Source organism: Pseudomonas sp. Q1-7, assembly GCF_028010285.1.
Taxonomy (GTDB): domain Bacteria; phylum Pseudomonadota; class Gammaproteobacteria; order Pseudomonadales; family Pseudomonadaceae; genus Metapseudomonas.
Window position 1 is genome coordinate 2,915,980 of sequence record NZ_CP116304.1, and the last position, 55,527, is coordinate 2,971,506.

General features: G+C 64.8%; 55 protein-coding genes and 1 pseudogene (2 of these 56 cut by a window edge). 23 read left to right on the plus strand and 33 right to left on the minus strand.

What is annotated here, in order from left to right; genetic code table 11:
* From exaC to PJW05_RS13410, 9 genes are all read left to right on the plus strand, one after another.
* Positions 1-53, plus strand: partial view of an acetaldehyde dehydrogenase ExaC gene (exaC, locus tag PJW05_RS13370; RefSeq protein ID WP_271407506.1) — the end only. It extends 1,468 nt beyond the left edge of the window; 53 of the gene's 1,521 nt are visible here — the last part of the coding sequence; its start codon lies off the left edge, out of view; it ends in the stop codon at positions 51-53.
* Positions 54-409: 356 nt separating this feature from the next.
* Positions 410-481: a pyrroloquinoline quinone precursor peptide PqqA gene (gene pqqA / locus PJW05_RS13375; RefSeq protein ID WP_072432761.1), complete on the plus strand. Its 72-nt coding sequence runs from the start codon at positions 410-412 to the stop codon at positions 479-481.
* A gap of 45 nt (positions 482-526) precedes the next feature.
* Complete coding sequence (pqqB, locus tag PJW05_RS13380) at positions 527-1,441, plus strand: pyrroloquinoline quinone biosynthesis protein PqqB (RefSeq protein WP_271407507.1); 915 nt, start codon at positions 527-529, stop codon at positions 1,439-1,441.
* A gap of 11 nt (positions 1,442-1,452) precedes the next feature.
* On the plus strand, positions 1,453-2,205 hold the full coding sequence (pqqC, locus tag PJW05_RS13385) for a pyrroloquinoline-quinone synthase PqqC (RefSeq protein WP_271407508.1): 753 nt from the start codon (positions 1,453-1,455) through the stop codon (positions 2,203-2,205).
* A complete protein-coding gene (gene pqqD, locus PJW05_RS13390; protein WP_271407509.1) occupies positions 2,202-2,483 on the plus strand; it encodes a pyrroloquinoline quinone biosynthesis peptide chaperone PqqD in 282 nt (93 codons plus the stop codon). Before pqqC ends, pqqD begins: the two co-directional genes overlap by 4 nt.
* Positions 2,452-3,603 carry a pyrroloquinoline quinone biosynthesis protein PqqE gene (gene pqqE / locus PJW05_RS13395; protein WP_271407510.1) on the plus strand — a complete coding sequence of 384 codons (1,152 nt, stop codon included), beginning with the start codon at positions 2,452-2,454 and terminating at the stop codon, positions 3,601-3,603. The genes pqqD and pqqE overlap by 32 nt, the downstream gene beginning before the upstream one ends.
* Positions 3,569-5,422 (plus strand): S9 family peptidase, encoded by a 1,854-nt coding sequence (locus tag PJW05_RS13400; RefSeq protein ID WP_271407511.1) that lies wholly within the window; start codon positions 3,569-3,571, stop codon positions 5,420-5,422. Before pqqE ends, PJW05_RS13400 begins: the two co-directional genes overlap by 35 nt.
* 111 nt (positions 5,423-5,533) lie before the next feature.
* Entirely contained in the window at positions 5,534-6,697 is a 1,164-nt protein-coding gene (gene ercA / locus PJW05_RS13405; protein WP_271407512.1) for an alcohol dehydrogenase-like regulatory protein ErcA, read from the plus strand.
* A complete protein-coding gene (locus tag PJW05_RS13410) occupies positions 6,681-8,375 on the plus strand; it encodes a PAS domain-containing hybrid sensor histidine kinase/response regulator (RefSeq protein ID WP_271407513.1) in 1,695 nt (564 codons plus the stop codon). Before ercA ends, PJW05_RS13410 begins: the two co-directional genes overlap by 17 nt.
* A gap of 405 nt (positions 8,376-8,780) precedes the next feature.
* On the opposite strand, the gene PJW05_RS13415 is transcribed toward PJW05_RS13410, so the two are convergent.
* Both PJW05_RS13415 and PJW05_RS13420 read right to left on the minus strand, forming a co-directional pair.
* Entirely contained in the window at positions 8,781-9,500 is a 720-nt protein-coding gene (locus tag PJW05_RS13415; protein WP_271407514.1) for an SDR family oxidoreductase, read from the minus strand.
* A gap of 326 nt (positions 9,501-9,826) precedes the next feature.
* Entirely contained in the window at positions 9,827-10,741 is a 915-nt protein-coding gene (locus PJW05_RS13420) for a LysR substrate-binding domain-containing protein (protein WP_271407515.1), read from the minus strand.
* Positions 10,742-11,058: 317 nt separating this feature from the next.
* Here PJW05_RS13420 and PJW05_RS13425 point away from each other — a divergent pair, with 317 nt between their 5' ends.
* Complete coding sequence (locus PJW05_RS13425; RefSeq protein WP_271407516.1) at positions 11,059-13,077, plus strand: hypothetical protein; 2,019 nt, start codon at positions 11,059-11,061, stop codon at positions 13,075-13,077.
* 518 nt (positions 13,078-13,595) lie between these two features.
* Positions 13,596-13,880: pseudogene (locus tag PJW05_RS13430) on the plus strand (transposase); the annotation flags it as partial.
* Between the two features lie 21 nt (positions 13,881-13,901).
* Here the strand turns inward: PJW05_RS13430 and PJW05_RS13435 are convergent.
* From PJW05_RS13435 to PJW05_RS13450, 4 genes are all read right to left on the minus strand, one after another.
* Positions 13,902-14,306, minus strand: coding sequence for a hypothetical protein (locus tag PJW05_RS13435; protein ID WP_271407517.1), 405 nt, complete (start codon positions 14,304-14,306; stop codon positions 13,902-13,904).
* Positions 14,307-14,386: 80 nt separating this feature from the next.
* Positions 14,387-15,205 carry a lipid II-degrading bacteriocin gene (locus PJW05_RS13440; RefSeq protein ID WP_271407518.1) on the minus strand — a complete coding sequence of 273 codons (819 nt, stop codon included), beginning with the start codon at positions 15,203-15,205 and terminating at the stop codon, positions 14,387-14,389.
* 521 nt (positions 15,206-15,726) lie between these two features.
* Positions 15,727-17,082, minus strand: coding sequence for a group II intron reverse transcriptase/maturase (gene ltrA / locus PJW05_RS13445; protein ID WP_271407519.1), 1,356 nt, complete (start codon positions 17,080-17,082; stop codon positions 15,727-15,729).
* A gap of 459 nt (positions 17,083-17,541) precedes the next feature.
* Entirely contained in the window at positions 17,542-18,744 is a 1,203-nt protein-coding gene (locus PJW05_RS13450) for an ISL3 family transposase (RefSeq protein WP_271407520.1), read from the minus strand.
* 557 nt (positions 18,745-19,301) lie between these two features.
* Between PJW05_RS13450 and PJW05_RS13455 the strand changes: the two genes are divergently transcribed.
* Positions 19,302-20,558 carry an OprD family porin gene (locus PJW05_RS13455; protein ID WP_271407521.1) on the plus strand — a complete coding sequence of 419 codons (1,257 nt, stop codon included), beginning with the start codon at positions 19,302-19,304 and terminating at the stop codon, positions 20,556-20,558.
* 248 nt (positions 20,559-20,806) lie between these two features.
* Here the strand turns inward: PJW05_RS13455 and PJW05_RS13460 are convergent, their stop codons facing one another.
* Positions 20,807-21,586, minus strand: coding sequence for a CHAD domain-containing protein (locus tag PJW05_RS13460; RefSeq protein ID WP_271407522.1), 780 nt, complete (start codon positions 21,584-21,586; stop codon positions 20,807-20,809).
* A gap of 154 nt (positions 21,587-21,740) precedes the next feature.
* Here PJW05_RS13460 and PJW05_RS13465 point away from each other — a divergent pair, with 154 nt between their 5' ends.
* The 4 genes from PJW05_RS13465 (at position 21,741) to PJW05_RS13480 (ending at position 25,175) form a co-directional block, all read left to right on the plus strand.
* Complete coding sequence (locus PJW05_RS13465) at positions 21,741-23,744, plus strand: peptidase U32 family protein (protein ID WP_271407523.1); 2,004 nt, start codon at positions 21,741-21,743, stop codon at positions 23,742-23,744.
* 66 nt (positions 23,745-23,810) lie between these two features.
* Positions 23,811-23,975, plus strand: a complete 165-nt coding sequence (locus PJW05_RS13470; protein ID WP_271412316.1) for a hypothetical protein — start codon at positions 23,811-23,813, stop codon at positions 23,973-23,975.
* Between the two features lie 112 nt (positions 23,976-24,087).
* Positions 24,088-24,798: a ferric reductase-like transmembrane domain-containing protein gene (locus tag PJW05_RS13475; protein ID WP_271407524.1), complete on the plus strand. Its 711-nt coding sequence runs from the start codon at positions 24,088-24,090 to the stop codon at positions 24,796-24,798.
* A complete protein-coding gene (locus PJW05_RS13480; protein ID WP_271407525.1) occupies positions 24,795-25,175 on the plus strand; it encodes a cytochrome c3 family protein in 381 nt (126 codons plus the stop codon). The genes PJW05_RS13475 and PJW05_RS13480 overlap by 4 nt, the downstream gene beginning before the upstream one ends.
* Before the next feature lie 19 nt (positions 25,176-25,194).
* Here the strand turns inward: PJW05_RS13480 and PJW05_RS13485 are convergent, their stop codons facing one another.
* The 11 genes from PJW05_RS13485 to PJW05_RS13535 form a co-directional block, all read right to left on the minus strand.
* The gene (locus tag PJW05_RS13485) at positions 25,195-25,863 is read right to left on the minus strand and encodes a TIGR04211 family SH3 domain-containing protein (protein ID WP_271407526.1); all 669 of its coding nucleotides are present in this window, start codon (positions 25,861-25,863) and stop codon (positions 25,195-25,197) included.
* Between the two features lie 298 nt (positions 25,864-26,161).
* Complete coding sequence (locus tag PJW05_RS13490; protein ID WP_271407527.1) at positions 26,162-26,590, minus strand: nuclear transport factor 2 family protein; 429 nt, start codon at positions 26,588-26,590, stop codon at positions 26,162-26,164.
* 139 nt (positions 26,591-26,729) lie between these two features.
* The gene (locus PJW05_RS13495; protein WP_271407528.1) at positions 26,730-27,230 is read right to left on the minus strand and encodes a GNAT family N-acetyltransferase; all 501 of its coding nucleotides are present in this window, start codon (positions 27,228-27,230) and stop codon (positions 26,730-26,732) included.
* Positions 27,231-27,366: 136 nt separating this feature from the next.
* The gene (gene ampC / locus PJW05_RS13500) at positions 27,367-28,530 is read right to left on the minus strand and encodes a class C beta-lactamase (RefSeq protein ID WP_333908703.1); all 1,164 of its coding nucleotides are present in this window, start codon (positions 28,528-28,530) and stop codon (positions 27,367-27,369) included.
* Positions 28,531-28,721: 191 nt separating this feature from the next.
* Positions 28,722-29,144 (minus strand): organic hydroperoxide resistance protein, encoded by a 423-nt coding sequence (locus PJW05_RS13505; RefSeq protein ID WP_271407529.1) that lies wholly within the window; start codon positions 29,142-29,144, stop codon positions 28,722-28,724.
* A 49-nt stretch (positions 29,145-29,193) separates the two neighbouring features.
* Positions 29,194-29,952 (minus strand): HvfC family RiPP maturation protein, encoded by a 759-nt coding sequence (locus tag PJW05_RS13510; protein ID WP_271407530.1) that lies wholly within the window; start codon positions 29,950-29,952, stop codon positions 29,194-29,196.
* The gene (locus PJW05_RS13515) at positions 29,945-30,793 is read right to left on the minus strand and encodes an HvfB family MNIO-type RiPP peptide maturase (RefSeq protein WP_271407531.1); all 849 of its coding nucleotides are present in this window, start codon (positions 30,791-30,793) and stop codon (positions 29,945-29,947) included. Before PJW05_RS13515 ends, PJW05_RS13510 begins: the two co-directional genes overlap by 8 nt.
* Before the next feature lie 68 nt (positions 30,794-30,861).
* Positions 30,862-31,335, minus strand: a complete 474-nt coding sequence (locus PJW05_RS13520; protein ID WP_271407532.1) for an HvfA family oxazolone/thioamide-modified RiPP metallophore — start codon at positions 31,333-31,335, stop codon at positions 30,862-30,864.
* A gap of 487 nt (positions 31,336-31,822) precedes the next feature.
* Entirely contained in the window at positions 31,823-32,020 is a 198-nt protein-coding gene (locus PJW05_RS13525; RefSeq protein WP_271407533.1) for a hypothetical protein, read from the minus strand.
* A gap of 48 nt (positions 32,021-32,068) precedes the next feature.
* On the minus strand, positions 32,069-32,497 hold the full coding sequence (locus PJW05_RS13530; RefSeq protein WP_271407534.1) for a cupin domain-containing protein: 429 nt from the start codon (positions 32,495-32,497) through the stop codon (positions 32,069-32,071).
* 172 nt (positions 32,498-32,669) lie between these two features.
* Positions 32,670-33,011: a hypothetical protein gene (locus tag PJW05_RS13535; protein ID WP_271407535.1), complete on the minus strand. Its 342-nt coding sequence runs from the start codon at positions 33,009-33,011 to the stop codon at positions 32,670-32,672.
* Positions 33,012-33,272: 261 nt separating this feature from the next.
* Between PJW05_RS13535 and PJW05_RS13540 the strand changes: the two genes are divergently transcribed.
* Positions 33,273-33,827 carry a magnesium transporter gene (locus PJW05_RS13540; RefSeq protein ID WP_271407536.1) on the plus strand — a complete coding sequence of 185 codons (555 nt, stop codon included), beginning with the start codon at positions 33,273-33,275 and terminating at the stop codon, positions 33,825-33,827.
* Positions 33,828-34,001: 174 nt separating this feature from the next.
* Here PJW05_RS13540 and PJW05_RS13545 read toward each other — a convergent pair whose 3' ends face one another.
* The 5 genes from PJW05_RS13545 to PJW05_RS13565 are packed head-to-tail and all read right to left on the minus strand — an operon-like array spanning position 34,002 to position 38,965.
* The gene (locus PJW05_RS13545; protein ID WP_271407537.1) at positions 34,002-34,319 is read right to left on the minus strand and encodes a cytochrome C oxidase subunit IV family protein; all 318 of its coding nucleotides are present in this window, start codon (positions 34,317-34,319) and stop codon (positions 34,002-34,004) included.
* A 19-nt stretch (positions 34,320-34,338) separates the two neighbouring features.
* Positions 34,339-35,022, minus strand: a complete 684-nt coding sequence (locus tag PJW05_RS13550; protein ID WP_271407538.1) for a heme-copper oxidase subunit III family protein — start codon at positions 35,020-35,022, stop codon at positions 34,339-34,341.
* 4 nt (positions 35,023-35,026) lie between these two features.
* On the minus strand, positions 35,027-35,716 hold the full coding sequence (locus tag PJW05_RS13555; protein ID WP_271407539.1) for a cytochrome c oxidase subunit 3: 690 nt from the start codon (positions 35,714-35,716) through the stop codon (positions 35,027-35,029).
* Complete coding sequence (gene ctaD / locus PJW05_RS13560) at positions 35,713-37,488, minus strand: cytochrome c oxidase subunit I (RefSeq protein WP_271407540.1); 1,776 nt, start codon at positions 37,486-37,488, stop codon at positions 35,713-35,715. The genes PJW05_RS13555 and ctaD overlap by 4 nt, the downstream gene beginning before the upstream one ends.
* A gap of 34 nt (positions 37,489-37,522) precedes the next feature.
* Complete coding sequence (locus tag PJW05_RS13565) at positions 37,523-38,965, minus strand: cytochrome c oxidase subunit II (RefSeq protein WP_271407541.1); 1,443 nt, start codon at positions 38,963-38,965, stop codon at positions 37,523-37,525.
* Positions 38,966-39,435: 470 nt separating this feature from the next.
* Here PJW05_RS13565 and moaA point away from each other — a divergent pair, with 470 nt between their 5' ends.
* Complete coding sequence (moaA, locus tag PJW05_RS13570; protein WP_271407542.1) at positions 39,436-40,434, plus strand: GTP 3',8-cyclase MoaA; 999 nt, start codon at positions 39,436-39,438, stop codon at positions 40,432-40,434.
* Positions 40,435-40,436: 2 nt separating this feature from the next.
* On the plus strand, positions 40,437-41,336 hold the full coding sequence (locus tag PJW05_RS13575) for a bestrophin family protein (RefSeq protein WP_271407543.1): 900 nt from the start codon (positions 40,437-40,439) through the stop codon (positions 41,334-41,336).
* An 83-nt stretch (positions 41,337-41,419) separates the two neighbouring features.
* Here the strand turns inward: PJW05_RS13575 and PJW05_RS13580 are convergent, their stop codons facing one another.
* The 3 genes from PJW05_RS13580 to PJW05_RS13590 form a co-directional block, all read right to left on the minus strand.
* Positions 41,420-41,830: an SRPBCC family protein gene (locus PJW05_RS13580; RefSeq protein WP_271407544.1), complete on the minus strand. Its 411-nt coding sequence runs from the start codon at positions 41,828-41,830 to the stop codon at positions 41,420-41,422.
* Between the two features lie 86 nt (positions 41,831-41,916).
* Complete coding sequence (locus PJW05_RS13585; protein WP_271407545.1) at positions 41,917-42,927, minus strand: aldo/keto reductase; 1,011 nt, start codon at positions 42,925-42,927, stop codon at positions 41,917-41,919.
* A 289-nt stretch (positions 42,928-43,216) separates the two neighbouring features.
* Entirely contained in the window at positions 43,217-44,113 is an 897-nt protein-coding gene (locus PJW05_RS13590; protein WP_271407546.1) for a LysR substrate-binding domain-containing protein, read from the minus strand.
* Between the two features lie 133 nt (positions 44,114-44,246).
* On the opposite strand from PJW05_RS13590, the gene PJW05_RS13595 reads away from it, so the two are divergent.
* Positions 44,247-45,038, plus strand: a complete 792-nt coding sequence (locus PJW05_RS13595; RefSeq protein WP_271407547.1) for an SDR family NAD(P)-dependent oxidoreductase — start codon at positions 44,247-44,249, stop codon at positions 45,036-45,038.
* 49 nt (positions 45,039-45,087) lie between these two features.
* On the opposite strand, the gene PJW05_RS13600 is transcribed toward PJW05_RS13595, so the two are convergent.
* A complete protein-coding gene (locus tag PJW05_RS13600) occupies positions 45,088-45,918 on the minus strand; it encodes an oxidoreductase (protein ID WP_271407548.1) in 831 nt (276 codons plus the stop codon).
* 126 nt (positions 45,919-46,044) lie between these two features.
* Between PJW05_RS13600 and PJW05_RS13605 the strand changes: the two genes are divergently transcribed.
* Complete coding sequence (locus PJW05_RS13605; RefSeq protein ID WP_271407549.1) at positions 46,045-46,944, plus strand: LysR family transcriptional regulator; 900 nt, start codon at positions 46,045-46,047, stop codon at positions 46,942-46,944.
* A gap of 120 nt (positions 46,945-47,064) precedes the next feature.
* Here the strand turns inward: PJW05_RS13605 and PJW05_RS13610 are convergent, their stop codons facing one another.
* Complete coding sequence (locus PJW05_RS13610; protein ID WP_271407550.1) at positions 47,065-48,408, minus strand: MFS transporter; 1,344 nt, start codon at positions 48,406-48,408, stop codon at positions 47,065-47,067.
* Positions 48,409-48,726: 318 nt separating this feature from the next.
* Here PJW05_RS13610 and PJW05_RS13615 point away from each other — a divergent pair, with 318 nt between their 5' ends.
* Positions 48,727-50,163, plus strand: coding sequence for an aldehyde dehydrogenase family protein (locus PJW05_RS13615; RefSeq protein ID WP_271407551.1), 1,437 nt, complete (start codon positions 48,727-48,729; stop codon positions 50,161-50,163).
* Between the two features lie 153 nt (positions 50,164-50,316).
* On the opposite strand, the gene PJW05_RS13620 is transcribed toward PJW05_RS13615, so the two are convergent.
* A complete protein-coding gene (locus PJW05_RS13620) occupies positions 50,317-51,591 on the minus strand; it encodes an OprD family porin (protein WP_271407552.1) in 1,275 nt (424 codons plus the stop codon).
* Positions 51,592-51,754: 163 nt separating this feature from the next.
* Between PJW05_RS13620 and gcvA the strand changes: the two genes are divergently transcribed.
* Positions 51,755-52,660, plus strand: coding sequence for a transcriptional regulator GcvA (gene gcvA, locus PJW05_RS13625; protein WP_271407553.1), 906 nt, complete (start codon positions 51,755-51,757; stop codon positions 52,658-52,660).
* An 86-nt stretch (positions 52,661-52,746) separates the two neighbouring features.
* On the opposite strand, the gene PJW05_RS13630 is transcribed toward gcvA, so the two are convergent.
* The 4 genes in view from PJW05_RS13630 to PJW05_RS13645 are tightly spaced (at most 16 nt apart) and all read right to left on the minus strand, a layout consistent with a single transcriptional unit that may run on beyond the window.
* On the minus strand, positions 52,747-53,943 hold the full coding sequence (locus PJW05_RS13630; RefSeq protein ID WP_271407554.1) for a CaiB/BaiF CoA transferase family protein: 1,197 nt from the start codon (positions 53,941-53,943) through the stop codon (positions 52,747-52,749).
* Positions 53,933-54,328 carry a PaaI family thioesterase gene (locus PJW05_RS13635; RefSeq protein ID WP_271407555.1) on the minus strand — a complete coding sequence of 132 codons (396 nt, stop codon included), beginning with the start codon at positions 54,326-54,328 and terminating at the stop codon, positions 53,933-53,935. The genes PJW05_RS13630 and PJW05_RS13635 overlap by 11 nt, the downstream gene beginning before the upstream one ends.
* 16 nt (positions 54,329-54,344) lie before the next feature.
* Positions 54,345-55,151, minus strand: a complete 807-nt coding sequence (locus PJW05_RS13640) for an enoyl-CoA hydratase/isomerase family protein (RefSeq protein ID WP_271407556.1) — start codon at positions 55,149-55,151, stop codon at positions 54,345-54,347.
* Between the two features lie 10 nt (positions 55,152-55,161).
* Positions 55,162-55,527, minus strand: partial view of an SDR family NAD(P)-dependent oxidoreductase gene (locus tag PJW05_RS13645; protein WP_271407557.1) — the end only. The gene runs 399 nt beyond the window's last position; the window shows 366 of its 765 coding nt (coding positions 400-765); its start codon lies beyond the right edge, outside the window — the gene reads right to left on this strand; it ends in the stop codon at positions 55,162-55,164.

The window sequence follows — 55,527 nt, forward strand, 5'->3', positions numbered from 1 at the left end:
AGACCAAGAACCTGCTGGTGAGCTACGACATCAATCCGCTGGGCTTCTTCTGATCCGTTGTCGACGCCCGTGGCGTGCCGGACGGACGCCACGGGTGTTTTGTCGATGCACCCCTGCCAGCGGGAACTGCGCACCCGAATCCCATGCCCGGCAGGGCTTTATCGCGACGCGGCCTCGGCCGCGTTTTTCTTTCGGTGTACCGGCTCGTGTCTTGCAGGGGAAGGGTATTTGCCAAACAGGTCGAAAGCCGGTTAGCGGGCGTCCCGGATTGAGATCCCCGCGCAAGGGCCGCCCGTCCCCTACCAAATCACGAGCGAATCTCCTCCGAAAGTACCATTCGACCCCCTCCGTCCCGGTGTTTAACTGGACTTGCCGGAATCCTCCGGCGAGATAACAAGAGGATCGATCCATGTGGACTAAACCCGCCTTCACTGATTTGCGCATTGGTTTCGAAGTCACCCTTTACTTCGCCAACCGCTGATCCGCATCGCCCCGGCGCTGCCGGGGCCTCGCCCAGGGCCATCCCATGCATATCCAGATTCTCGGCTCGGCCGCCGGTGGCGGCTTCCCCCAGTGGAACTGCAACTGTCGCAACTGCCGAGGTGTACGTACCGGCAAGGTACGTGCGCAGCCGCGTACCCAATCATCCATCGCCATCAGCGCCAATGGGGTCGACTGGGTGCTGTGCAACGCTTCGCCGGATATCCGCGCACAGCTCGAAGCCTTCCCGCCCTTGCAACCAGCGCGTCGCCTGCGTGACACCGGTATCGCCGCGATCATCCTGATGGACAGCCAGATCGACCACGTGACCGGCCTGCTCAGCCTGCGCGAAGGCTGCCCGCACCAGGTCTGGTGCACCGAGAGGGTCCATCAGGACCTTAGCGATTCATTCCCGTTGTTCACCATGCTCCGGCACTGGCACGGCGGCCTGGCGTGGCAACCTATCGAGCTCGCCGGGGCAGCCTTTGAAATTCCCGCCTGCCCGAGCCTGCGGTTCACTGCCATCCCGCTGCGCAGCAGTGCGCCACCGTACTCACCGCACCGTGGTCATCCGCACCCCGGAGACAACATTGGCCTGTTTGTCGAGGACCAACAAAGTGGCGGCAGCTTGTTTTACGCCCCCGGCCTGGGCCAAGTGGACGAGGTGCTGCTCGACTGGATGCGTCGTGCCGACTGCCTGCTGGTGGATGGCACGCTCTGGCGTGACGACGAGATGCGCTACTGCGAGGTGGGCGACAAGCTGGGCAGCGAGATGGGCCACCTGGCACAGAGTGGCCCCGGCGGGATGATCGAGGTGCTCGACCGCGTCCCCGGCCCGCGCAAGGTACTCATCCACATCAACAACACCAACCCGATCCTCGACGTCGATTCCAGCGAGCGAGCCGAACTTGGCCGCCACGGCATCGAAGTGGCCTGGGACGGCATGTCCATCCAGTTGTAACGGAGCCCGGCATGAACGAACGCGCCATGACCCCGCAAGAGTTCGAGCAGGCCCTGCGCGCCAAGGGCGCTTGCTACCACATCCATCATCCCTACCATCGCGCCATGTACGAGGGCCGGGCGAGCCGCGAGCAGATTCAGGGCTGGGTGGCGAACCGGTTCTACTATCAGGTCAGTATTCCGTTGAAGGACGCCGCCATCCTCGCCAATTGTCCGGACCAGGACACCCGTCGCGAGTGGGTCCGGCGCATCCTCGACCACGACGGCGCGCCGGGCGAGGAGGGTGGTATCGAAGCCTGGCTGCGCCTGGCGGAAGCGGTCGGCCTGGACCGCGAGCAGGTATTGTCCCAGGAGTTGGTGCTGCCTGGCGTGCGCTTTGCGGTGGACGCTTATGTCAACTTCGCCCGGCGTGCCAGTTGGCAGGAGGCCGCCAGCAGTTCACTGACCGAGCTCTTCGCCCCGCAGATCCACCAATCGCGCCTGGACAACTGGCCGCAGCACTACCCGTGGATCGACTCGACCGGCTACGACTACTTCCGCAAGCGCCTGAAAGAGGCGCGACGCGATGTCGAGCACGGCCTGCGCATCACCCTTGAGCACTACCGCACCCTCGACGCCCAGCAACGCATGCTGGACATTCTGCAGTTCAAGCTGGATGTACTCTGGAGCATGCTCGACGCCATGAGTATGGCCTTCGAGCTGGACCGCGCGCCCTATCACACCGTGACCCGCGAGCGGGTCTGGCACCGGGGGATCGCCCTATGAGTGACTTCAATCGGCATCAAGTACCCAACCTGCGGCGAGGCTTTCGCCTGCAGTGGGAAGCGGCGCAGGGTTGTCATGTGCTGCTCTACCCCGAGGGCATGGTGCGACTGAACGAGAGCGCCGGAGAAATCCTGCGCCTGGTAGACGGCCAGCGTTCGGTGGCACAGATCATCCTCGACCTGCGTCGGCGATTCCCTGACGTACCCGGACTGGACGAAGACATCCTGGCGTTCATCGAGGTGGCCCATGCTCAATTCTGGTTGCAACTCGAAGCCTGACACTCCGCCAGGACCGCCATTCTGGCTACTGGCTGAGTTGACCTACCGCTGCCCCCTGCAGTGTCCCTACTGTTCCAACCCGCTGGATTTCGCCAATCAGGGCGAGGAGCTCACCACCGCCCAGTGGATCGACGTCTTCCGCCAGGCGCGCGAGCTGGGCGCCGCCCAATTGGGCTTTTCCGGCGGCGAACCGCTGGTGCGTCAGGACCTCGAAGTACTGATCCGTTCGGCCCGTGAACTGGGCTTCTATACGAACCTGATCACCTCCGGCATCGGCCTCACCGAGGCGCGCATGGCGGCATTCAAGGACGCGGGCCTGGATCATATCCAGATCAGCTTCCAGGCCGCCGATGAAGAGGTAAACAACCTACTGGCCGGCTCACGCAAGGCCTTCACGCAGAAACTGGCCATGGCCCGCGCAGTGAAAGCCCAGGGTTACCCGATGGTGCTGAACTTCGTCACCCACCGGCACAACATCGACCGCATCGAGAAAATCATCGAGCTGTGCCTGGAGCTGGAAGCGGACTACGTAGAACTCGCCACGTGCCAGTTCTACGGCTGGGCCGAACTGAACCGCGCCGGCCTGCTGCCAACCCGCGCGCAACTGGAACGTGCCGAGCAGATCACCAACCAATACCGCAAGCGGCTGGCCGACGAGAAGCACCCCTGCAAGTTGATCTTCGTCACCCCGGATTACTACGAGGAGCGCCCCAAAGCCTGCATGAACGGCTGGGGCAACCTGTTCCTCGATATCACACCTGATGGCACCGCGTTGCCGTGTCACAGCGCCCGCCAGCTTCCGGTGCAGTTCCCCAATGTGCGCGAGCATGGCCTGCGACATATCTGGTACGAGTCCTTTGGCTTCAATCGCTTCCGTGGCTATGACTGGATGCCCGAACCCTGTCGTTCCTGCGACGAAAAAGAGAAAGACTTCGGCGGCTGTCGCTGCCAGGCTTTCATGCTCACGGGAAACGCCAGCAACGCCGACCCCGTGTGCGCGAAGTCTCCCCATCACGGAAAAATACTGGCGGCGCGGCAAGAGGCGGAGCACACGTGCCGGAGCCTGGAACAACTGACCTACCGGAATGAGCGCGCCTCGAGGATCATCTGCCGTGCCTGAAATCCGTTCGTTCGGCTTCTGGAACAGTGCCTGGAGCGCGGAGCGGGCGGTCGTCGCCAGTCGTGACTTCGTTGAACTGCGTGTTGGCCAGAGGGGGCTGTTCTGGAGCCTGTTTGATCCAGCCGATGGCCGTACCACGCTCTGGCATTGGGAGGCGGGGGCAGCCCGCTGTCTGACGCCTGCCGGTTACTCCCTGCGCAGCCGGGTCTATGAGTACGGTGGCGGAGGTTTCTGCCTGGTGGCGCAGGGAGCCGTGTTCGTCAATGAGTCGGACCAGCAGCTGTACCTGCAGCCCCTCGATGGGGAGCCCCGCCCCCTGACCGGGAGCCCCCCGTGCCGCCATGGCGACCTGTGGTCCTGGGACCGGGCCGGCGCCATTCTGGCGGTGGAGGAGGAGGGCACGACCCACCGGGTGGTGGCGGTCGAACTGGGCAGTGGCTGTCGCCAGGTGTTGGTCGAGGGGGCCGACTTCTACGCCGCTCCACGCATCAGCCCGGACGGCAGGACCTTCGTCTGGATCGAATGGAGCCGCCCGCAGCAGCCCTGGACGGAGACGCGGCTCTGCCTGCGGCGACGCCACGACGAAGAATGGGGACCGACCGAAGTGGTGGCGGGCGAGGAGGGCGGAGAATCCCTGCAACAACCCTGTTTCGATGAAGAGGGCCGGCTGTATTGCCTGAGCGACCGCAATGGCTGGTGGCAGCCTTGGCGGTTGGATCCCGAAGGGTTCTGTCCTTTGCCGGCGGTCGCGGCCGAGCATGCGCCCGCGCCCTGGCAACTAGGCATATGCAGCTATCTGCCCTCGGCCGGTTTACGCACCTGGCTGGAAGAAGGGCAGGGCCGCCTAGCCGGTCCCGATGGTAGGCCGCTGGCTGTCGACTACCTCCGTTTTCGACAACTCGCGGCGGATGCATCGCACTTTTATTGCATAGCCGCGGGCCCCGGAAGTGCGAGCGCCGTGCTGGCGATCGGACGGGCCAGTGGTACCGTGCAGGTACTGGCCGGCGGCGGTGCCGATCTTTCGAGCGCAGATATTTCTCGATGCCGTCCGTTGCGTTTCGCCGTTGGGGAAGGGGAGTCGGCACAGGCGTTTTTCTATCCCCCCACGAACAGTCGTTACCGAGGACCGCCGGGGGCACGCCCCCCGCTGCTGATCTTCTGCCATGGCGGCCCGACGTCGGCTTGCCAGCCAGTCTTCGACGCGCGCATCCAGTTCTGGACCCAGCGTGGTTTCGCTGTGGCCGACCTGGATTATCGCGGCAGCAGTGGCTATGGGCGGGCCTACCGGCAACGCCTCGCGGGTGGCTGGGGCGACCTGGATGTGGTGGATGCCAAAGCGCTGTTGCCTTACCTCGACCGACTCGGCCTGGTCGATGCGACCAAGGCATTCATTCGCGGCGCCAGCGCTGGCGGGTTCACCACCTTGCTGGCATTGGCCGGAGACTCGCCTTTTTGTGGCGGTGCCAGCTATTACGGAGTGAGCGACCCATTGATGCTGCGGGAGAGCACTCACAAGTTCGAAGCCGACTACCTGGACTGGCTGATTGGCGATCCCGACCTGCACAGCCAGCGCTATCGGCAACGCACGCCCTTGCGTCGGGTGCGGGAAATCACCAAGCCGGTGATTTTTTTCCAAGGGGGGCGGGATTCGGTGGTGGTTCCAGAACAGACCGTCAGCATGGTCGAGGCCTTGCGCGCGGCGGGCCATCGGGTGGAATGCCATATTTATCCGGAGGAGGGGCATGGTTTCCGCCAGGCCGCGAACCTCGCCCATGCGCTGACGGCCGAATTGGCCTTCTATCGGACGTTGCTGACGTAGAGGCCAATCACGCGAGCGCTGATGCGGCTGGCCCAAGGTCTGATTGAAATGACCGACGAATCCAGTAGGCTGGATTCTACTCAGCCCATAACTACAAGAAAGAGTCGATTGATGCGTCACGATATCAGCCTGCTTCGCAAGTTCGTTTCTCCCGAGATCATTTTCGGCGCCGGCTGTCGGCACAATGTCGGCAATTACGCCAGCACCTTCGGTGCCCGCAAGGTGCTCGTGGTGTCCGATCCCGGTGTACAGGCCGCCGGCTGGGTCACCGATGTGGAGGCGAGCCTTCAGGCCCAGGGCATCGACTATTGCCTCTACACCCAGGTCTCGCCCAACCCCCGGGTTGAAGAGGTGATGCAGGGGGCAGAGGTCTACCGCAGCATGGGCTGCAACGTGATCGTCGCCGTAGGCGGCGGGAGCCCGATGGACTGCGCCAAGGGCATCGGGATCGTGGTCGCCCATGGTCGGAGCATTATCGAGTTCGAAGGCGTCGACACACTGAGCGTACCCAGCCCGCCCCTGATCCTGATCCCGACCACCGCCGGCACTTCGGCCGATGTTTCGCAGTTCGTGATCATTTCCAACCAGCAAGAGCGAATGAAGTTTTCGATCGTCAGCAAGGCGGTGGTGCCGGATGTGTCGCTGATCGATCCGGAAACCACGCTCAGCATGGATCCGTTTCTCTCCGCCTGTACCGGCATCGATGCCCTGGTGCACGCCATCGAGGCCTTCGTTTCCACCGGCCATGGCCCGCTGACCGACCCCCACGCGCTGGAGGCCATGCGGCTGATTAACGGCAACCTGGTGGCCATGATCGCCAATCCCCAGGACATTGCCCTGCGGGAGAAGATCATGCTCGGCAGCATGCAGGCTGGACTGGCCTTCTCCAACGCGATACTCGGCGCGGTGCACGCCATGTCCCATAGCCTGGGCGGTTTTCTCGACCTGCCTCATGGTCTGTGCAACGCGGTGCTGGTGGAGCATGTGGTGGCGTTTAATTACAGCGCCGCAGCGGAGCGCTTCAAGGTGATAGCCGAGACCTTCGGCATCGATTGCCGTGGCCTGACCCAGAACCAGATTCGCCAGCGCCTGGTGGAACACCTTGTGACGCTCAAGCACGCGGTGGGCTTTCACGAGACTCTGCGCCTGCACGGTGTCGGCACGTCGGACATTCCCTTCCTGTCCCGCCACGCCATGGACGATCCCTGCATCCTCACCAACCCGCGCGAGTCCAGCCAGCGGGATGTCGAGGTGGTGTATGCCGAGGCCCTCTGACGACCAACGCGAGGCACTGGCCGGACTGCTCGGTCTGGGTAGCCATTCGGCGCGCAAGAGCCACTATCCCGAACTGCTCGCACGCCTCGAGGAACTGGAGACCGAGCGCAATCGCTACAAATGGCTGTTCGAACACGCGGTGCATGGCATCTTCCAGGCCAGTTTGCAGGAGGGCTTGCGTGCCGCTAATCCGGCGCTGGCAAGGATGCTCGGCTACGACTCCCCGGCAGAGTGCTTGTTGAACCTGACTGACCTGGCCGGCAACCTGTTCGCCGGTGGCGCCGCCGAACTGATCGAAATTCGTCGCTGTCTGCAGCGGGAGGGTGGTCTGTTCGGCTACGAGACACGGCTGGTGCGCAAGGATGGCAGTCGTGTCGACGTGCTGATGAACCTGCTGCTCAAACCCGATGAAGATGGGCTCGTCGAGGGGTTCGTCGCCGATATCACCGAGCGCATCCTGGCCCAGCAGCGCCTGCAGACCCTCAACGACGAACTCGAGCAGCGAGTGCTGGCCCGCACCCGCGAACTACAGGCGCTGAATGCTCAATTGCGGGAGGCACGAGATGTGGCCGAGGCCGCCAACCTCAGCAAGGACAAGTATCTCGCGGCTGCCAGCCACGACCTGCTGCAGCCGCTCAACGCAGCGCGCCTACTGGTTTCGACTCTGCGCGAGCGTCGGCTGCCGGCAGCCGAGCAGCAGTTGGTGGAGCGCACTCACCAGGCGCTGGAAGGCGCCGAAGACTTGCTCACCGACCTGCTGGACATTTCCAAACTGGACCAGAGTGCGATCAAGCCGGACCTTGACGTCTACGCCCTGGACGACATCCTCAGCCCCCTGGCCTCTGAGTTCCAGAGCGTTGCCGAGGCTGCCGGGCTGGAGCTGCGAGTACGTATTCCTCATCTTTGCATCGCCACGGACTTCCGCCTATTGACGCGCATCTTGCGCAATTTCCTCAGCAATGCCTGCCGCTATACCGAACGCGGACGAATCCTGCTGGGCACGCGCCGCAGGGGCGACCGGCTGCGGCTGGAAGTCTGGGACAGCGGCCGTGGGATACCAGCAAGCCAATTGAAGTCAATCTTCCTCGAATTCAATCAGTTGGACGTGGGGCGTGCGGCGGAACGCAAAGGCGTTGGGCTGGGCCTGGCCATAGTGGACCGCATAGCCACGATGCTGAAGTACCGGGTTGAAGTGCACTCACAGCCAGGCCGCGGGTCGGTGTTCAGCATCGAAGTACCGCTGGCGGAAATCCCTCGGCCAGCAAGGACGAAACAGGAACCACGGCCAATGACTGGCGATCCGCTACCTGGTCAGCGTTTGCTGGTGGTGGATAACGAACCGGGCATTCTCGAAAGTATGGCGGCCTTGCTCGGTCAGTGGGGCTGTCAGGTACTGACCGCCACTGACCTCGATGGCGCATTGGAGGTGCTGCAAGACCAGGCACCGGCTCTGATCCTGGTGGATTATCACTTGGATCAAGGCGTGGTCGGCTGCGATGTGATCCAGGCCTTGCGAGAGCATTTCGCCAGTGAGCTTCCTGCAGTGATTATCACCGCCGATCGTAGCGACCAGTGCCGACGCAACCTGAGAAGCCCTGGGGTGCCATTGCTGAACAAGCCTGTGAAACCCGGCAAGCTGCGTGCGGTGATCAGCCAATTGATCGTCAAAGCGAGCTGAAGTCCAGTTCCTGTTCCTTGGGCGAGTGTCCTTACCAATTAGTACCCATAATCTATATTATGTTAAACAACGTATTATGTTGTCCCTGCTAATGAGCCGCTTAACGTGCAAGCAGATCGATTTCCAACTCGCCGCAGTACGCTTTCCTTTGCGGGCCATGCCTGGCATGGACGAATCTCCAGGGCTACCCATACACGATTCTCGGCCAGGCGCATCGCATCGTTCAGCATCCCCCCCGCTTTCACCAACGCGCTTTGACCCAGGAGCCGGGTCCGCCGAGCATGAGCGAACCAATATCGATCGATGCGGCATTTCGGGCGTCGATGCGCTCCTGAACAAAGGGCGTGATGGGCATATCAGAACCTCCAAGATGGAGTCCAGATCGTCGCCCTGGAAGCCGACGCGCTATTGGGCCAGGTAGCCGCCATCGATGACCAGTTCCGTCCCGGTGACATAGCTCGATTCATCGGATGCCAGGAACAGGCAGCCATAGGCGATTTCGATAGGCTGGCCGCCCCGCTTCATCGGCGTGGCTGCGATCACTTCCTCGTTGAGGTCGGGCGCCTGCGCGTCTGTCAGCGGTGTGTGGATGAAGCCTGGATGCACCGAGTTCACGCGGACTCCGTCGGCGACGTACGTCAATGCCGCATTCTTCGACATGTTGCGAACGGCGCCTTTGGCCGCGTGGTAGGAGTGCGCACCGGCGACCGCGGCGCTACCCCAGATGGATGAGATATTGATGATCGATCCCGACTTCTGCTTGCGCATGACGGGAATCACTTCGCGCATTCCGAGAAAGACGCCCGTCTGGTCGACGGCAATCATCTGCAGCCATGCGCTCATTTGCAGCTCGTGCAGGAGCTCGTAGGCAATGATGCCGGCGTTGTTGACCAGTACGTCGATACGGTCGTGTTTCCTGAGGGTATCGCTGACGACGCGCTTCCATTCGCTCTCGCTGGTGACATCGTGGTGCATGGATTCGATGCCTGCGGGGTATGGCGATGGCGGCTGTGCGATGTCCGTGGCCACCACGACCGCCCCTTCCCTGGCGAACAGCTCCGACACCGAAAACCCGATTCCACCGGCCGCGCCGGTGACCAGAACGACTTTGTCTTTCAGCCTCATGTCATTCACCTCTCGTCGATCGTTTGAGATTCTCCGATGGGGCCTCGTGCGGCGGCGAACTCCGGCTTCGCCGATTCCAACCAGGTGCGCCAGCGCAGTGTCGCTGGTCATGGGATCGGGAAGTCACGAGGGAACTGTCTGCCTTGGCGATTCGAGTCTATGGCTCGCGGTCGGGACGACGTGAGTAAATCGTCGTGAAGCATGGTAAAGCCCCCGCCGCAGACTCCCGGGTGGAGCCTGCGACGGTGTTGGGTCGTGCAACACGGTGGGCTGAGCGCGCCATGAAGGATGCGACGCGCCGGGGCTGCTCGCAGGTGGCGAACGGTTTACGCCGTTTGGCTGAGCACGACCTCGCGTGCGACTTCGCTGACAAGGTCACGCAGCCACTGGTGCGCAGGGTCATGGCGGTAACGAACGTGCCACGCCATTTCCACCGGAAACGTACCCAGGTCGACGGGCGCGGCCAGTACCTTCAGCCGTGGATCGCGGACCAGGTGCTGGCAGATCAGTCTGGGAAGCGTCGCGCAATAGTCCGTCGCGGCGATGAGCTCCGGAATAGCCAAAAAGTGAGTGACCGATACGGCAACCTCTCGCTGCAGCCCCTGGCGCTGGAGCGCCTGGAACAGGCCTGCCCGCAAACGTCCCGGAGGAAGCACGGTGACGTGCCGGAGTTGTTCGTACTGCTGCCTGGAGATGCGCTTGTTGACGCTCGGATGGTCGGCGCGAACCACGCAGGCCAGACCGTCATCCATCAGCGTCTGCACGACCAGGTTGTCGGGTGGATCAGTGAACCGCCCCAGCACCATCGCCGTCGTTCCGGAAATCACGCCGGTCTCTGCCAGGTCGGCACCATAGGGCACCAGCCGCAAGCGGATGCCCGGCGCCCGCTCGCGCAACCGCGCGACGATACGCGGAATCAGAACGAACTCCACGTAGCTGGTCGAGGCCAGCGTAAACAGGCGCTCCGCCTTGGCCGGGACGAATTCCTGCTGGCCAAGCACCAGTTCGTCCAGCTGTGCAACGGCTGCGGCAATCCCAGGCGCCAGCGCTTCGGCCTTCTCCGTCGGCTGCATCCCGTAGCGTTCGCGAATGAACAGCGGGTCCTGGAGCATGTCCCGAAGCCGCGCCAGGGCGTTGGACAGCGCGGGTTGGGTCATTCCCAGTCGCTCGGCCGCTCGGGTGACGTTGCGCTCCTCCATCAGCGTCAGGAAAACGGGTAGCAGGTTCAGGTCGTAGCGCATCCAGTCATATTGCTGACGAGATAACTGGAATTCAATGGATAAATTGGCTGAATCATTCAGTGGCGGGCATTCTCAGCGTCGTTGCCAAGCCGTCGGCCCTCTCCGGCTGTATGAACATTCGCAGCTATCGCTGCCGGAGCGCGCAGGGTCCGCCAGGCCTACTTCACCCAGGAGGGGCCAATACCGGCTATCCGGTCGAGACCGGGCGCCCTGGCAAGGCAAGTGGAGCCGGCTAAACTCTCCGAGCGCTGTAGTTTCAGCGCCTGCAAGGCATCACGTAAGTCACCCGCCTTCATCCGCAGATAGGGAGATCTACCATGCTCGATTCCAGCGATTTCGACCGTGCACAACGGTCGCCCCTGCCCCCCCACCTCTCCACCCTGCCGCCATCGACAGGCAGCATCCAGAGCACCGCAGTTGCCGTCGTCTGGCAGAACATTCTGCAGAGCGACGTGCTTGAGATGCTCTCGGGCATCGACGTCCCCCAGACCGGAGTCTTCATCGATTACCGCTACTGGGCGAACGGCGTCCTCCGCTGGGCGCTGAGCCAGCAGGACGACAATGGCAATCCGCTCTACGTGTTCGCCATCCCCTCGTGGGAAACCGGATTCGACGACAACGGCAATCCGGTCGTCGGCGCCTTCCTGTTCCCGGTGGGAACCCAGGTCACCGTTCTCCAGCCCACCGACGACGAGCTGAATGCAGCGCTGGCGAACGCCTACCACAACGATCCACCACTGAGCCTGACCGCGAACCAGACCGGCGATCCCGACGAGCGACGCTGGGCCGCCGCAGCCCACGCCTATGCGTTGTCGCAGAACGATGCCAACGGTAACCCCTACGTGGCCGGTATCCCGAGCTGGGAAATGGCGATAGAGGACGGCAAGACCTACCGTGGCGTCTTCGCCTTCAGCAACACGTCCGGCATCCAGGTACTCAAGGCCGGGCGTGCCGCCCTTATGGACCAGATCTCCGCGGGCATTCTCGAGCCAGCGTCCGATCCGAACCTGATGGACACCGACATGCGCACCCTGGCGGTGGCCGGCAACCGCTGGGCCATGCGCTACGGCAGTGCGTGCGGCGCAGCCACCTTCGGTTACTGCTCAGCCAACTACGAGGCCAATGACGAGTGGTACTTCATCTATACCCACGACATCGTCATCCGCTTCGCGGCGCAGCAGCCGACAACGGACCTGCTGCAATCCATCGCCGACCAGCCCGCCATCGCCTGGCCCGACTACAACAACGCCTATTCGGCGCTATGCTCCGTGCTCGGCAATATCATCAACGGGCCGAACTCCAATGACCCGCTCGATCCTCGCATGCTGGCCGCCTCGCCGAGCTGGTCGCCGAACACCGTGGCCGAAGAACTGGGCAGTTGGCTGGCCTTCGACGCCAACGGTAACTATACGCTCGCGCCCTCCGCGCCTCCCGCCCCAGCGGGCGTAGCCACCAACGACTGGTTACAGATCATCTACACCGTCTGGCAGGAAATGGGCGCGGTGGAGCAACTGCAATCACTCTACGCCTACACCAAGGGGACGTTGAACGCCGCCCAGACGGCGGCGGATTCTCTGATCAGCGGCGCCATATCCAACATGCAGGCCAAGACTGACGACACCGCGCTGGTCGACTTCGGTCAGTTGTTCGAGGACCTCGGCTATGGCCTGCTGGGGATGTTGCCCGGCGGCGCCGCACTGGACCTCGCCGTCACCGCCGTGACCGATGTCATCCGTGTGGTCACCAATTCCCTCGGCGGGACATCGACCTCGACCACCATCGGCCAGTACTGGGAGAACGTCGCGGGCTCCTTCGAGTCGAGTCTCACCGCCCTCGACAACTTCTACACGACCATCGTCAGCGATCATGGACGGCTGATTGCCTTTTACATCTATTCCGACAGCGGCAACCTACCGATCCCCGGCAGCAATGAGAGCAATGACTACCAGGCCTCGGTGGCCGGCACGATGGCCAACGGACTGATGCTGCAGGCCTACCAGACCCTGATGCCGCTGTTCTGGGGAGTCGGCTGGGCCGCCCCTGCTCAGTTCAGTGGCAATCAGGCGCAATACGGTGACTACTTCAAGCTCCTGATCACTGAAGCCCCCGATGGCACCTACGTGGAAGGTCCGTACTACGAATTCGCGCTCATCTGGAGCACGAGCGGCGCCATCAAGAGTTACCCGACACAACCCATGATGACGGACCTCACCGTCACGCTGAACGTCAACCTCATGGACATCCTCGCGCGCACCGATCCTTGGCTCGGCGTATCCGCCTGGTTTGGCTGGGACGGCGGCCAACCGGTCGCCCTTCAGGGGCCGTACACGCGCTGAGGGCTTTCCCCTCGCCCGGCGCGGTAATCACCGCGCCGTGGCCCAGGCCAGGAGCTAACTTGCCATGGGACCGGCGAGCGGAACTTAAAATCCTACCCATTCCTTTTCCGTGGCCACGATCGCGATTTCGCCTCCCAGGTCCAGAACTCTGACCCCCTACCCCATCGCTCGCAGCACCCTTGCCCAACTGCCCTCAACCAACGCGGTGAGGCTATCGAGGGCGTACGTCTATACCGGACATCTACAGGGCGCGGATATCGGGGTAAAGGCGAAACGGTTCGAACGCGAACGCATAGCCTGCGCTCCCGAGGGCGGTCAACGAAGGTGTGAGGGGCGAAGGACGGCTTTGCGGGTTCTGAAGCGCCCGCCAGATGCAGGCGCTCCAAGAGGAGGATTGATGCCCTGAACGCCCCCTCCTTAGGCGGGATATCTGCGATGCCAACGGTATGCCTCTAGGCCTCCTGCTCCTGGAGCAGGTGCGCATTCCTTGAAGGCCGGCTTGAGCTAGCAAGCGCTGACGTTGGTTACTGGCGGATAAGGGATACGACGCCTAGCACCTGTGTCAGTACTGCGACCGCTACCGCATGCAGCCGCTGATCCCGCAGCCCCCCCTGCAGCGCAAGCCCAAGCTTGAGCTGCCCAGACTGTTTGACTGCCCGAAATACCGACAGCGGTACATCATCGAATGGATGTTTGGCTGGCTGAAAGAGAGCCGAAGGATTGGCACCCGCTACGACAAGTTGGCCAGAAGTTTTGCCGCGATGGTCACGCTGGCTTGCACTCTGCGCTGTTTACGGCGATAGCAGCTATCGTCCTCATAATGGTTAGGGGTGTTCCGCAAAGCTTGCTCCAAAACGAATCAAGCTAAAAATAAGAAAAATAATTGACAACACATATAGCGAAATAGCGGACAATCCAAGTGGTTCGCCATAGTTGTAGGCAAAAGAAATCAGAAGACCCAGGCCGCTGTTTATAAATAGCGGAAACGCCCAAAAACAATAAGCTATAATCCGCCACGATTTGTTGACATTAGAAAAATATCTTTCAACTAAACAAACGATTGCCATGCAGAAAAGAGATACTAAAAACAGAAAAAGCAGGATCACCACATACATAGCAAAAGCTGGAATTCCAGCCACATCTGCTGGGTTATTTGGGTTTTCCGGCACGCCCTCCGTAGCCCCCCACAAGCAGAGCGATGCTAGTCCACAGGCGCTCAGCGCTAACATTCTGTGCTTCCACATTAAACATCTCATGACCACCTCCAGTTGAAAAATGGGCCTGACAAAGCCCTGTCAGACCCATTGATTTATTTCTTGTAAGTGATAGGCAACTCACCTTCAATCAGTATTTCATAATTTTTTGCATTTGCGATTCTGCCAATTTCCCTTAGAGCTGTTGTGGCATCTTCATCAAACTCCCCGCGATGGCTACTTGCGTTAGCATCATACACATCTGAATATGCCCGAACTACCCCTTCGAGTCGCACCCTATTGTCGGGGTCTTTCGTTATTTTACCGACAATCCGAAGCGTGATATTTCCGAGATATATCCTGGAAATAGCACTATCCATGCCAGTGTAATAAGGGAAAGAAATATCAAGCTGACTAGTGCCAACAGCGGAATTATCAATTGCGGCCTTGAGCTGGGGGATTTTTTGAGGTGTGGGGGTAATTCCGATGTTGTTTATATTGACTTTCGCCACTTGACCGTTACCAAAAATCCAGTGGCCAATTGCTTTGAATGGGGTATAAAGCCCGCCAGAAAACTCGATCGGCGTAGCCATTTGGGAAACATCTTTGTTTTTTCTGGCCTCTCCAACACCTTGGGACCATGCTAGATGAGGGCTCAGGCTTGGATTTTTAAGCATTAGTAGGTCAGCCTCGAAGCCGGACTTAAAATCCTGAATAATTATGCCATCTAATTTATAAGGGGTTGGGCGGTTATATTTCATCATTTTTATGTGACGCGTAAACATTTCACGCCAGTGCCCTTGTGCATAAGCGCTGTTCCGCTCCTCTATCATTCGTCCAATCATCGCTGCTGGAAACGGAGCCGGCAGTCCAGAAGGGCGAGCAGTCCCGAAATCGTCCGGATAGATAACCATTGGGGGAAGTTCAATAGCCATAAAACACCTTGAGGGTAATTGGGAATGGAATCAGTAGTTGCTCTGCAACCAACCATGGATCAATACGCCAACATCGACAGGAGAGATGCTGGATTGCGAATGGATTGAAAACCACTGCTTCAAGCGGTTTTCGGAAAGTTCCAAATCGATGTACAGAAGGGTCTTACTCGACCGCTGACAAAGGCATCAGCATTCATGCCATCCCGTTGTACCAACGGATTGACGGTTTTCCCCTGGCAGGCGGCGATGACGGCACGGCGGAGGATGCGCGTCCTCAACTGTTCGGAAATGGAGGCATTCATCCCGGCTCAGGGATGGCCATCGATTTCAGTCGCCAACCCGGTGCGAACGGGAACGGCAGCGCGCGAGGGATGCGGGTACGCCCGGCCGACCGACATCTTCCCCTTCCGCCGGGGTGGAGAATGACGACGGCGCTCGTTTCTTCCGGGCATCGAGTAGGGAGCGGGATTACTCCCGCCGCCCTCTCACACCACCGTACGTGCGGTTCCGCATACGGCGGTTCATGGGTGACACTGGAGGCGCCGATGGCTATCCAGTAGCGAGATCAGGCCGACTGCATCGAAGAAGCGCTTCGGGAAGGCGGTGTTCATGTGCGGAGTGCCGGAGTTCCACCAGGGTCCGTACCCGTTGCGGGCTGAACGCCAGGCACGATCTTCCGCAAGTCCCTGTCGACGTAACATCCTCGTTCGACCTTGACGGTGTTTCGCCTGCCGCCACAGCAGGCAGCGCAGCCGCCTTCGCAGCCAACCATCCAGCTCCTGCAGTTCGCGCTTGGTCTGGACGCAGTGGAAGTAGCCGATCCAGCCACGGAGCAGCGGGTTCAGCGTCTCGATGGTGCGACTCAGGCTTCTTCCTCGACCTTGGCGTAGCAGCGCCTTGATCCGCCCCGTCAGCCGTTGCAGGCTCTGCGGGGCAATCCGCAGTCGGGCCAGGGATTGGCGCGTCAGGCCATAGCCGAGGAATCGGCGCGCTGACGCTCGGTCACAAGCACTCTTCGCTTCGTTGATATGCAGTTTCAGTCGCTCCGCCAGGAACGCCCTCATCTGCCCCAACAGCTGTTCGCCGGCCGCCTTGCTGCGCACATAGATGTTGCAGTCATCGGCGTAGCGACAGAAAGCGTGGCCACGGCGCTCAAGTTCGCGATCCCAATCCGTGAGCAGGATATTCGACAGCAGTGGCGAGAGCGGCCCGCCTTGCGGCGTGCCCTCCCGTCGCTGTGCGACCAGTCCATCGCGCATCAGGCCCGCTTCCAGGTAGCGCCGGATCAGCTTGAGCACACGGGTATCGTTGACTTGCCGGGCAATCCGCGACATCAGGATGTCGTGGTTGACCCGGTCAAAGAACTTCTCCAGATCGATATCCACCACCCACCCACGGCCTGCCTGCACGTACCGCTGTGCGGCCAGAACCGCCTGCTGGGCACTGCGCCTGGGTCGAAAACCAAAGCTGGACTCGGAGAACGTGGGTTCGAAGAGTGGCTGGAGCTGCTGGAGCAACGCCTGCTGGATCAGCCGATCCAGCACTGTCGGGATACCCAGGGTGCGTATCCCACCCGCAGGTTTCGGGATATCCACCGCGCGTATCGCCCGGGGCAGGTAATCCCCGTCCAGCAGCGCTGCCTTGACTCTCGGCCAGTGGGCTTTTAGCCACTCGGCAAACCCCTCGACTGCGAGGCCATCGACTCCCGCTGAACCTCGGTTGCCAACGACTCGCCGGTACGCCAGCCACAGGTTGGCTCGATCCACCACCGCTTCCATCAGCGATGGCGCCCCCGCTTTCGTTTGCCCGGCAGCCGCCGTGCAGGCCTCAACACCATAAGCAGCGCCACCGGAGTTCCGCCCCTGCAACGTGGTCATGGCTGCGCTTGTTCCACGCACGTGTGTCTCATCGGCCCGCATCGAGTCTCTGCCGTCCTAATCGCGGTCACTCATGTTCGGCCCTTCGGTCAGATCGCACCTACTATGGCCTCTGCTGACTTCTACACGGCCATCCTCACGCCTCGCGACGTCAGTAGCCCAGCGGCAACCGTGCAGATCTCCCCGGGTATGGCACACCCACCTTCACGCTTATGCCTGTCGGATATACGCCGCGTCGTTCCGTGCAAGTATCGGGCTTCGACCTTTTTTGCTGCCTCACCCCGACGCGTCGCCTCCTATCCGCTTCCTTTTCGTCAGGCCAGCGCTTTGCCTCGGGCTTCCTCCGGATGCGCAGTCACCCGCGCCACCCTTGCCTCCGGCTAACACTTCCCCTTGCCGGGTGTGTAGAGGACTTTCACCTCCCAGTGAGTGCGCCCTGCCGGGCGCACAAAAAAAGGTTCATCGCGCTTTCCCGGGGAAGGCGGCCTTGATTTTCAGGAAGAAGTAGTGGGAGTCCCGGAAGCCGTAGGCCATGCGCTTGATCACCTTGATACGGTTATTCACGCCCTCCAGCAGGCTGGTATGTAGGTGGAAACGCGCACTGGCGAGGATGCCCCGGGCGTATTTGCGCAGGTTGCGGGCAAAGCGTTGCAGTGGCGCCAGACCGCTGTCCCGGGCATGCCGTAGCCAACTTCGCCAGCGCCGCCAGCCCTCCTGCACACTGGGGGCGTACCAGATTGCCTTTAACGCATCCTTGAGCACATAGACCGTGGCCAGTGGTTGGTTGGCCGCGAGCAGCTCTTGCAACTGCACGGCCTGCCCGTCCTTGAGGTTGTCGTGATTGCGCAGCAGCAGCCAGCGACTCTGCTTGACCACCTTGCGCGCCGGTTTGTCTTCGCGCAGGAGGTTGGCCTGGTCGACGCGGATACGGTCGATCACCTCACGGCCGTAGCGCGCCACCACGTGGAACAGGTCATACACCACTTCGGCCTGCGGGCAGTGCCGCTTCACCTCCAGGTCGAAAGCCGTGTTCATGTCCATCGCCACCGCCTCGATCTGCTGGCAGCGCTCGCCCAGCAATTCGAAGAACGGGCGAATCGCCTCGCGGCTGTTGCCATGCCCGACCCACAGCACCCGCGTCCGCTCGGCATCCATGATCACCGTGGCATAACGATGCCCCTTGTGCAGGGCGAACTCGTCCATCACCAGACGGCGAACATCGCCCGGCTTGAAAGCGCCAACGGCGGCCTCCAGGCGGCGCTTATCGAGCGTCTTGAGCGTGTGCCAGTGCAGGCCGGTGAGGCGGCTGACATGACTGATGGGCAGCAATTGCAGCAAGCCTTCGAGCCAGACGCGCAAGCGTTGGGTCAAACGCGACACCGGTTCCAACCAGCTGATCCGCTCGGTTACCCGCCCACAACTCAGGCAATCGACGCGGCGCACCGGTAGCTGGAGCAAGACGCGCTGGTCGAACAGATCGCGATCGCGCACCTGACGAGTCCGCCGCTCATGGATCAATGGACAGGCTTCACCACAGCGTCCGCATTCGGGGATGGAGCCGACTTGAGGCTCGAGCTCGATTAGCAGGGTGTCGTGGGTTGATTGGCGACAGGAGACGACTGCGTAGCCTGGCCAGAAAGCAGCAAGATCAATAGGATGCACGGCGGCAGCAGGGGGTGGTGGTTGGTTCGTTTGGCGACTGCCAATCTAACCACTTCCCTGACTGTCAACTCGCTCTTCCCCCTGATCCCGCGAAGAACCAAAAAAAAGCCGCCTTGGGGCAGGCGGCTGAAGGATATCTAACCAAAGGAACGATGAAGCGGAGATGCCGTTCGCAGTGCCTGGGGGAGCCAGAAAGTGCGCCCGGCTGAATCTTCATCGACAACAGTCTTGCGCAGATTCGGCGCCGGCCATAATCGAATGCCGTGATATCGACTATCGATAGCAATACCTGGGCCTGTGTTTTCGCGAATGTTAGCCGCGCGGCCTCTTAAACCCGCAACGCTTTGACCCGAAAGGAGAATATTGATTTTGTCGATACTTGAAATCAATTTTTGGAATTTTTCGGATGGCACTTCACGTGATAACTGTTGCGCGGCTTTTCGGCCTCATAACCAATAATCGAATAATTTCAGTTCTAGGCGACTACAGCCCCGCAACACGCTATATCCTTCCTGCCGATTCCAAAACCAACAAAGCCAAGACCATCAGGAGCACCCATGCACACACGTGGATATTTCGCGGCGACCTGCGCCGCCCTTTCCATCGCCGTCCATTCCGCCCATGCCAGCGAGCAGTCCGAAGCCCAGGGCTTCATTGAAGACGCCAACGCGACTCTGCTGCTGCGCAACGCCTACTTCAACCGCGACTTCAAGGACGGCGCCCGCGACGCCAAGAGCTGGGGCCAGGCGTTCATCACCACCTTCGAGTCGGGCTTCACCCAGGGCACCATCGGCTTCGGCGTCGACGCCTACGGTCTGCTCGGCGTGAAGCTGGACAGCGGCCGCGGCCGCAACTATGCCGCCTTCTTCGACACCGACAGCGAAGGCCGCCCGGTGGACGACCTCTCCGAGGCCGGCGGCGTGCTCAAGCTGCGGGTCTCCAACACCGTGCTCAAGTACGGTAATCAGTTCCCGTCCCTGCCCGTGCTTGCCCACGACGACAGCCGCCTGCTGCCCCAGGCCTTCACCGGCACCCTGCTCACCAGCAAGGAAATCGAGGGCCTGGAGCTGAACGTCGGCCGCTTCACCGGCGACAGCCCCATGGGCGACCCGGCGCGCGACCCCAACCGCCTGAAGAGCATCGACGTGATCGGCGGCAGCTACGCGGTCAGCGACGACTTCAACGTGAGCCTTTACCACTCCGACGTCGAAGACCAGTTCAAGAAGTACTACGCCAACCTGAACTACAACATCCCGCTCAGCGATGCCCAGGCGCTGAACTTCGACTTCAACATCTACCGCACCAAGTACGACGACGGCGCCACCTCGGCGCTGGCCTTCGGCGGTGACGGCCAGGGTGACCGCAACACCCTGTGGAGCCTGGCGGCCAAGTACAGCGTCGGCGCCCACGCCTTCATCCTCGCCCACCAGCGCAACAGCGGCGATGCCGGCTACGCCTACGACTTCGGCGACGGCGGCAGCACCATCTACGTGGCCAACTCCTACTACTCGGACTTCAACCTGGAAGACGAGCAGTCCTGGCAGGTCAGCTACGAGCTGGACTTCGCCGAATACGGCGTGCCCGGCCTGAGCTACAAGTTCGCCTACGTGCGTGGCACCGACATCGTTGCCGGCGGCGAAACCGACGGCACCGAACGCGAACTGTTCAACCAGTTCAAGTACGTGGTGCAGGACGGTCCGGCCAAGGACCTGTCGTTCAAGCTGCGCAATTCCATCTACCGCGCCGACAACGACGTAGGACCGGACCTCAACGAGATCCGCGCCTTCATCGAGTACCCCCTGAGCATCCTCTGATGCCTCCGGTCGCGCCGGCTCGTCGGCGCGACCGCCCTGCTCCACCGGCCGGCGTCGGCCATCGGCCCCGACAACCTTTCGCCGGCTGATGGTGGTCACGGGGCCGACACACCATTCAGTGCCGTCGGGCGCTGCATCTTCGACTACCGCGGTGCGCGCGTGCTGACTTCCAAACTGCGCCTCGAATCGGCATCCAGCGATCCGCTTGCCCATCTGCAAGCGGCCGGCACTGGCCGAGGCTTGAGAACCTAGCCGGCCGTGGCCGGGGTTTGCGCCAGGCACTCGGCAAGGATCGAAAGCTCCACTTCGGCGGCCGTCAGTTCCGCAGCGCCAGCAATCTCCCAGCGGTCCTTGAGCACCAGCAGATCCGCTTCCTGATCGGCCCGCAGGCACCACTGGAAATGGTCGTGCCAGTCCCCCAGGGCAGACTGCACGGCCTTCAGGACGGGCACCGCGTCCCGTGGCAGCGGCGACAGTCCGGGATAGGCCTCGTGGGCATAGCGCATGCGCTTGACCAGCAGGCGCAGTGCGTGGCGGTCGAAGGTGGGGTCGGCGAGCACCTCGCGCAGGCGCTGCAGCTGGCGTTGCAGGCGAGTTTTCACACGCAGGCGCAGCCTGTCCAGCTCGCCCTCGCGCTGGGCTTCACGCATCCGCGCCGGCCAGCCGTCCAACTGAGCCAGGAAGCGCTGCAGCGTGGCGCTGGTCTCGATGGCCGCATAGCGTGACTCCAGCAATTGCTTGCGGCGTTGCGCCTGGTCGCGGAAACCCTGGCGCTCCAGTTCCACGATCAGCACCTCCAGGTCGCGCACCGGCGTGGTCAGACGGCCGACGTCCGCGGCCGCCTCATCCAGTGCCCTGGGCACGCCCAACCGGCGCATCGGCCGCAGCAGGCTGCGCAGCTTGCGCAGGTTGATCCGCAGATCGTGCAGCGCCTCGGCATCCGTGCGGCACGCAAGGCGCGCAACGGTATGGTGGAGTCCGATTTCCAGGCCCAGTACCTGGGCGATCACCGAATCGACGAATGACATCTTGCTACCCTTCGAAACCACGGCTCGGGGGAGCTTAGCCAAGAAACATGAGAACGATGTTGCAGCGCCCTCCGCCATCCGGCACTCCGCAGGTGCCCGGACGCGCCATGCCCGCTACAATGCGCCCCCTGCATTCGTGCCGGACGTGTTTGCCATGCCCTTGCCCAAGAACCAACTCGAACTCCTGAGCCCCGCCCGCGACGTCGAAATCGCCCGCGAGGCCATCCTGCACGGCGCCGACGCCGTGTACATCGGCGGCCCGAGCTTCGGCGCCCGCCACAACGCCTGCAACGAAGTGGCGGACATCGCCCGCCTGGTGGAATTCGCCCGCCGTTTCCATGTGCGGGTGTTCGTCACCATCAACACCATCCTCCACGACGATGAGCTGGAGCCGGCGCGCAAGCTGATCCACGCGCTCTACGACGCTGGCGTCGACGCGCTGATCGTGCAGGACATGGGCGTGCTCGAACTGGATATTCCGCCGATCGAGCTGCACGCCAGCACCCAGACCGATATCCGCACCCTGGAACGCGCCAAGTTCCTCGACAAGGCCGGCTTCTCCCAGTTGGTGTTGGCCCGCGAGCTGAACCTCAAGCAGATTCGCGCCATCGCGGACGAGACGGACGCGGCCATCGAATTCTTCATTCACGGCGCACTCTGCGTGGCCTTCTCCGGGCAGTGCAACATCTCCCACGCCCAGACCGGCCGCAGCGCCAACCGTGGCGACTGCTCCCAGGCCTGCCGCCTGCCCTACACCCTGAAGGATGACCAGGGCCGCGTGGTGGCCTTCGAGAAGCACCTGCTGTCGATGAAGGACAACAACCAGAGCGCCAACCTCAGCGCCCTGGTGGATGCCGGCGTGCGCTCCTTCAAGATCGAAGGGCGCTACAAGGATGCGAGCTACGTCAAGAACATCACCGCCTACTACCGCCAGCGCCTGGACGGCATCCTCGAAGGCCGCCCGGACCTCGCCCGCGCCTCCAGCGGTCGCACCGACCACTTCTTCGTGCCGGACCCGGACAAGACGTTCCACCGCGGCAGCACCGACTACTTCGTCACCGAGCGCAAGATCGACATCGGCGCCTTCGACACGCCTACCTTCACCGGCCTGCCCGTGGGGCAGGTGGAAAAGGTCGGCAAGCGCGACCTGATCGCCGTAACCCATGAGCCGCTGTCCAACGGCGACGGCCTCAATGTGCTGGTCAAGCGCGAGGTGGTCGGTTTTCGCGCCAACATCGCCGAGCTGAAGGACAGCTTCGAGGAAGACGGCGAGCAGCGCTGGCGCTACCGGATCGAGCCCAACGAGATGCCGCCCGCCCTGTCCCGCCTGCGGCCGAACCATCCGCTCTCGCGCAACCTGGACCACAACTGGCAGCAGGCACTGCTGAAAACCTCCGCCGAGCGTCGTGTCGGCCTCAGCTGGAAAGCCAGCCTGCGTGAAGAGCGCCTGGAACTGACCGCCACCAGCGAAGAAGGCGTGAGTGCCCGTGTGGCGCTGGACGGCCCCTTCGGCGCGGCGAACAAGCCTGAACAGGCCCTGGAACAGTTGCACGACCTGCTCGGCCAACTGGGTACCACGCAGTATCACGCCGAGCGGATCGAGCTGGACGCGCCCCAGGCCTTCTTCATCCCGAACTCCCAGCTCAAGGCCCTGCGCCGCGAAGCCATCGAGGCGCTGACCGAAGCACGACTGCAAGCCCACCCGCGCGGCAGCCGCAAGGCCGTCAGCGTGCCGCCGCCGGTCTACCCGGAGTCGCACCTGTCGTTCCTCTACAACGTCTACAACCAAAAGGCCCGCGACTTCTACCACCGTTACGGCGTGCAACTGATCGACGCGGCCTACGAGGCCCACGAGGAAGCCGGCGAGGTGCCGGTGATGATCACCAAGCACTGCCTGCGCTTCTCCTTCAACCTCTGCCCCAAGCAGGCCAAGGGTGTCACCGGCGTGCGCACCAAGGTCGCACCGATGCAGCTGGTCCACGGCGACGAGGTGCTGACCCTGAAGTTCGACTGCAAACCCTGCGAGATGCACGTGGTGGGCAAGATGAAGGGGCACATCCTCGACCTGCCGCAGCCGGGCAGCGCGGCGACTCAAGTGGTCGGCCACATCACCCCGGACGACCTGCTCAAAACCATTCGCCACCGCGCGCCGCACTGACGGCACCGCCACGGAAGGCCAACGGGAACCCAGCACCAACCCGAGTCCGCCGTCGCCCCAGTCCGTTTGCTGGACGCCCTGTCGTTCTGGCTCAAGCAGGGGCTCATCAGCTTCGGCGGGCCGGCCGGGCAGATTGTCCTGGGCGCCGCCATGGCCCTGTTCCGCTTCAGGCGCGGCGTCATTCAGGGGCTACTGGCCAGCGCCCTCGTCGTGCACCGGCTGCGCGGCTGACGCGCAAGCTGGCACGACAGCCAAGCAATCTGGCAGCCATTCGACAGCATCGCGCGCTCCACGCTGCGAGAATTTCGCCATACGACAGGAAGTCCAAGGCCCGGAGGTGAGCATGCTGGTATTGATCTCGCGCTTGGGGCTGCTGGCCACCCTGCCCTTCTCCCTGATCCTTCTCGCCGACCCCATGCCGGGCCTCGCACCGGTCTGGGATTTCGCCAATGCCGCCGGCTTCCTCTGCGGCCTGCTGCTGATGCTGCTGTTCGTCTACAGCGGCCGCCCCCTCGCCCGCCCCCACTACGACGGCAAGTTCTTCATGAACCTGCACCGCGACCTCAGCTACGTGGCACTGGTCCTGCTGCTCCTGCATGTGGGCGTGCTCGTCGTGAGCGAACCCCAAGTGCTGGACTACCTGCTGCCACAAGCGGCCTGGCCCATGCTCAGTGGCACCGTCTCCGCCCTGCTGTTGCTGGCCCTGGTGCCCATCAGCCTGCCCGGCGTGCGCCAGAGGATCTGGCGCCATCACGTGCGGTTCCGGCGCTGGCATCAGGCCCTTTCCAGCCTGATGCTGGCACTGCTGGCGATACACGTGATTGCTGCGGGTTTCTACACGGCCGGGTTGTGGAAAGCCCTGCTCTGGGGTGGCCTGACCTGCGTCGCGCTGGTCTGGCCACTGTTGCCGCGCCGGCCCCTGGAGCGCACGGCGTCCCACCGGCGACGCAACACCGCCGGCTACGCCAGCTGGCTCTGTGCCGGGATGCTGGTAGCGGCCCTGGGCCTGGCCGGGGGCTTCGCCCTGGTCGCCAACAGTGACTTGCCCCTATGAAGTGGCTCTCCCTCACCCTCGTCCTGACGCTGCTGGTCCTGTTCGGCTACGGCGTCTCCCGCAGACACGACGAACTGGTGCGCGCCCGGCCGCTGCTGCCGTTGAACTTCGACCACGGTGTGCACGGCAAGGTGAACTGCCTGACCTGCCACCATGACTACGCCGATCGCTCGCCCGCCGCACCCAACGGCGACCGCACCTGCCTGCTCTGCCACAAGAAGAGCCCGGCACTGGCCCTGCGCATCGAGGAAGATTTCCATCAGCTGTGCCGCGGCTGCCATCTGCAGAAGCTCCAAGACGCGCGCGCCGCAGGTCCCGTGCGCGCCTGCGGACAGTGCCACGTGGCGCCCCATTCCTCGCTGCCTGGGCCCCCCTGAGTTCAGAGGCTACGCCGGCTCAGATCCACTGATCGTTGCGCTTGCGCTTGACCCGCAGCAGGGTCGGCAGGATCAGGCCGACCAGCAGTCCGGCACCGGCGATGCTGCCGCCGTAGACCATGTAGCGCATCAGCACCTGCTTGTTCTCGTCGCCCAGTTGCGCCCGGGCGTCGCGCAGTTCGGCACGGACCTGGGTCAGTTCGCTGTCCAGCGAGGTGCGCGCCGCCTGCAGTTCATCGATCAGTGTCTTGCGCGAGTCCAGGGTTTCCTGCATGCCCTGCACGCGGGTCTTCCAGGTGTCGTTGATACCCTCCAGTTCGGCGCTCAGCTCGGACACCTTCTTTTCCAGGTCCGGCAGGCGCTCGGCCTGGCCGGGCATCTCCTGCAGGTCGCGGCTGGGAATCCACACCGTGCTGCCGCTCTCGCTGCGCACCTGGCTGTAGTCCCCCTTGGTGCCCAAAAGCTCCACCTTCTGCCCGGAGCCGAGCGTCCCGACGATGCGGTAGCCATCGGTGGGGCCGCTGCGCACATAGGTGGTCAGGCTGTCGCTCACCCAGCGCACGTTGCCGGCGGCCTCCTCGGCCTGCGCCGGAACGGCGGCCGCCAGCAGACCGGTCAGCAGGCAGGCACCGAGGGCGCAGGTCCGGAACGGGGAAACAGGGGCGGAGGAATGTTGGGATACGGGCATGGGCAATCTTCACATGGCAATGGAACGGAACCCGCCGAACGGGCGCGGAAACAGCCGGCCACGCGAGTGCGGGTGGACAGGAGCGCGATGCGGGTGGTGCGGAAACCGGGCGGATGCCCAGGTGGCGCGCGCCCTGCGGTCCACCCGGCGGGCCGACCTGAGACAGACAGCATGCGGGCGGAAGGAGTTCACCCGGTCGTGGAGTGCGTGATGGACGGCACCTGTGGCCGGCGGCGCGGAGGGTGTGGCGACCCGGCGACTGTCGCCGGGTGCGCGTGAAGCTCGCTGATGGAGCCGGTCAGGCTTTGGCGGCGGCCAGATAGCCACCCAGGCGACGTCCCATTTCCTCGCCCAGCGCCTGCAGTCCGCTCATGGGACGGACCATGACTTCGAACTCGACGATGCGGCCCTGCTCGTCGAAGCGAATCATGTCGATGCCCTTCAGCTGCCGCCCGCCCACACTCGCACTGAACTCCAGTGCCACGCTCAGGCCGTCGGCCGTGGCCAGTTGACGGTGGTAGGTGAAGTCGACGAAGACCTGGAGCACGGTGTTGAGAATCGTGGAAACCACCGTCGCCCCCGGATAGGGGGTATGTGCCATCGGTGAACGGAACACCGCGTTTTCCGCCAGCAGTTCGGGCAAGGCGCCGAGGTCCTTGCGCTCGACCATCTCGTGCCAGCGTTGCAGCGAGGCGGCGGCGCGGGGATGCAGGTTCAGGTCGGTCATGCTCTCTTCCTTTTGCTCGTTGTTGTCGAGGAAGCCCGCGACGTGCGGGAGAGCAGCGACGATACGGCGCGGATCAGCGCCGGCTCAATGATCGAAAATGACAGTCCGCTGATCCTGCCGCACAACGTGCGCGCGTCGCTCAGTGCGCACGCGTCACCAGGAAGCTCAGCAACTGCGGGTCGTCGCCCGGCTCGATGGCCAGGACCGGCCGCTGCAACCCGGCCCGCACCGCGCGCCAGAACGCCTGGGCCAGCTCATCCTGCCGATAGAAGCGCACCAGCCAGTCGTTCTCCCCGCTCGCCAGCACCTGCGTGGCCAGCGCCCGGCCTATGCCCCGCCGGCGGTACTTCTTGAGCACGAACAGGTCCGCCAGCTCCAGGGCATCGATCCCCGGCAGCTCGCTGCGCTCGACCAGCAGGAAACCGGCGATGAAGCCCTCGACCAGCACCAGGCTGGCGCTCCACTGCGGCGCCTGCCAGTAGCGCGCCAGGTGTTCCTCGTGGACATAGAAACGGCCGTCCACTTCGACATCCTCCTGCTCCCAGTCCGAGGATTCATAGGCATAGAACTGGTAGAGGTTGCGGATCAGGTCGATGTGTTCGGGGCCGGTTTCCACCAGCTCGACCGTGGCGTCGCTCATGGCCGCCCCCCCTGTACGGATGGGCGGTGGAACAGCGTAATCGAAGTGGCAGGCATGGGGATCTCGGTGCGGGAACAGGGATTCAGGGCGCCCGTATTCTCATGAAATACGGGGCCGATGTCATCGCTTTGCCGCCCTACTCCGCCAGCGTGCCGAGGATGTGGTAGGCGAGCTTCACCCGTTCTTCGTTCGGGTAGTTCCGGTTGGCCAGCAGCACGATGCCAAGGCGTTTTTCCGGGACGAAGGCCACGTAGGCGCCGAAGCCATTGGTCGAGCCGGTCTTGTTGATCCAGACCGCCTGTTGCGGCGGCAGGGGCGGCGTGAGGGCGGTCACGGCCTGGCTTTCCAGGACCATGTGGCTGCCGTTGCCGTCCAACAGGGTCTGCAGTGTCACCGGGTAGCGGTACTGCTCCCAGATCAGGTCCTGGGTCATGGCGCCCACCTGGTATTGCCCGCTGCGCGTGGCGTCCAGGGCCTGTTGCGTGGTGGCATCGACCGCCTGCAGGCCCAGGTGGGCCTCGACGAAGCGCAGCAGGTCGCGGCTGCTGGTCTTGACCCCGTAAGCCTCGGCGGCCAGCACCGCCGGGTTCACCCGCACCGGCGCATCGGCCTTGTCATAGCCCTGGGCATAACGCGGCATCGCATCGGTGGGAACATCGATGAAGGTGCTGGTCATGCCCAGTTTCGGCAGGAGGTCCTTCTCCAAGGCCTGGGCATAGGGCACGCCCAGGCTCTGGGCCGTCACCACGCCGAGCAGGCCGATGCTGGGGTTGGCGTAGGTCCTGTGGCTGCCCACGGCGAATTGCGGTTGCCAGGCCTTGTAGTAGTCCAGCAGTTGTCGCCGGTTGCGCACGCTGTCTGGCAATTGCAGCGGGAATCCGCCGGCCGTGTGGGTGGCGAGGTTCAGCAGCGTCACCCGATCGAGCCGGCTGCCCTTGAGTTCCGGCAGGTAGTGGCCGGGGCTGTCGGCCATGACGAGCTTGCCCCGCGCCTCGGCATAGCTGGCCAGCGCCACGGTGAAGGTCTTGCTGATGGAGCCGACCTCGAACAGCGTGTCGCGCGTCACCGGCTGCCCGGTGTCCCGGGAGGCCACACCGGCGTTGTAGACGTAATGCTGCCCGCCCTGGGTGACGGCGATGGCCATGCCGGGAATGCCGTTGCGCTGCATGACCTGGCGGACCTCCCGTTGCAGGCTGTCGTCGAGGTCGCGGAATTCTTCGGCGGCCATGGTCGCCGGCGCCAGGGCGGCGGCAAGTCCGGCCAGCAGCAGTCTGGCCAGGCGCGGGGCATTGGCGTGCATCGGGTCGTTCCTGATGATGAAGGGATGAGGACCCTAGCATTTCGGCCCGGCGCCGCCAAAGCCATGTCGTCAGCGGATAGTGCGGTCCGGGCGCGGCCAGGCCCCTCCCCGGTTCGCCGTGGCCGTACAGGAGGCATGAAAAAGCCCGCGTACCGGTCCGGTACGCGGGCTGTTCAGTGGTTCGAGGCGAATCAGGGGATATCGAAAGTCACTTCAATATTGCCGCGGGTGGCTTTGGAGTACGGGCAGAGCTGGTGCGCCGCGTCCACCAGGCGCGCCTTGTCTTCCTGCGCCAGGCCCGGCAGCTCCACGGTCAGTTTCGCCGCCAGGGCGAAGCCGCCGTCCGCCGTGTTGCCCAGGGAAATGTCGGCGGCCACCGCCACCTCTTCCGGCAGGCGGATCGACAGGCTCTGGCCGGCGCGGCGCATGGCACCGATGAAGCAGGCCGACCAGCCGACGCCCAACAGTTGCTCGGGGTTGGTCCCCGGCCGCCCGGAGCCGATCGGGCTCAGGTGAAGGTCCAGTTCGCCGTCGGCGGATGTGCCGCGGCCATCGCGGCCGCCGGTGGTGCGGGTCTTGCCGATATACAGGGTCTTTTCCAGGATCGCGGTCATCGCTGATTGTCCTTTCCGGGTAGGGGGTGAAGGCCGGCGCGAGCCGGCGTCAGACTGCGCGTCCGGCGCGGGTGCCGAGCACCACGCCCTGGGCGCGCAGGGTTTCCAGCAGGGCCAGGCCCTGCGAGAGAATGTCGTCAGGTTCGACACCGATGGCCTGTGCCAACCCCGCGAGGTGCTGGCGGCCGCTGCAGTACCGCCCCTGCACGGATTCGAGGAGCCCGTGGGCCAGGGGCGCCAGGCGCGCGAAATGCACCTTCAGGTCTGCGCCACGCCGCGCCAGCAGCAGGGTCGGTTGCTCCGGGGCTTCCTCCGGCCGGTAGCCGGGGCCGATCTCACTCACCGGCCACTCATAGGCCAGCGGCCAGGCCAGGCCGGAGAGCAGCGGGACGCCGTCCAGCAGATCGCCCTCGGGATCGTGGGCCGGCTCGCGCCTGTCGCTCAGCAGCAACGCCGCCTCGACCCACTCGTAATGGGCCAGCTCCACCGACCAGGGCGGCAATGCCAGCGCTTCGCTGCCACCTTCCGCCAGGTAGTCGACGAACTCCCCGGAGATCTCGGTGAACAGCGGCGTCCGGCAGCGGTAGCCGGCGTAGAAGGACTCCACCAGCCGCCGCCACGAGTGCGCTCCCAGGCTGGCGCGCAGCACCGGGAAGGCGCCCGCCAGCAGCGACTCGACATTGCCGAAGAACAGCTGTCGGTACACCGCCAGGCGGCGCGCCTCGATGCCGGGCGGCGGCGGATTGTCCTGCGGGGCCCGCACATGCCGCGCCAGGCTCATCAGTTGGTCATGCAAAACCTTATGCACGGCGCACCTCCGGGCAGGCGGTGGCAGCCTGTTGCCGCGCGCGGATCTGCTCCACTTCGCCCAGCAGTTCCGCCAGCGGCGGGAAATTGAAGTCACGCTCCAGCAGGGTCGGCCGCGCACCGAAGCGCTGGTAGGCCTGCTCCAGCAGGGACCAGACGTCCCCCTTCACGGTGGCGCCGTGGGTATCGATCTTCAGGTCCGGTGCTTCGTCGTAGTGGCCGGCCACGTGCAGGTAGACGACCCGACCGGCTGGCAGCGCCGCCAGGTACTCGGAGGCGTCGTAACTGTGGTTGATCGAATTGACGTACAGGTTGTTGACGTCCAGCAGCAGGTCGCAGTCGGCCTCGTCCAGGACCGCGCGGAGGAAGTCGACCTCGCGCAGGGCCTGGTAGGGCGCGGCGTAGTAGGAAATGTTCTCCACGGCGATGCGTCGGCCAAGCACGTCTTGGGCCTGGCGGATGCGCGCGGCGACGTGGTGCACCGCCTCGTCGGTGAAGGGCAGCGGCAACAGGTCGTAGAGTTGCCCGTCGTCCGAGCAGTAGCTCAGGTGCTCGCTGAAGAAGGCCACGGCGTGGCGGTCGAGGAATTGCCGGATGTCTCGCAGCAGGCCGATGTCCAGCGGCGACGGGCCACCCAGGGACAGCGACAGGCCGTGGCAGGCCAGCGGAAAGCGTTCGGCCAGGCGCGCCAGGTCATCGCCGTAACGACCGCCGACGTTGATCCAGTTGTCCGGCGTGCACTCCAGGAAATCCACGGCACCGGCCTCCATCGCCAGCAATTCGGGTAGCAGTGCGCGGCGCAGGCCCAGGCCTGCACCCTGCGGGAAAGAACCAGTGCTCATGGGCGTTCTCCTGAGGTGGGAGCCCTCCCCGGCACGGTGCGCGGGGAGGGAGGAAGGGCGCGGACGGATCAGTCCTTGGCCTGGCTCATCTTGGTGAACAGCTCGGTGGGGACCTTCTTACCGTTGGAGGTGTATTGGTTGCTGCGGAACGTGTAGACCTCGCCCTCGGACAGGAAACCGTCCTTGTTGGTGTCCATGGCGATGAACTCCGCTTCGCCCTGGGGCGCCACGGTCAGCAGTTCCTGGCGGGAAACCAGGCCGTCGCCGTCAGTGTCGGTACGGGCGAAGGACTCGTCGCCGCACTTGCCTTCACCGCACTTGCCTTCAGCCGCCTTGGCGCTGCCGGCTTCGGCGGCGCCGCATTTGCCTTCACCACACTTGCCCTCGCCGCACTTGCCTTCGCCCGCCTTGTCGGCGGACGCCAGCAGGTAGCCCTGGGGCAGTGCTTCCACGGCGAAGGCGTTGGACGCGGCCAGGTTCACGCCACTGGCCAGGGCGACAGCAAGCAGGCCAATACGGGTCTTGTTCGGAATACGGGACATGGTGCTTCTCCGGATGCGGTGCGCGGTCAGCGCGCGGGTTGTGCCTGAGTGGCGTTTGAACCCTGGAGCGAGGCGCCGGGGGCTGGCCTCGTTCGGGTGTGGCTATTTCGCCCCACGCGTGTATCCGCGACGTATCCGGTCGGCGGAGCATTTGTAAGCGAACCGCCGCACATTCGATCCGGATACAAAGGGATACGTGGCGGCTCGCCCCGCCCCGCTGAACGAGGCGGCACTCTGTTGCTGTTTCGCACAGCGGCTGCGCTCAGGCCGCCGTGCCCGTGCAACACCGTCCTCTCTCCCTGAAGAAAAGACGTGTGGCTCGAACCGGATCGAGCGAAATCCGGTTGCACGGGCGTGGCCTGAAGGTGTGTTGGAGAGCTGGGAAGGGTCTGGCCTGGGAAGGCGAAACAGAAACGCGCAGCCCGCCCGACAATCAGCCGGGCAGCCCAACGAAGAACCCGGCCAGCCGGCCGGGTTTTCGTCAGGGTCAGGAGGTGGCGGACGACGCGCCGTCGCCGGCCCCATCCGCGGGCGAAGGTGGCGCCACCCGCCGGGTGCCCACGGGGGTGAGCTGGAAGCACAGGCCTCGTTCTCCCCGCAGGTTCTCGCTGGCGGCATTCGTATGCACCGCCACCCCGGCCAGGGAGAAGGCGATAGAGGCAAGGAGGCTCTTCAAGGTTTTCATCGGGTTCCTCGCGATCGATTCGCGCACCCTGCGGTGCGCGGTGCCAGGTCACTCCTCGAGTTTCAGCAGCGGCTGGCGCTTGTCGACGATATAGGTCGCCAGCTCCGAGGCCTTGTCCTTGCCGATGTTGGTCGCCACATGGGGCGTGCCGGCGGGGATGAACAGCGATTCACCGGCCTTGAGGATGACCGGGGCGCGCCCTGCCAGCTTGTACTCGAAGGTTCCCGCGATCACATAGGCGACTTCCGCCCCGGGGTGGGAGTGTCGCGGCGAGGCGATTCCCGGTTCGAAGTCCACGCGCACCTGGATGGCTTCGTAGCCGGGTACTTCGAGATCGTGGCGGGTGAGATCGGTGCGCTGGATGCCCTTCTGCCAGCTCGCGTGAGCGGCCTTGGAATGGGGTTTGACGTCCTGGGCCTGGGACAGGCCCGCGACAGCCAGCAGGGCGGCGGCTGTGAGGATTCGGGTGCGGGACATGGGTGGGGCCTCTCGGCAGTGCGGTGGTGGTGCCCCTACCCTAATCACCGCCCCTGGCGGCGATGTGTCCACATGCTCGAGGTTTTGCAAGCGCCCGTGTCTTGACGCACGGTAGATACAGAGGCTTACACGGTGGGAAAGCCCCGGCCGGGAAGGCGGGGCTTTCGCCGGTCTAGCCCAGTTGGTCGATCATCACCGCATTGGTGTACACCAGGCTGCCGTCGCTTTCCCGGTGCCCCACCAGGTGGAACTGGCCACGTTCGTCATCCCGGCTGAGGTAGACGCGGAACTGCAGGTCGGAGAGCGAGCCGCATTCGGCCGGGGTGATCAGTTCCATATGCGCCATGTCGGCATCGATCATCATTTCCCGTTCATGGGTCTTCTGCAGGCGTTCTTCCGCCTCTTCCAGCCGCAGATGGTCGGAATCGTTGACGTGGAAATGCAGATCGCCCATCGGAATGGACTTCTCCGCACCCTTGGGCTTGCACCAGCTCTTGATGGTCAATGTATTCATTTAACGGCCTCCTGACTTGGCGTGTCGCCACGCCTGGCGTTTCATTCAGCAGTTTAGACAAGCCCCGCCCCCGAACGACGTCAGTCATCGCCAAAGCCACGCGCCACAAGGCCTGCAGGCATCCAGAAAAAACTTGGGTGCTATAATTTTCCAGTGAAAGAACGCTGAATTTTCAGCGCCGTGGCACAGATAACCATCAGGAATAAAACCTCAGTCGCGGGAGACGGCATACAACGTCGGACTAGAGCCCGGAGGTGAGTCATGAATCGGCATTACTACATCAGTGACAATCTCGACGACCTGGAAACCCTCGAATCCGAACTCGAGGCCAACGGCATCAACACCGAGCAGATCCATGTGCTGAGCGACCGGGATGCCGATGTCGAACAGCATCATCTGCACGACGTGAATTCCTTCATGAAGCAGGACGTCGTCCACTCCGGCGAGATTGGCGCGCTGATTGGTGTGCCGCTGGCCGCCCTGGTGTTGCTGGGCGCATGGCTGGCCGGCTGGACGGACACCCCGGCGGGCTGGGTACCGTTCGTGTTCCTCGCCGTGGTGGTGCTGGGATTCTGCATCTGGGAAGGCGGCTTCTTCGGAATCCAGGTGCCCAACGCGCACTTCCGCAACCTGAAGGAACAGGTCAGGGACGGCGAACACATCTTCTTCGTCGATGTGGAGCCGGACCAGGAGTCCGTCCTCGACCGCGTCATCACCCACCATCCGCAGCTGCGGCTGGCCGGTACGGGCTCGGCCTCGCCGCACTGGGTCGTGTCCTGGCTGCATCGCTGGCACCAGTTCAAGCGGACGATCTAGCGCCAGAGGTTGGATGAGCGAATTGGCGCCGGCCCAACGATGTCGCCATGGGCCACGCAACGTTGGGCTTCGTTCCTCAACCCAACCTACGTCAGCGTACATGCCGGCGGCGGGTTCATTGGTCCGAGCGCAGCGAGGCCCAGCGTTCCACGGCTGTGACGGCGAATTCGTTCCTCACTGCCCGAGGAACGTCCCCCGGCTGAAGAACACGTAGTCCGCCTCGGCGGCCATCAGCCCGACCAGCACCAGCAGGCACAGCGGCGGCACCAGGATGGCGTAGACCAGCGCCAGGCGCTCCCAGGCCATGTGCATGAAGATCGAAACGATCAGCCCCGCCTTGAGCAGCATCAGGACCAGGATCAGCGACCAGCGCAGATAACCGGCCAGGTGGAAGTAATCCACCATGTACGACAGCGCGCTGAGGACGAACAGCAGTCCCCAGATTTTCAGGTACAGGCTGATCGGGTGTTGTTGACCTTGGGCATGTGCCATCTGCCTCACTCCCCTGCCCTCACCACAGATAGAAGAACGCGAAGATGAATACCCACACCAGGTCGACGAAGTGCCAGTAGAGGCCGGCGATTTCGACGATCTGGTAGTTCCCGCGTCGCTCGTAGTCCCCGCGCAGCACCTTGAAGGCCACGGTGCAGAGATAGATCACCCCCACCGTCACGTGCAGGCCGTGGAAGCCGGTGATCATGAAAAAGCTGGCGCCGAACTGCGCCGCGCCCATGGGATTGCCCCAGGGGCGCACGCCCTCGGCGATCAGCTTGCTCCACTCGAAGGCCTGCATGCCGACGAAGGTGGCGCCGAAGGCCGCGGTGGTGAGCATCAGCGCGGCGCTGCGCACGCGGTCGCGGCGGTAGGCGTAGTTCACCGCCATGGCCATGGTGCCGCTGCTGCTGATGAGCACGAAAGTCATGATGGCGATGAGGATCAGCGGCACGCTGGTGCCGAACAGGGTCAGCGCGAATACCTCGCTGGGGTTCGGCCAGGTGGCGGTGGTGCTCATGCGCACCGACATGTAGCCGGTGAGGAAGCAGGTGAAGATGAAGGTGTCGCTGAGCAGGAAGATCCACATCATCGCCTTGCCCCAGGGCACCTGCTTGAAGGCGTCGCGATCCGAGGCCCAATCCTGCGCTATGGCCCGCAAGCCCGACGGGCTGGTGGCAGCGTTCCGCGATGTATCGGCCATGGCGTCACCTCAGTCCGCAGAAGGCCGCGATGGCCTGGTAGGTTTCCGGCGTGCTGGTGAGCAGCGCAAAGAGCACCAGCCACAGCCCCAGCAGGTAGTGCCAATAAAAGGCGCAAAGGCTCATGGCGGTGCGCGCCCGTTCGCCCGGCCCGTGGCGCAGCAGGCGCTGCGCCACCACCGCCCAGGCCACCAGGCCGCCTGCCAGGTGCAGGCCATGCAGGCCAGTGAGCAGGAAGAAGAAGCTGTTGGCCGGGTTGCCCGCCACCTCATAGCCCCAGGCGGCGAACTGCTGCCAGACCCAGAGCTGGCCGCCGAGGAAGGCGATGGCGAACGCGCCGCCCAGGAGGAACGCCAGGGTCGCGGCGCTCGCCTGGCCCCGCTCGATGGCGACCTTGGCCCCCTGCAGGCAGGCACTGCCGAGGGCCAGCAAGGCGGTGTTCACCCAGAGCATCCAGGGGTGCGCCAGCGGCGCCAGCGGGTCGGTCAGCGGGCGCCAGTCGGACACCTGGGAACGGATGATGAAGGCCAGCAGGAACAGCAGGAAGAGCGACGTCACCACGCCGAGGAACACACCAAGGCCGACCCTGGCGGTCCTGCTCCGGTCCGGCGCATGGGTGTGGTGGTCCGGCCCCTCGCCGGGGCTCCAGCCGCCGTCTCCGGTGCCGTCTGCGTGCTTCCAGAGTTGCGCGCTCATGGTCGTTCCTCCGTGGCGCGGGGGCTGCCGTCGGCCTCGCGCATGCGCTGCAGTTCGTCCTCGGACACGGTCTGCGGCACGAAGTCCTGCGCCACCCCCGGCACGCTGTAGTCATAGGCCCAGCGATGCACCACCGGCCGCGTCTCCCGCCAGTTGCCGTGCACCGGCGGCGTGTCGGGGGTCTGCCATTCCAGGCTGGTGGCGTGCCACGGGTTGCCGCCGGCGGGCCGGCCCTTGAACGCGCTCCAGGCCAGGTTGACGAGGAACAGCAACTGGGCCGCGCCCACGACCAGCGCCGCCACCGTGATGAAGGCGTTGAGTTCCTGGGCCGACTGCGGGATGAACTGGTAGTCCGGGTAGGCGTAGTACCGCCGTGGCATGCCGAGGAAACCCAGGTAGTGCATGGGGAAGTAGATGGCGTAGGTGCCGAGGAAGGTGATCCAGAAATGCAGCTTGCCGAGGCGGTCGTTGAGCATCCGCCCGGTGATCTTCGGGAACCAGTGGTAGATGGCGCCGAACACGACCAGGATCGGCGCCACCCCCATGACCATGTGGAAGTGCGCCACCACGAAGTAGGTATCCGAGAGTGGGATATCGACGATCACGTTGCCGAGGAACAGTCCGGTCAGGCCGCCCACCAGGAAGGTGACGATGAAGGCCAGGGCGAACAGCATCGGCACCGTCAGGTGGATGTCGCCGTGCCAGAGGGTCAGCGTCCAGTTGTAGACCTTCAGCGCCGTGGGCACCGCGATGACCAGGGTGGTGACGGCGAAGAAGAAACCGAAGTACGGGTTCATCCCGCTGACGTACATGTGGTGCGCCCAGACCACGAAGCTCAGTACGCCGATGGCGACGATCGCCCAGACCATCATGCGGTAGCCGAAGATGTTCTTGCGCGCATGGGTGCTGATCAGGTCCGAGACCAGGCCGAAGGCGGGCAAGGCGACGATGTACACCTCCGGGTGGCCGAAGAACCAGAACAGGTGCTGGAACAGGATCGGGCTGCCGCCCTGGTGGTCCAGCGACTGGCCCATGGAAATCAGCGCCGGCATGAAGAAGCTGGTACCCAGCAGGCGGTCGAAGAGCATCATCACCGCACTGACGAACAGCGCCGGGAAGGCCAGCAGCGCGAGGATCGACGCCATGAAGATGCCCCACACCGAAAGCGGCATGCGAAACAGCGTCATGCCCTGGGTGCGCGCCTGCAGCACGGTGGTGACGTAGTTCAGGCCGCCCATGGTGGCGGCGGCGATGAAGATTGCCAGGGACACCAGCATCAGCACGATGCCCCAGTCGGCCCCCGGCGTGCCCTGGGTGATGGCCTGGGGCGGATAGAGGGTCCAGCCCGCGCCCGTGGGGCCGCCCGGCACGAAGAAGCTGGCCAGCAGGACCAGCACCGAGAGCAGGTAGAACCAGAAGCTGAGCATGTTGACGTAGGGAAACACCATGTCCCGCGCGCCCACCATCAGCGGGATCAGGTAATTGCCGAAACCACCGAGGAACAGCGCCGTCAGCAGGTAGATCACCATGATCATCCCGTGCATGGTCATGGCCTGGTAGTAGGTGGCCGGGTCCATGAACTCCAGGCTGCCGGGGAAGCCGATCTGCATGCGCATCAGGCCGGACAGCACCAGGGCGATCAGGCCGACGAAGATCGCGGTCAGCGCGTACTGGATGGCGATGACCTTGTGGTCCTGGCTCCAGATGTAACGGGTGAAGAAGCTCGTCGGCTCGTGCAGCGCCTCGGCTTCGGCATGCTCGACGTGGGCCATCGGCAACCCTCCATAACGCGTCGGGGTCCGTCCATCACTGCGGCGCCTGTTCCCGGGTCTCGGCGTCGGGTTTCACCCTGGATTTGATGAAGGCGATCAGGGCGTCCAGTTCCTGGTCGCTGGGGTTGAAGGCCGGCATCACCGGCGCGTACCCCTGGACCAGTTTGGCGGCGGGAGCCCGTACGGACTCTTTCAGGTAGGCGTCGTCCGCCTCGACCTGGCTGCCGTCGGCCAGGGTCACGCGGTGGCCGTAGAGCCCCTGCCAGCTCGGCCCCACGCCCTGGCTGCCATCCAGACTGTGGCAGGCCAGGCAACCGAGGGACTGGGCCAGGCGCTCGCCCTGCTCTGCCGCGCCGCCGCCCTGCTGCGCCTGGCCGGCGGCGCTCAGGGACTGGATGAAGGCCACCAGGGCGGCCAGCTCATCCTGGCTGAAAGTATAGGGCACCATCACCGGCGGATAGCCCTGCACCAGCCGGGCCCTGGGGTCGAGGATGGACTCCTTCAGATAGGCCTCGTCCACCTTCGCGCTGCTGCCGTCGGCGAGTTTCTCCTCGCGGCCATACAGGTCTTTCCAGCCCGGCCCGAGGCTGGCGCTGCCATCCAGGCTGTGGCAGGCGAGGCAGCCGTGGGTCTCGCTCAGCCGTCGCCCGGTCTCGACCAGGCTGCCCACGCCGGGCTTGCTGGCCGCCGCCAGGGTCTGGGCGAAGGTGGGCTGCGCGGCCAGCCACTGCTCGAAGGCCGGCGCCGGCTCCACGCGCATCACCCCGCGCATGTTAAAGTGCCCGACGCCGCAGAACTCCGCACAGAGGATTTCGTACTGCCCCGCCACCGTGGGGGTGAACCAGAAGTGCGAGACCATGCCCGGCACCATGTCCATCTTTCCGCGTATCTGCGGGATGTAGAAGTTGTGCAGCACGTCCTTGGAACGCAGCAGCACCTTCACCGGCCGATCCTGGGGCACGCGCAACTCGTTGCCGCGCACCAGCACGTCGTCCTGGCCCAGGGGGTCGTCCGGGTCCAGGCCGAGGGGGTTGACCCCGTCCACCCACTTCACGTCGGCGCGGCCGAGCTGGCCGTCCGCGCCGGGAAAGCGGAACGCCCACTGCCACTGCTGGGCAACCACCTCCAGGGGGTAGGCGTCCTTGGGCACCCGGACGAAGTCGCTGTAGACCACCAGGCCCGGCGCGAGCATGCCGACAATGCCGAGTGAAGTGACCACGATCAGCCACCACTCCAGGCGGCGGCTCTCCGGTTCGTAGCGGGCGCGCCGGCCTTCGCGGTGACGGAAACGGATGATCGCCACCACCATGAAGCCGACGATGGCGACGAAGAACACGCCGGTGATGACCAGGGTGATGAATAAGGTGGTGTCGATCGAGCCCCAGTTCGATGCGGCTGGGGTCAGGTGCCAGGGCGCCAGCAGGTGAAACAGCACGGACGCAACAACGATGAGGGCCAAGATGATTGCGATCGCCATGTTCCCGTCGCCTCGTCGCGGATGCTCGTAGCCCGTGGTCGGTGCGACGATCATCGGCAGTGCAGCTCTATTCCATCCGGCACTGCCGGACATCCAGTCTCTGTCCCCCCTGACAAAGTTCGTGGCAAGTATAGTCGCTGGCGCCTACCCGCCCGCCGGCCCGCCACGCCACTGCCAGGGGGCTTGATAGGGCGTATCGATCAGACGGGACAGGCCCGCTCCGCGGCGGGTGCTGCTTCGGCTCGCCAGGCCGCCGGAAACCATTCGTGGCGATTCGAAAGCGTCGGTTTAACGCGCGTATCGCCTGCCCTCACGGGGATTCTCGTCAACAAACACCGCCCTGTGAGCATTCGATAGACAGCATCGATCATGCAGTCACAACAAGCGATTGGACGCGACGCCCGTCGCCGCTTAGCGTTGCTCCCCGGATGGCGCGAAGCGTTCCGCCATCGGCAGACCACGAGGCACTCATGGCGGACAGGATTCTGGTGGATGGCTTCGATCGCAAGATCGACTACCTGCGGATGTCGGTGACCGATCGATGCGACTTCCGTTGTGTGTACTGCATGGCCGAGAACATGCAGTTCCTCCCGCGACAGCGCATTCTCGGCCTGGAGGAGCTCTACCTGCTGGCCGAGCGCTTCGTCGCCCTGGGCACCCGCAAGATCCGCCTGACCGGAGGCGAGCCGCTGGTGCGCAATGGCATCGTCGAGCTTTGCCGGCGCATCGCCGCCCTCCCCGGCCTGCGCGAACTCTGCATGACCAGCAACGGCTCGCAACTCGTCCGCCTGGCCGGCCCGCTGTTCCACGCCGGCCTGTCGCGACTGAACATCAGCCTCGACAGCCTCGACCCGCAACGCTTCCGCCAGTTGACCCGCAGCGGCGACCTGGCCGCCGTGATCGCCGGGATCGACGCGGCGCGGCGGGCGGGCTTCCGCCACATCAAGCTCAACTGCGTGGTGCTCAAGGGGCGCAACGATGCCGAGGTCAACGACCTGGTGCGCTTCGCCATCGACCGGGGGCTGGACTTGGCCTTCATCGAAGAAATGCCCCTGGGGACGATCAGCGAGCACCGGCGTGGCGAGACCTTCTGCGCCAGCGACGAGGTGCGCGCCCGCATCGCCGAACGCTACACGCTGGTCGAGTCCACCGAGTCCACCCAGGGCCCTTCGCGCTACTGGCGCCTGGCGGAGGCACCGGACATACGCCTGGGCTTCATCTCGCCGCACAGCCACAACTTCTGCGGCAGCTGCAACCGTGTGCGCCTGACGGTGGAAGGTCGTCTGCTGCTGTGCCTGGGCAACGAACACGCCGCGGACCTGAAGGCCGTGCTGCGCGCCCATCCCGGCGATTCAGAGCGGCTGGAAAGGGCCATTATCGAGGCCGTGCGCGCCAAACCCTGGCGCCACGACTTCCAGGTCAACGACGACGTCCAGGTCCTGCGCTTCATGAACATGACCGGCGGCTGAGCATGATCGTTCGCCCGAAACCCAACCTGCTCAACATCCTGATCTCCCTGAAAGGCTCCATCGCCCGGCGCATTGCCGTGCGCAGCCTGATGATCACCCTGCTGGCGGCCCTGATCGTACTGGTGGAGACGCGGCATCCCGAGTGGTTCGTCCGCGTCGAAGCCACGCCCTTCACCCTGCTCGGGTTGGCGCTGTCGATCTTCATGAGCTTTCGCAACAACGCCTGCTACGACCGCTGGTGGGAAGGCCGCAAGGCCTGGGGTCGGGTGATCCTGGAAATCCGCGCCTTCACCCGCCAGAGTCTGGCGATAGAGGACCCGGCGCTGCGCGAGGAGCTGCTGCGCGGACTCTGCGGCTTCGCCCATGCACTGAATGCGCGGCTGCGCGACGAAGATGAACACGCCGCCGCCGGACGGTGGCTGAGCCACCTGCACGATACGCCGGAACGCAATGTCGCCGACGGCGTGCTGCGCTGGGTCGGCCAGCAGTGCACCCGACTGGCCAGGCGCGAAGGCATCAGCGAATGGCGCGCCATCGCCCTGGAAGAACGCCTGAACGGGCTGAGCGAGGCACAAGCCACCTGCGAGCGGATCAGGGGCACTCCGCTGCCCTTTCCCTACACCCTGCTGCTGCACCGCACCATCTACATCTTCTGCACCCTGCTGCCGTTCGCGATGGCCGTGCCGCTGGGCTGGGTCACACCGATCTTCACCGCCATCGTCAGCTACACCTTCTTCGGCCTGGACGCCATCGGCGACGAGCTGGAGAACCCTTTCGGCCACGACGAGAACGACCTGCCCACCGATGCCCTGGTGCGCACCATCGAACGGGAAGTCCTCGCCGCCCTTGGTCATCGGGCGCTGCCGCCGGTGCTGCAGCCGGTGGACTTCGTGCTGAGCTGAGTCATTTCGGCTTCGGCGCCGATCACGCCCCTCGCCCCCTGCCCTCTTCCTTTTCAGGGAGTGGGACGGGGGCGAAGGATACGTCAGGCCTTGAGGCTTTCCTTCAGTGCGGCAAGGCCATCCTTGTAGATGCCTTCGAACAGCGCCTCGGCCTCCGCCTCGCTGACGCCCTCCGGTGTGAAGGAACCGAACCATTCGACCTTGGCGCCCTGGCCATCGGCGATCACCCGCAGGGTGGCCTGGTAGTCACGCACCGGGGCCGGGCCCTGGAGGATGGTGTAGGTGTAGCTGCGCTCGCTTTCGCTGAAATCCAGCAGGCGTTCGATGATGTTGTCGCCGTGGACGCTCTGCAGGGTGCGAATCCGGCCACCCTCGCTCAGGCTGCTCTGGGGAATGAAGGGCAGCCAGTCCGGCAGCGAATCGAAGCCGCCAATCAGTTGCCAGACCCGGTCGGCGCTCACGTGAAGTTCGATGGAGGCGTAGGCATTGCTCATGGAAATATCTCCCGGGGCCGTGGCCCCTGAATTCGATCGAAGATGGTGCGGGCTCCAGGCCCGCCAATGGCGGGCTGGAGAAGGTTTCAGTGGGTCGGCAGCGGCGCCTGGGCAGAGATCAGGCCTTGCTCGCGCAGCGCCTGCCAGAAGGCCGCCGGGATCACCGCGGACAGCGCCGCGTGGTCCTCGTTGGCGTGTTGCGGGCGAGTCGAGCCCGGTATCACCGACACCACCGCGGGATTGGCCAGGGCGAATTGCAGGGCTGCCGCCTTGATGTCCACGCCATGACGTTGCGCCACGTTGCGGATGCGCTCCAGCTTGGCCAGGACCGGCGCCTGGGCCTTCTGGTACTCGAAGTGCTCGCCTCCGGCGGTGACCCCCGAGCTGTACGGACCGCCGACGACGATCCCGACGCCCCGTGCGGCGGCGTTCGGCATGACGCGCTGCAGTGCGCGCTCGTGATCCAGCAGCGAATAGCGGCCGGCCAGGAGGAAACCGTCGGGTTGCGGCTCTTCCAGGTCCAGGGTGAGTTCGATGGGTTCGACGCGGTTCACGCCCAGGCCCCAGGCCTTGATCACGCCTTCCTCGCGCAGTCGGGTCAGGGCGCGGAAGGCCCCTTTGCGCGCGGTCTCGAAGTACTCCAGCCATTCGTCGCCATAGAAGTCCTGGGCAATGTCATGAATCCAGACGATGTCCAGGCGGTCCGTCTGCAGGCGCTTGAGGCTGCCCTCGATGGCCCGCAGGGTGCCGTCGGCGGTGTAGTCGTTGACGATGCGGTTCTTGTTGCCATGCTCGAACAGGCCGCTCTTCTCGCCCAGCTCGCGGCTGGACGGATCTTCCAGCTCGTCGAGGATGATACGGCCCACCTTGGTGCTCAGCACATAGTGGTCGCGCGGGCGACCGGCCAGGGCGGCGCCCAGGCGGGTTTCGGCCAGGCCGGCGCCGTAGAAGGGCGCGGTGTCGAAGTAGCGCACGCCGTTGTTCCAGGCCGCGTCGACGGTAGCCTTGACTTCTTCCTCCGGAACCGCGCGGAACATGTTGCCCAGCGGAGCGGTGCCGAAGCCGAGGGGATGGGTGATCAGAGACTTGAGGTTCATGGGGATTCTCCTGGTTCAGTGATGAAGGAGTCGGTTTCGTGCTCCAGTGGGTTCATCCTATGGTCAGGCACATAAGACCGTCCAAGTCATAATTCGACACGCTTGAGACCTTTATGGTCTTTTTTGTCCAAGCCCCCCCAACGCGCGGCTCCGCCACCCGGGCGGAGCCGCGCAGAAGCGTCTGGGCGTATGGAAGGAAACCCCTCAGCAGCGCTCGCGGTAGTCGATAAGGCTGGAGAAGAGCGCCAACAGGGCGGCCATCACCACAAAGAAGATCAGGGCCAGGAAGTCAGGCCTGCGCGCCCGCCAGCACCATCTCGCGGAAATCACCGACGATCGGCCGCAGGTCCACGCGGTGCCAGGCCGCCCAGAGTTCGAGGCTCTGGTCCAGCCAGTCCAGTTCGCGCAGTACGACATTGTCGTTGCCTTCACCCTTGATGCTCTGCTGGATCAGCGCCAGTCCCAGTCCGGCCGAAACCAGGCCCAGGGCACTCAACGGTTCGGCCGCCTCCAGCCTGATCTGCGGGGTGAAACCGGCTTCCACGCAACGGGTGAGAAAGTCCTCCCGCGCGTGCTGCTGCAGGTTGCTCTCGACCATGATCCAGTCCTGCCCGTGCAAGTCCGCCGGTTCGATGTGCACTTTTTTCGCCAGGGGGTGCCGCGCCGGCAGTGCCAGGTGCAGCGGGTCCTTGAATACCGAGGCGGCGAGCAGGTCCGGATCGTCCGCCGCCGGTGCCTGGCAGACCAGTGCGATATCCAGGCTACGCTGACGCAGGCCCTCGAATTGTTCCTGCGCGGAGAGGTTGTAGAGCGCGATGTGAATGCCGGGTCGCTGCTCACGCACGGTACGCAGCGCCTCGGGCAGTACACCGGCGTGTATGGCGTGGCTGACGTAGCCGATGCACAGCCCGCCCTCTTCGCCCCGGCCCAGGCGCCGTCCCAGGGACTCCAGGCGCTCGGCGTGCTTGAGCAGCGCCTTGGTCTCATGCAGGAAGGTCTTGCCGTCGGTGGTCAGGCGCAGCCGCTGCTGGCTACGCTCGAAGAGTTGCAGGCCGAGGCGGTCCTCCAGTTGGGCGATCTGCCGGCTCAAGGGCGACTGGGAAATGTGCAGTTGCTCCGCCGCCCGGCCGACGTGCTCGACCTCGGCGACCGCGACGAAATAGCGGAGTTGTCTGAGATCCAGCATATGACCTCCATGGACTCAAGTCTGACGAATTATGACATGGACGGTCTTATACGCCGATCCTAGGATTTCGCCCAGGACCCTTCGATCACCGGCCGCCAAACACGGCTGCCAAACCCCAGAGAGGTGCTCAAACATGAAAATCGATCTGAGCGGCAAGACCGCCATCATCAGCGGCTCCACCGGCGGCATCGGCCTGGGTATCGCCCACGGCCTGGCCGGGGCCAATGCCGACGTCGTGATCGTCGGCCGCACCGCGGCCGCGGTGGACGAGGCCGTTGCCGCTATCACCACCAGCGGCGGCAAGGCACGCGGCGTCGTGGCTGACCTGGGCACTGCCGCAGGCGCCGAGGCGCTGTTCGCCGCAGAGCCCCATGCCGACATCCTGGTCAACAACCTGGGGATCTACAACGAGGTGGATTTCTTCGAGACCGATGACGACGAGTGGTTGCGCTTCTACGAGATCAACGTGCTTTCCGGGGTGCGCCTGGCGCGTCGGTACATCCCCAGCATGGTGGAACGGGGCTGGGGCCGGGTGATCTTCCTCTCCTCCGAGTCGGGCATCGCCATCCCCGCCAACATGATCAACTACGGCGTCACCAAGAGCGCCAACCTGGCCGTTTCCCACGGCCTGGCCAAGCGCCTGGCCGGCACCGGCGTCACGGTTAACGCCATCCTCCCCGGCCCGACCTTCACCGAGGGCGTGGCCACGATGGTCGCCGACGCCATGCGTGAATCCGGGCGCAGCGCGCGGGAGGAAGTGGATGCGTTCGTCCGCCGGGCCCGTCCCAGTTCCATCATCCAGCGCGCGGCCGAGGTGGAGGAAGTCGCCAACCTGGTGACCTACGTGGCTTCGCCGCTGTCCTCGGCGACCACCGGCGCCGCGCTTCGCGTGGACGGTGGTGTCGTGGACAGTCTGGCGATCTGACCGAACGGCACGCTCTCAGCGCGTGCCTTGTCAGTCCTGCGTGAGCGTGTCAGTTGTGGAAGTCGGTGGACAGGGCGAGGCCCTTCCAGGCCGCCAGTTCGTCTTCCACCAGGCCGTGCTTGTCGGCGATCCGCTGCACCGCGTCGCTGCCCAGCGGCAGGCGCTGCGGGGCCTCGGCGGCGTTAACCAGTTGCACGATGGCGCCGGCGAACTTGCTCGGATCGCCCGGCTGCGCATGGTTGGCGCCCTCGGCGAAGCGGCGCATGGCGCCCACGGTTTCGTCGTAGTCCGGCAGTTCCAGGGCGGTTTTCACCAGCGACTGGTCGTCGAGGAAGTCGGTGCGGAAGAAGCCCGGCTCCACCACCGTGACCTTGATCCCCAGGGGCTTCAGTTCCTGGTGCAGGGCTTCGCTCAGGCCCTCCACGGCGAACTTGGTGGAGCCATACACGCCCCAGCCGTAATAGGCCTGGTAACCGCCCAGGGAGGAGAAGTTGATGACGTGGCCGGAACCCTGGCGACGCATGTGCGGCAGTACCGCGCGGGTGACGTTGAGCAGGCCGAAAACGTTGGTGGCGTAGATGCGCTCCACTTCCGCCGCGCTGGTTTCCTCCACCGCGCCGAGGATGCCGTAGCCGGCGTTGTTGATCAGGATGTCGAGGCGGCCGAAGCGCTTGATGCCCGCCGCCACCGCCGCGTGGGCCTCATCCTCGCGGGTCACGTCCAGGCGCACGGCCAGCAGGTTGGGGTGTTCGCCCAGGCGGGCGATCACGTCTTCCGGTTTGCGCGCGGTGGCGATCACCGCATCGCCCTCCTCCAGCGCCTTGGCGGCGATGAGGGCACCGAGACCACGGGAAGCTCCAGTAATGAACCAGGTACGCATAGCAACTCTCCTGTGTGGGAACCCGCACCGCGCGGGCTTTCTGTTTGAGTCGCAGCCACTTTAAAAGCCCATTACTCCTGCGATAATCCCATGAAAATGGCATGAGCCTGTGAGTAGGATTCATTAATGAAACCCGTATCCGCCGCCGACCTGAACATCTTCCTGAGCATTGCCGCCCACCTCAGCTTCAGCCGCGCCGCCGTCGAGCTGGGGCTTTCCCCCTCGGCCCTGAGCCACGCCCTGCGCGCCCTGGAAGAGCGCCTCGGGGTACGCCTGTTCAACCGCACCACCCGCAGCGTGGCCCTCACCGAAGCCGGCGAGCGCCTCTACTCGCGCATCCGCCCAGCGTTTCGCGACATCGACGACGCCCTGGAAGACCTCAACCAGTTCCGCGACACCCCGTCGGGCACCCTGCGCATCAACGCCGGCCGCGCCGCCGCCGAGCTGGTGTTGCTGCCGCTGGCCAGTCGCTTCCTCGCGGCCTACCCGGACGTGCAGCTGGAAATTTCCAGCGACGATGCGCTGGTGGACGTAGTGTCCGGCGGCTACGACGCCGGAGTGCGCTTCGGCGAGCGCCTGGAAGCGGACATGGTGTCCCTGCCCATCGGCCCCTCCCTGCGCTCGGTGGTGGTGGCGGCACCGGCCTTCTTCGAGCACCATCCACGGCCGCACAAGCCCGAGGACCTGCACAGCCTGCCCTGCATCCGCCACCGGTTTCCCAGTGGCAACCTGTACCGCTGGGAATTCGAGCGCGGCGGCATTCAGTTGGAGATCGAGGTGAACGGCCCGCTGACCCTGGGGGACGTGGGCCTGATGGTCGGCCCGGCGCTGCAAGGTGCGGGGCTGGCCTACGTGTTCGAGGGGATGGTCGCCGCGCACCTCGCCGAAGGCCGGCTGGTGCAGGTGCTGGCGGACTGGTGCCCCTACTACCCCGGCCTGCACCTGTACTACCCGAGCCGCCGGCAGGTGCCGGCGGCGCTCAAGGCGTTCATTGAGTTCGCCCGCGCGGCGCGGCAACAGGGTTGATCGCGTCCCGCGCCGCCGGCGACCGGCAGCGCGCGAGGTGCCAGAGCGCAGAAACCCACCGGCCGGAGGCGCCGGCAGCGATGGGTTTCGAACGGGCTGGGCGCCTTGTCTTGCCGGAGATCAGCGCAGCGGCTGGCCCTTCAGCTCCGGCATGCGGATGTACACCACCAGGCTCACCAGGCACACGGCGGCGACGTAGATCCAGAACAGGTGGCCGTAACCGGCGCCCGAAAGGGCGGTCATGAGGTAGGGCGAGGTGCCGCCGAACAGGGTGACCGACAGGGCGTACGGCAAGGCGATGCCGGTGACCCGTACTTCCGCCGGGAACTGCTCGGCCATGGTCACCGCCGAAGCCGCGCCGAAGCCGGTGAGGATCACCATGGACGTGGTCTGCAGCAGGATCACTTCGACCAGGCTGATGCCCGGGTGGAGCAGGCCGAAGCTCGGCCAGGCCCAGAGGATCGAGGCGGCGGCGAAGGCGATCAGCACCGGGCGGCGGCCGACGCGGTCGGCCAGCATGCCCACCAGCGGCATCAGCAGCAACGACACGCCAACTGCGATGGCACCGGCCAGCAAGGTGTCACGAAGCGACATGCCGGTGACCAGATGCACCTGGGACGGGTAGCTCACCATCCACACGTAGTTCAACAGGTTGCCGGCCATGGCGACGCCGATGACGCGCAGCACGTCCTTGCGGTGGGTGGTGAAGAGGTCGCGGATCGGGCGCTTCTCGACCGCCTTCTTCGCCACGCGGGACTTGAACACCTCGGTTTCACGCACGGTCAGGCGAATCCACAGGGTGATCACGCCCATTAGTGCCGCGATGATGAACGCCACGCGCCAGCCCCAGTCTTCCAGGGCCGTATCGCTGCCCACCGACGCCAGCCCGAATCCCAGCAGGAAGGACACCAGGGTGCCGGCGTTGATCGCGAACCACTGCCAGGAACCGGCGAAGGCGCGGCGGTCGGACGGCGCCGATTCGATGAGGAAGGCCGAGGCCGAACCGAATTCGCCGCCGGCGGAGAAACCCTGGGTCAGCCGCGCGAGCACCAGGATGATCGGGGCCGCGATACCGATGCTTTCATAGTTCGGGCAGATGCCGATCACCAGCGAAGCCAGGGACATCAGCAGAATGGACAGGGCCAGGCCCTTCTTGCGGCCGTAACGGTCGGCGAACACACCCAGCACCGCGCCGCCGATGGGGCGCATCAGAAAGCCCACGGCGAATACCGCCAGCACCGAAAGCAGCGCGGTGAGGCTGTTGCCGGCGGGAAAGAACTGTTTGGCGAGGATCGATGAGAAGGTCGCGTAGATCACCCAGTCGGTGTACTCGACTATGGTGCCGAGGGTGGCGGCGACGATGGCCTTCTTCTCGGTGCGGTTCAGCCGGCGGCCGGTCTCGGCGGGGGTGGAGGCGGCGGATTCAGGCATGAGGCCACCGATCACACTGTTGTCATGATTCATTGTTTGGCTCCCGTGAGCACACTTTTTGTTGTTGATCGCCCGAGGGCGTTCTCTTCTGGTGAGTGAGCACGATGCAGCGCGGCGCGGCACCGGTGAAGCGAGTTTTCCGCGCGGTTCGCTTGAGCCCAGCTCAAGCGTAAGCCCCACTGGATCAGGGCCCTGTGCCGTTCGGCCGATTGATTTTTCCTCAAGCCATTACGGCCTAAATTTCCTTTGCAGCGGTGTCGTCCAGGGCCGAACCTGCCCCGCACGCCCGGGTCGACGAACAAGAGCGGCACCCCACACAGGACCCGGACGTTGAACTGAGGAGACTCGAAGATGTTCTTGAAAGTTGAGAGCTACGTCGGCGGACGCTTCCTGGCGCCAGCCGAGGGGAGCTACGTCGACAAGCTCGACCCGCGCACCGGCGAGAAGCTGGGCGAAGTCGCCAACAGCGGCGCCGCCGACGTGGAGCTGGCCATCCAGTCCGCGCAGGACGCCCTGCCCGCCTGGCGCGACATGCGGCCCGCCGAACGGGGCCGCGTCCTGCTGGAGCTGGCGCGCATCGTGCGCCACAGCGAGGACCGCCTGGGCAGGCTGGAAAGCGCCGAGACCGGCAAACCTGGCCGCGAGATGGCCGCGCTGATGGACCTCACCGCCCAGTACTTCGAGTTCTACGCCGGCCTGGTCAACGTCATGGACGGCGAAGTCATCAACCAGGGCCCCGACTACCACGTCTACACCCGTCGCGACCCCTTCGGCGTGATCGGCGCCATCCTGCCCTGGAACGCCCCGCTGCATCAGGCCGCCCGCGCCATCGCCCCGGCCCTGGCCACCGGCAACACGGTCGTGGCCAAGCCCTCGGAGCACACCTCCGCCTCCCTGGTCGAGCTGGCGCGCATCGCCGTCGAAGAAGCCGGCCTGCCTGCCGGCGTGTTCAACGTGATCGTCGGCAAGGGCAGCGTCATCGGCCCGGTGATGGCGCGCCATCCGCTGATGCGCAAGATTTCCTTCACCGGGGGCCTGACCGCTGGCCGGGAACTGGGCCGCATCGCCGCCGAACGCATCCTGCCGCTGACCCTGGAACTGGGCGGCAAGTCCGCCAACATCGTCTTCGACGACGCCGACCTGGACGCCGCCGCCAAGGGCGCCACGCGGGCCTTCACCTGGAACAGCGGCCAGTGGTGCTGCGCCGGCACCCGCCTGCTGGTGCAGGAGAATATCCACGACCGTTTCGTCGAGAAGCTGGTGGCCGAGGTCGCCGCCCTGCGCGTCGGCCCGGACTTCGACGCCACCTCCGGGCCCATCACCACCCACGCCCAGTTCGAGAAGATCCAGAGCTACTTCGCGATCGCCGAACGCGAAGGCCTGAAGCCCGCCATCGGCGGCAAGGTGGCCAGCGGCGACCACCTGGGCACCGGCTGGTACATCGAGCCCACGGTATACACCGGCGTGCGCAACGACATGACGCTGGCCAGGGAAGAAATCTTCGGCCCGATCCTCTGCGTCATTCCCTTCAAGGACGAGGCCGACGCCCTGCACCTGGCCAACGACAGCGAGTTCGGCCTGGGCGCCGGTATCTGGAGCCGCGACATCGGCCGCGTGCACCGGGTGGCCGCCGGCCTGGAGGCCGGACGCATCGTGGTCAACGAATACAGCGGCGGCTTCGTGCAGACGCCCTGCGGTGGCTTCAAGCAGAGCGGTTACGGCCGCGAACAGGGCATCGACGCCCTCTCCCACTACACCCAGCTCAAATCGGTGATCATCCGGCTCTGAAGCCTGCTCCCAAACAACACCCCGCCTCGTGCGGGGTGTTGTTTATCGATGCTTTCGTAGGGTGGATGGCGCTCTTCTCATCCACCAGTGATGCCCAGCTCCACTACGCATGGTGGAAGTAAAGAGCGACTTCCACCCTAGATCGAACTCAAATCACCAGAGCGGCACCGTGTAGGTGACGATCAATCGGTTCTCGTCGATATCCGGCCCGAAATTGCTGCGTACCGTCGCGTTGCGCCACTTCAGGCCCAGGTTCTTCAACGGCCCGCCCTGCACCACGTAGGCCAGGTCGGTGTCCCGTTCCCACTCCTCGCCCTGCTCCGCCCGTCCGGCCAGTTCCACCGCATCGCCCGACAGGTAGCGGGTCATGAAGGTCAGGCCGGGAAGGCCCAGGGCGGTGAAGTCGAAGTCGTAGCGCGCCTGCCAGGAGCGTTCGTCCTCGTTGCCGAAGTCGTTCACCTGCACCAGGTTCACCAGGTAGCCGTCGGCACCATTGACGTAGGCGAAACCGGTATCCCCGCTCATTTGCTGGTAACCAAGGCCGAAGGACTGCGGCCCACGCTTGTAGGTGAACATCGCCCCGAAGGCACGGTTGTCGACGTTGCTGCCGCCCTCGTCCGTGCTGCGCGCCCCGCGCAGGTCCGACTTCAGCGAGCCCGCCGCGCCCAGGTCCAGGTGGTGGCCGAGGGTGAAATAGTGCTGGCGGTAGATACCGTCCAGCGCGGCGTAGTGGTAGCTGCTGCTCAGGTTCGGGGTCCAGCGGTAACTGGCGCCGGCGAAGTCCAGCGCGTCGCTGGTCCTGCTGCGGCCCGGGACGATGTTGCGCGCGCCACCGCTGAACACCTGCATCGCCTCGTTATCCGAGGAGTTGCGCAGGTTGATCCGGTCGAACCGACCGAGGTCGAGCGTCAGGTCGCGGATGTGCGTGCTGCTCAGCCAGGCGCCGCGAAACGTCTGCGGCAACAGGCGGCTGTCGTTGGACAAGGCAACCGGTAGCTTGGGTTGCAGGGTGCCCAGTTTCAGCAGGCTGTCGTCGATTCGCAGCTTGGCGGTGAGCCCCAGTTCGCCGTAGTCGTCCTGGGCGCGATTGGGTTTCTCGCGGTCGACCTGCAGCAGACCGGTGCCGCTGCGCGCCGGACTGGAGTCCAGTTTCACGCCGAGCAAGCCCAGGGCATCGATGCCGATGCCGACGGGACCCTCGGTGAAGCCCGACTCATAGCGCAGCAGCAAGCCCTGGGCCCACTCCTCGGCCTTGCTTTGGGCGGCCGCCTCCTGGCGGAAGTCGCGGTTGAAGTAGACGTTGCGCAGTTCCAGGCTGGCCCTGGAGTCGGTGAGGACGTCAGCGCTGACGACGCTGCTGGCGGTGATTCCGCAGAGCGCAAGGAAGACCTGGGAGCCGAAGGCATCGGCCCGTTTCGGGGTGGTCATCGGGCGGTACTCTCTTGTTGTTGTGATAAGTCCGGAGGCCGATGCTAGAAAGGCGCCGGAGGCCGCGACAAACGAGAAAATCAGGGCTTTCGCTTGAGATTTACTCAATCAGAACTAGAGTAAGATTCCGCGCCCTTCACGACTCCAAGAAGAAGATCCGCAGATGGACAGACTGCCGCCGCTCAACGCCGTGCGCGCCTTCGAGGCCGTAGCCCGGCACCTCAGCATCACCCTCGCCGCCGATGAACTGAACGTCACCCCCGGGGCCGTATCGCGGCAGATCCGTACCCTGGAGGACTACATGGAACAGCCGCTGTTCACCCGCGGCCATCGCCAGATCACCCTCACCCCGGCTGGCGAGCAGTACTTCAAGGCAGTGGCGCGCATCATCGAAGACCTGCGCGGTGCCACCCGCAAGCTCAAGCGCCCCACCAAGCGCCGGCAGATCAAGGTGCGCGCCTATACCACCTTCGCCATGCAATGGCTGATCCCGCGCCTGGCCAGCTTCCACCAGGAGAACCCGAAGATCGAAGTGCTGCTGACCGCGTCCCTCGACCCGGTGGACTTTCACAAGGAGGACCTGGACGCCGCCATCCGCCTCGGCGCCGGCGACTGGCCCAACTGCAACTGCTACGCGCTCAGCGACAACGTGCTGGCTCCGGTGTGCAGCCCGGCCCTGCTGGAGCTCGGCCCGGGCCTGCACGAGCCGGCGGACGTGGCCGAATACACCATGCTGCATTCCATCGCCCGCCCGGATGACTGGAGTCACTGGCTGCAGGCGGCGGGTATCGGGAGTGCGGTGGATGCCCGCGCCGGCATGACCTACCAGAGTTCGTCCATGGCCTACGCGGCGGCAGCCGGCGGCCAGGGCATCGCCATCGCCCAGTTGTTCCTGGTGGAAAAGGAATTGCGCGAGGGCACCCTGGTGCGGCCCTTCCCGCAGACGGTGGACATGGGCGCCTACACCTATTACCTGCTGACCCCGAAACACCGGGCGGAAAGTGAAGACATGGGCACCTTCCGCCAGTGGCTGCTGGAGCAGGCGCGCCGTACACGGCACACCGCATAGGGCTTTTCGCAGGTTGCGGTAGAGCGACGCGAAACCCAACGAGCGGACCTGACGCCACGCAGCATTCGGCTTGGCCCAGCCCCCTCCTACGCCGCGATCACTGCGCCGCTTTCCAGCATGTCCGCCATTTCCCGCTCGCTGAAACCCATCTCCGCCAGCAGCTCGCGGGAATGCTCGCCCTTGTCCGGCGCCGGCAGGTAGGGCTGCTCGGCAGCCTCGGCGCTGTTCACCGGGAAGCCCGGCACCCGCAGCAGGCCATGGCGCGGATGGGTAATGCTGGCGAACATACCGTTCTCGGCGATCTGCGGATGGTTCAGCAGGTCACGGTAATCGGCCACCCTGGCGCAGAGGATGTCCGCCGCGCGAAGCCGCTCCAGCCAATGCGCGCAGGATTCGGTACGGAACACGGCGGTGAGCGCCTCCTGCATCTCGGCGCGATGGGCCACGCGCTGGGCAGAACTGATGAAGCGTGGATCGTCCGTCCACTCGGGGTGGCCGAGCACCCCGCACAGCCGCTCCCAGCGGTTGCCGTTGTAGGCCGCCACCATCAGCCAGCCATCCGCTGTCTGGAAGGCCTCGTTGGGTGCCGAATAGGGCGCCGCGCTGCCGATGGGCGTCGGCAGTTCGCCGTCGCGCAGGTAGCTGCTGATGGACGACTGCTGCAGGGCCAGCGCCGAATTCATCAGGCTCACGTCCAGATGACCGCCCAGCCCGTCCCGGTGCCGCGCCTGCAGCTTGGCGAGGATGGCCATGCACGCCATGTAGCCGGTCACCACATCCACCACCGGCGCCTGCACCTTGCACGGCGGCGCGCCGGGGATGCCGATCAGGCTCATCAGGCCGGAGTCGGCCTGGAGGATGCCATCCACCCCGGCACGGTCCGCGTAGGGCCCTTGCTGGCCGTAGGCGGAAATGGAGCAGTAGACCAGCGCCGGATTCAGCGCCGCCACGGTCTCGTAGCCCAGTCCCAGGCGTGCCATGACGCCGGGCCGCATGCTTTCGATCAGCACGTCGGCTTCGGTCACCAGGCGTTGCGCAACGGCCAGCGCCGCCGGCTGCTTGAGGTCGAGGCAGAGGCCCTGCTTGCCCCGGTTGAAACCGTGGTACAGGGCGCTGTCCTCGCCGACCCAGGCCGGCCCCAGGCTGCGCCCGAGGTCGCCTTCCGGCGCCTCGACCTTGATCACCCGCGCGCCCATGTCGGCCAGCAGCATGGTGCAGGTGGGCCCGGCGGCGATCTGGGTGAAATCCACCACCGTCAGGCCTCGCAGGGCGTCACGCAGCATGGCGCGCCCCTCCCTGCTTGAAGGTGCCCTGGGCGGTCGCCAGCAACTCGCCGCCCTCGGTCGTCAGCGTGGCTTCGGCGAAATACAGGCTGCGCCCGCTACGGCTGATCCTGCCGCAGGCGATCACGGTCCCGGAGCGGGCCGCTTTCAGGTAGGCGATGTTGAGCATCACGGTGACGCCATGGACCTCCTCCTCGCCCTCGGCGGCATGCAGGCCCGCATAGCCGCAGGCCGCATCCAGCAGGGTGGCGACCAGTCCGCCGTGGAGCATGCCCTGGCGGTTCAGGTGGCGCGCCTGGATAGGCAGGTGAAACGTGGCCTCGCCGCCGGTCCAGTGGACCAGTTCGACGCCGAGGCTCTGCAGGAACGGATTGCTCAATTGCATCTTGGCTCTCCCGGACCTAGCGGCCCTTGTAGTGCGGCGGGCGTTTCTCGGCGAAGGCCGCGCGACCTTCCAGGCGGTCCTCGGTGTCCCGCAGCACGCCCCAGTAGAGTTCGGTCAGGCGCTGGGCATCGGCATCCGACAGGTGCGCGGTCTGCCGCGCCAGGGACTGCAATGCCTGGATCGCCAGCGGCGCCTGGGCGGCAACGCGTTCGGCCAGGGCAAGCGCGCGGTCGAGCAGCGCCGCCGGGCTGTCGGCGACTTCCGAGACCAGCCCGATGGCCAATGCCTGGGCGGCGTCGATGCGTTGCCCGGTCAGGGCCATCTGCATGGCATGGGCTGGCGGCACCGCCTTCAGCAGGCGATGCAGGCCGGACACCGCCGGGATCGAACCGACCACCGCCTCCGGCAGGCCGAAGCTGGCGTTGCCGGAGGCGATGCGCAGGTCGCACTGCAGCGCCAGCTCCAGGCCGCCGCCGAGGCAGTGGCCGTTCACCGCGGCGATCAGCGGCTTGCGCAGGTCGAGGTCGGCGAGATCCATCAGGCGGATATAGAGGCCGGCCTCGGCGGCCGGCTCCTTGTCCAGGAACAGCGCCTCGGCATAGGACGCCGACGAATCGCGGGTGCGTTTCAGGTCGGCGCCGACGCAGAACGCGCGCTCCCCGGCCCCGCTGAGGATCGCCACACGTACCTCGCGGCGATCGCGGACCTCCGCCAGGTGCCCGCGCAGGGCACGCAGGGCATCCAGGTCGAGCGCGTTGAGGGCGTCGGGACGCTCCAGGGTGATCAGGGCGACGGCGCCCCGGATCTGCAGGCTTACGGACATGGCGGCCTCCCTACACGCTGGCCGAGGACAGGCTGCGCCCGCCACAGACATACAGGGTCTGGCCGGTGACGTAAGCGCTGGCCGGGTCGAGGAAGAACTCCACCGCATTGGCGATGTCGTCCGGCACGCCGATGCGCTTGACCGGCACCGTGTCCTTCAGGCGCGCCTGCACCTCCGGCTCGAAGGCCTGGAACAGCGGCGTATCGACGATCCCCGGGGCGACGGTGTTGACCGTGATGCCCTTGGACGCGAACTCGATGGCCAGGCTGCGGGTCAGGCTCACCACCCCGCCCTTGGCGGCGGAATAGTTAGCCTGGCCAAAGCCGCCCAGCCAGGCGCGTGAGGACAGGTTGACGATGCGCCCGAAGCCCGCCTC

Bases quoted from the DNA above. Each gene is read 5' to 3' on its own strand.
- pqqB (WP_271407507.1), top strand. From the start codon at position 527: ATGCATATCCAGATTCTCGGCTCGGCCGCCGGTGGCGGCTTCCCCCAG.
- pqqC (WP_271407508.1), top strand. From the start codon at position 1,453: ATGAACGAACGCGCCATGACCCCGCAAGAGTTCGAGCAGGCCCTGCGC.
- pqqD (WP_271407509.1), top strand. From the start codon at position 2,202: ATGAGTGACTTCAATCGGCATCAAGTACCCAACCTGCGGCGAGGCTTT.
- pqqE (WP_271407510.1), top strand. From the start codon at position 2,452: ATGCTCAATTCTGGTTGCAACTCGAAGCCTGACACTCCGCCAGGACCG.
- PJW05_RS13400 (WP_271407511.1), top strand. From the start codon at position 3,569: ATGAGCGCGCCTCGAGGATCATCTGCCGTGCCTGAAATCCGTTCGTTC.
- ercA (WP_271407512.1), top strand. From the start codon at position 5,534: ATGCGTCACGATATCAGCCTGCTTCGCAAGTTCGTTTCTCCCGAGATC.
- PJW05_RS13410 (WP_271407513.1), top strand. From the start codon at position 6,681: ATGCCGAGGCCCTCTGACGACCAACGCGAGGCACTGGCCGGACTGCTC.
- PJW05_RS13415 (WP_271407514.1), bottom strand. From the start codon at position 9,500: ATGAGGCTGAAAGACAAAGTCGTTCTGGTCACCGGCGCGGCCGGTGGA.
- PJW05_RS13420 (WP_271407515.1), bottom strand. From the start codon at position 10,741: ATGCGCTACGACCTGAACCTGCTACCCGTTTTCCTGACGCTGATGGAG.
- PJW05_RS13425 (WP_271407516.1), top strand. From the start codon at position 11,059: ATGCTCGATTCCAGCGATTTCGACCGTGCACAACGGTCGCCCCTGCCC.
- PJW05_RS13435 (WP_271407517.1), bottom strand. From the start codon at position 14,306: ATGTTAGCGCTGAGCGCCTGTGGACTAGCATCGCTCTGCTTGTGGGGG.
- PJW05_RS13440 (WP_271407518.1), bottom strand. From the start codon at position 15,205: ATGGCTATTGAACTTCCCCCAATGGTTATCTATCCGGACGATTTCGGG.
- ltrA (WP_271407519.1), bottom strand. From the start codon at position 17,082: ATGACCACGTTGCAGGGGCGGAACTCCGGTGGCGCTGCTTATGGTGTT.
- PJW05_RS13455 (WP_271407521.1), top strand. From the start codon at position 19,302: ATGCACACACGTGGATATTTCGCGGCGACCTGCGCCGCCCTTTCCATC.
- PJW05_RS13460 (WP_271407522.1), bottom strand. From the start codon at position 21,586: ATGTCATTCGTCGATTCGGTGATCGCCCAGGTACTGGGCCTGGAAATC.
- PJW05_RS13465 (WP_271407523.1), top strand. From the start codon at position 21,741: ATGCCCTTGCCCAAGAACCAACTCGAACTCCTGAGCCCCGCCCGCGAC.
- PJW05_RS13475 (WP_271407524.1), top strand. From the start codon at position 24,088: ATGCTGGTATTGATCTCGCGCTTGGGGCTGCTGGCCACCCTGCCCTTC.
- PJW05_RS13480 (WP_271407525.1), top strand. From the start codon at position 24,795: ATGAAGTGGCTCTCCCTCACCCTCGTCCTGACGCTGCTGGTCCTGTTC.
- PJW05_RS13485 (WP_271407526.1), bottom strand. From the start codon at position 25,863: ATGCCCGTATCCCAACATTCCTCCGCCCCTGTTTCCCCGTTCCGGACC.
- PJW05_RS13490 (WP_271407527.1), bottom strand. From the start codon at position 26,590: ATGACCGACCTGAACCTGCATCCCCGCGCCGCCGCCTCGCTGCAACGC.
- PJW05_RS13495 (WP_271407528.1), bottom strand. From the start codon at position 27,230: ATGAGCGACGCCACGGTCGAGCTGGTGGAAACCGGCCCCGAACACATC.
- ampC (WP_333908703.1), bottom strand. From the start codon at position 28,530: ATGCACGCCAATGCCCCGCGCCTGGCCAGACTGCTGCTGGCCGGACTT.
- PJW05_RS13505 (WP_271407529.1), bottom strand. From the start codon at position 29,144: ATGACCGCGATCCTGGAAAAGACCCTGTATATCGGCAAGACCCGCACC.
- PJW05_RS13515 (WP_271407531.1), bottom strand. From the start codon at position 30,793: ATGAGCACTGGTTCTTTCCCGCAGGGTGCAGGCCTGGGCCTGCGCCGC.
- PJW05_RS13520 (WP_271407532.1), bottom strand. From the start codon at position 31,335: ATGTCCCGTATTCCGAACAAGACCCGTATTGGCCTGCTTGCTGTCGCC.
- PJW05_RS13525 (WP_271407533.1), bottom strand. From the start codon at position 32,020: ATGAAAACCTTGAAGAGCCTCCTTGCCTCTATCGCCTTCTCCCTGGCC.
- PJW05_RS13530 (WP_271407534.1), bottom strand. From the start codon at position 32,497: ATGTCCCGCACCCGAATCCTCACAGCCGCCGCCCTGCTGGCTGTCGCG.
- PJW05_RS13535 (WP_271407535.1), bottom strand. From the start codon at position 33,011: ATGAATACATTGACCATCAAGAGCTGGTGCAAGCCCAAGGGTGCGGAG.
- PJW05_RS13540 (WP_271407536.1), top strand. From the start codon at position 33,273: ATGAATCGGCATTACTACATCAGTGACAATCTCGACGACCTGGAAACC.
- PJW05_RS13545 (WP_271407537.1), bottom strand. From the start codon at position 34,319: ATGGCACATGCCCAAGGTCAACAACACCCGATCAGCCTGTACCTGAAA.
- PJW05_RS13550 (WP_271407538.1), bottom strand. From the start codon at position 35,022: ATGGCCGATACATCGCGGAACGCTGCCACCAGCCCGTCGGGCTTGCGG.
- PJW05_RS13555 (WP_271407539.1), bottom strand. From the start codon at position 35,716: ATGAGCGCGCAACTCTGGAAGCACGCAGACGGCACCGGAGACGGCGGC.
- ctaD (WP_271407540.1), bottom strand. From the start codon at position 37,488: ATGGCCCACGTCGAGCATGCCGAAGCCGAGGCGCTGCACGAGCCGACG.
- PJW05_RS13565 (WP_271407541.1), bottom strand. From the start codon at position 38,965: ATGGCGATCGCAATCATCTTGGCCCTCATCGTTGTTGCGTCCGTGCTG.
- moaA (WP_271407542.1), top strand. From the start codon at position 39,436: ATGGCGGACAGGATTCTGGTGGATGGCTTCGATCGCAAGATCGACTAC.
- PJW05_RS13575 (WP_271407543.1), top strand. From the start codon at position 40,437: ATGATCGTTCGCCCGAAACCCAACCTGCTCAACATCCTGATCTCCCTG.
- PJW05_RS13580 (WP_271407544.1), bottom strand. From the start codon at position 41,830: ATGAGCAATGCCTACGCCTCCATCGAACTTCACGTGAGCGCCGACCGG.
- PJW05_RS13585 (WP_271407545.1), bottom strand. From the start codon at position 42,927: ATGAACCTCAAGTCTCTGATCACCCATCCCCTCGGCTTCGGCACCGCT.
- PJW05_RS13590 (WP_271407546.1), bottom strand. From the start codon at position 44,113: ATGCTGGATCTCAGACAACTCCGCTATTTCGTCGCGGTCGCCGAGGTC.
- PJW05_RS13595 (WP_271407547.1), top strand. From the start codon at position 44,247: ATGAAAATCGATCTGAGCGGCAAGACCGCCATCATCAGCGGCTCCACC.
- PJW05_RS13600 (WP_271407548.1), bottom strand. From the start codon at position 45,918: ATGCGTACCTGGTTCATTACTGGAGCTTCCCGTGGTCTCGGTGCCCTC.
- PJW05_RS13605 (WP_271407549.1), top strand. From the start codon at position 46,045: ATGAAACCCGTATCCGCCGCCGACCTGAACATCTTCCTGAGCATTGCC.
- PJW05_RS13610 (WP_271407550.1), bottom strand. From the start codon at position 48,408: ATGAATCATGACAACAGTGTGATCGGTGGCCTCATGCCTGAATCCGCC.
- PJW05_RS13615 (WP_271407551.1), top strand. From the start codon at position 48,727: ATGTTCTTGAAAGTTGAGAGCTACGTCGGCGGACGCTTCCTGGCGCCA.
- PJW05_RS13620 (WP_271407552.1), bottom strand. From the start codon at position 51,591: ATGACCACCCCGAAACGGGCCGATGCCTTCGGCTCCCAGGTCTTCCTT.
- gcvA (WP_271407553.1), top strand. From the start codon at position 51,755: ATGGACAGACTGCCGCCGCTCAACGCCGTGCGCGCCTTCGAGGCCGTA.
- PJW05_RS13630 (WP_271407554.1), bottom strand. From the start codon at position 53,943: ATGCTGCGTGACGCCCTGCGAGGCCTGACGGTGGTGGATTTCACCCAG.
- PJW05_RS13635 (WP_271407555.1), bottom strand. From the start codon at position 54,328: ATGCAATTGAGCAATCCGTTCCTGCAGAGCCTCGGCGTCGAACTGGTC.
- PJW05_RS13640 (WP_271407556.1), bottom strand. From the start codon at position 55,151: ATGTCCGTAAGCCTGCAGATCCGGGGCGCCGTCGCCCTGATCACCCTG.